General features: G+C 58.5%; 50 protein-coding genes, 1 tRNA gene, 1 pseudogene and 1 riboswitch (1 of these 53 only partly in view). Of the genes and pseudogenes, 25 read left to right on the top strand and 27 right to left on the bottom strand.

The features are described from left to right. Nucleotides 1-109: 109 nt before the first annotated feature. The 7 genes from ACSAMM_RS15155 to ACSAMM_RS15125 all read left to right on the top strand — a co-directional run bounded on the left by ACSAMM_RS15155 (nucleotide 110) and on the right by ACSAMM_RS15125 (nucleotide 6,103). A complete protein-coding gene (locus ACSAMM_RS15155; RefSeq protein WP_457792123.1) occupies nucleotides 110-1,387 on the top strand; it encodes a hypothetical protein in 1,278 nt (425 codons plus the stop codon). 119 nt (nucleotides 1,388-1,506) lie between these two features. After that, the gene (locus ACSAMM_RS15150; protein WP_178722398.1) at nucleotides 1,507-1,896 is read left to right on the top strand and encodes a DUF6711 family protein; all 390 of its coding nucleotides are present in this window, start codon (nucleotides 1,507-1,509) and stop codon (nucleotides 1,894-1,896) included. A gap of 9 nt (nucleotides 1,897-1,905) precedes the next feature. Continuing rightward, nucleotides 1,906-4,266: a hypothetical protein gene (locus ACSAMM_RS15145; protein WP_457792121.1), complete on the top strand. Its 2,361-nt coding sequence runs from the start codon at nucleotides 1,906-1,908 to the stop codon at nucleotides 4,264-4,266. 11 nt (nucleotides 4,267-4,277) lie between these two features. Further along, nucleotides 4,278-4,520: a hypothetical protein gene (locus tag ACSAMM_RS15140; protein WP_457792119.1), complete on the top strand. Its 243-nt coding sequence runs from the start codon at nucleotides 4,278-4,280 to the stop codon at nucleotides 4,518-4,520. 125 nt (nucleotides 4,521-4,645) lie between these two features. Next, the gene (locus tag ACSAMM_RS15135) at nucleotides 4,646-5,530 is read left to right on the top strand and encodes a D-Ala-D-Ala carboxypeptidase family metallohydrolase (protein ID WP_457792118.1); all 885 of its coding nucleotides are present in this window, start codon (nucleotides 4,646-4,648) and stop codon (nucleotides 5,528-5,530) included. 17 nt (nucleotides 5,531-5,547) lie between these two features. Next, complete coding sequence (locus ACSAMM_RS15130; RefSeq protein ID WP_178722403.1) at nucleotides 5,548-5,781, top strand: hypothetical protein; 234 nt, start codon at nucleotides 5,548-5,550, stop codon at nucleotides 5,779-5,781. A gap of 16 nt (nucleotides 5,782-5,797) precedes the next feature. Continuing rightward, on the top strand, nucleotides 5,798-6,103 hold the full coding sequence (locus ACSAMM_RS15125) for a hypothetical protein (RefSeq protein WP_178722405.1): 306 nt from the start codon (nucleotides 5,798-5,800) through the stop codon (nucleotides 6,101-6,103). 54 nt (nucleotides 6,104-6,157) lie between these two features. On the opposite strand, the gene ACSAMM_RS15120 is transcribed toward ACSAMM_RS15125, so the two are convergent. Beyond that, complete coding sequence (locus ACSAMM_RS15120) at nucleotides 6,158-7,081, bottom strand: DUF4349 domain-containing protein (RefSeq protein WP_457792116.1); 924 nt, start codon at nucleotides 7,079-7,081, stop codon at nucleotides 6,158-6,160. Between the two features lie 167 nt (nucleotides 7,082-7,248). Between ACSAMM_RS15120 and ACSAMM_RS15115 the strand changes: the two genes are divergently transcribed. The 15 genes from ACSAMM_RS15115 (at nucleotide 7,249) to murQ (ending at nucleotide 24,227) form a co-directional block, all read left to right on the top strand. Continuing rightward, complete coding sequence (locus tag ACSAMM_RS15115; protein WP_457792115.1) at nucleotides 7,249-7,860, top strand: sugar O-acetyltransferase; 612 nt, start codon at nucleotides 7,249-7,251, stop codon at nucleotides 7,858-7,860. 248 nt (nucleotides 7,861-8,108) lie between these two features. Then, nucleotides 8,109-8,579: a hypothetical protein gene (locus ACSAMM_RS15110; protein ID WP_457792113.1), complete on the top strand. Its 471-nt coding sequence runs from the start codon at nucleotides 8,109-8,111 to the stop codon at nucleotides 8,577-8,579. A 222-nt stretch (nucleotides 8,580-8,801) separates the two neighbouring features. Next, nucleotides 8,802-9,030, top strand: a riboswitch (cobalamin riboswitch). Between the two features lie 138 nt (nucleotides 9,031-9,168). Next, nucleotides 9,169-11,814, top strand: a complete 2,646-nt coding sequence (locus tag ACSAMM_RS15105) for a hypothetical protein (RefSeq protein ID WP_457792111.1) — start codon at nucleotides 9,169-9,171, stop codon at nucleotides 11,812-11,814. A gap of 71 nt (nucleotides 11,815-11,885) precedes the next feature. After that, a complete protein-coding gene (locus ACSAMM_RS15100; RefSeq protein WP_457792110.1) occupies nucleotides 11,886-12,650 on the top strand; it encodes a DUF4430 domain-containing protein in 765 nt (254 codons plus the stop codon). Between the two features lie 61 nt (nucleotides 12,651-12,711). Then, nucleotides 12,712-13,566 carry an energy-coupling factor transporter transmembrane component T gene (locus ACSAMM_RS15095; RefSeq protein WP_457792109.1) on the top strand — a complete coding sequence of 285 codons (855 nt, stop codon included), beginning with the start codon at nucleotides 12,712-12,714 and terminating at the stop codon, nucleotides 13,564-13,566. After that, entirely contained in the window at nucleotides 13,539-15,221 is a 1,683-nt protein-coding gene (locus tag ACSAMM_RS15090; protein WP_457792108.1) for an ABC transporter ATP-binding protein, read from the top strand. Before ACSAMM_RS15095 ends, ACSAMM_RS15090 begins: the two co-directional genes overlap by 28 nt. After that, nucleotides 15,197-15,922 carry an ECF transporter S component gene (locus ACSAMM_RS15085; RefSeq protein ID WP_457792106.1) on the top strand — a complete coding sequence of 242 codons (726 nt, stop codon included), beginning with the start codon at nucleotides 15,197-15,199 and terminating at the stop codon, nucleotides 15,920-15,922. Before ACSAMM_RS15090 ends, ACSAMM_RS15085 begins: the two co-directional genes overlap by 25 nt. Nucleotides 15,923-15,939: 17 nt before the next feature. Beyond that, complete coding sequence (locus ACSAMM_RS15080; RefSeq protein ID WP_178722425.1) at nucleotides 15,940-16,587, top strand: adenine nucleotide alpha hydrolase; 648 nt, start codon at nucleotides 15,940-15,942, stop codon at nucleotides 16,585-16,587. A gap of 319 nt (nucleotides 16,588-16,906) precedes the next feature. Continuing rightward, nucleotides 16,907-17,578 (top strand): response regulator transcription factor, encoded by a 672-nt coding sequence (locus tag ACSAMM_RS15075; RefSeq protein WP_457792104.1) that lies wholly within the window; start codon nucleotides 16,907-16,909, stop codon nucleotides 17,576-17,578. Beyond that, entirely contained in the window at nucleotides 17,575-18,636 is a 1,062-nt protein-coding gene (locus ACSAMM_RS15070; protein WP_178722429.1) for an ATP-binding protein, read from the top strand. Before ACSAMM_RS15075 ends, ACSAMM_RS15070 begins: the two co-directional genes overlap by 4 nt. A 116-nt stretch (nucleotides 18,637-18,752) precedes the next feature. Then, complete coding sequence (locus tag ACSAMM_RS15065; RefSeq protein ID WP_457792102.1) at nucleotides 18,753-19,280, top strand: hypothetical protein; 528 nt, start codon at nucleotides 18,753-18,755, stop codon at nucleotides 19,278-19,280. Between the two features lie 36 nt (nucleotides 19,281-19,316). Then, entirely contained in the window at nucleotides 19,317-19,985 is a 669-nt protein-coding gene (locus tag ACSAMM_RS15060; RefSeq protein ID WP_457792101.1) for a hypothetical protein, read from the top strand. 137 nt (nucleotides 19,986-20,122) lie between these two features. Further along, nucleotides 20,123-22,273 (top strand): DUF6259 domain-containing protein, encoded by a 2,151-nt coding sequence (locus ACSAMM_RS15055; protein WP_457792099.1) that lies wholly within the window; start codon nucleotides 20,123-20,125, stop codon nucleotides 22,271-22,273. Continuing rightward, entirely contained in the window at nucleotides 22,258-23,415 is a 1,158-nt protein-coding gene (locus ACSAMM_RS15050) for a BadF/BadG/BcrA/BcrD ATPase family protein (RefSeq protein ID WP_457792097.1), read from the top strand. The genes ACSAMM_RS15055 and ACSAMM_RS15050 overlap by 16 nt, the downstream gene beginning before the upstream one ends. 5 nt (nucleotides 23,416-23,420) lie before the next feature. After that, complete coding sequence (gene murQ, locus ACSAMM_RS15045; RefSeq protein ID WP_457792095.1) at nucleotides 23,421-24,227, top strand: N-acetylmuramic acid 6-phosphate etherase; 807 nt, start codon at nucleotides 23,421-23,423, stop codon at nucleotides 24,225-24,227. Between the two features lie 89 nt (nucleotides 24,228-24,316). Here murQ and ACSAMM_RS15040 read toward each other — a convergent pair whose 3' ends face one another. Genes ACSAMM_RS15040 through ACSAMM_RS15030 form a run of 3 tightly spaced genes read right to left on the bottom strand, consistent with a single transcriptional unit; the run spans nucleotide 24,317 to nucleotide 25,819 of the window. Beyond that, entirely contained in the window at nucleotides 24,317-24,559 is a 243-nt protein-coding gene (locus tag ACSAMM_RS15040) for a hypothetical protein (protein ID WP_457792094.1), read from the bottom strand. After that, the gene (locus ACSAMM_RS15035; protein WP_457792092.1) at nucleotides 24,541-25,224 is read right to left on the bottom strand and encodes a hypothetical protein; all 684 of its coding nucleotides are present in this window, start codon (nucleotides 25,222-25,224) and stop codon (nucleotides 24,541-24,543) included. Before ACSAMM_RS15035 ends, ACSAMM_RS15040 begins: the two co-directional genes overlap by 19 nt. A 58-nt stretch (nucleotides 25,225-25,282) precedes the next feature. After that, a complete protein-coding gene (locus ACSAMM_RS15030; protein WP_178720499.1) occupies nucleotides 25,283-25,819 on the bottom strand; it encodes an NUDIX domain-containing protein in 537 nt (178 codons plus the stop codon). Nucleotides 25,820-25,869: 50 nt separating this feature from the next. On the opposite strand from ACSAMM_RS15030, the gene ACSAMM_RS15025 reads away from it, so the two are divergent. Then, a complete protein-coding gene (locus tag ACSAMM_RS15025; protein ID WP_178720501.1) occupies nucleotides 25,870-26,781 on the top strand; it encodes a M14 family zinc carboxypeptidase in 912 nt (303 codons plus the stop codon). 45 nt (nucleotides 26,782-26,826) lie between these two features. Here the strand turns inward: ACSAMM_RS15025 and ACSAMM_RS15020 are convergent, their stop codons facing one another. Further along, nucleotides 26,827-27,693: a DNA-3-methyladenine glycosylase 2 family protein gene (locus ACSAMM_RS15020; RefSeq protein ID WP_178720503.1), complete on the bottom strand. Its 867-nt coding sequence runs from the start codon at nucleotides 27,691-27,693 to the stop codon at nucleotides 26,827-26,829. 118 nt (nucleotides 27,694-27,811) lie between these two features. Here ACSAMM_RS15020 and ACSAMM_RS15015 point away from each other — a divergent pair, with 118 nt between their 5' ends. Further along, nucleotides 27,812-28,507, top strand: coding sequence for a DUF6062 family protein (locus tag ACSAMM_RS15015; RefSeq protein WP_178720505.1), 696 nt, complete (start codon nucleotides 27,812-27,814; stop codon nucleotides 28,505-28,507). Between the two features lie 50 nt (nucleotides 28,508-28,557). Here the strand turns inward: ACSAMM_RS15015 and ACSAMM_RS15010 are convergent, their stop codons facing one another. From ACSAMM_RS15010 to ACSAMM_RS15000, 3 genes are all read right to left on the bottom strand, one after another. Next, nucleotides 28,558-28,698, bottom strand: coding sequence for a hypothetical protein (locus ACSAMM_RS15010; protein WP_178720507.1), 141 nt, complete (start codon nucleotides 28,696-28,698; stop codon nucleotides 28,558-28,560). Further along, the gene (locus ACSAMM_RS15005) at nucleotides 28,698-29,126 is read right to left on the bottom strand and encodes a hypothetical protein (protein WP_178720509.1); all 429 of its coding nucleotides are present in this window, start codon (nucleotides 29,124-29,126) and stop codon (nucleotides 28,698-28,700) included. Before ACSAMM_RS15005 ends, ACSAMM_RS15010 begins: the two co-directional genes overlap by 1 nt. Before the next feature lie 77 nt (nucleotides 29,127-29,203). Further along, entirely contained in the window at nucleotides 29,204-31,384 is a 2,181-nt protein-coding gene (locus ACSAMM_RS15000) for an alpha-galactosidase (protein ID WP_457792088.1), read from the bottom strand. 174 nt (nucleotides 31,385-31,558) lie between these two features. On the opposite strand from ACSAMM_RS15000, the gene ACSAMM_RS14995 reads away from it, so the two are divergent. Continuing rightward, a tRNA-Arg gene (locus tag ACSAMM_RS14995) sits at nucleotides 31,559-31,635 on the top strand. A gap of 179 nt (nucleotides 31,636-31,814) precedes the next feature. Here ACSAMM_RS14995 and ACSAMM_RS14990 read toward each other — a convergent pair. The 19 genes and pseudogenes from ACSAMM_RS14990 to ACSAMM_RS14900 all read right to left on the bottom strand — a co-directional run. Further along, nucleotides 31,815-32,999, bottom strand: a complete 1,185-nt coding sequence (locus ACSAMM_RS14990) for a tyrosine-type recombinase/integrase (RefSeq protein WP_457792086.1) — start codon at nucleotides 32,997-32,999, stop codon at nucleotides 31,815-31,817. Nucleotides 33,000-33,059: 60 nt separating this feature from the next. After that, entirely contained in the window at nucleotides 33,060-33,239 is a 180-nt protein-coding gene (locus tag ACSAMM_RS14985) for a helix-turn-helix domain-containing protein (protein WP_457792084.1), read from the bottom strand. Next, a complete protein-coding gene (locus ACSAMM_RS14980; RefSeq protein WP_457792082.1) occupies nucleotides 33,232-34,149 on the bottom strand; it encodes a tyrosine-type recombinase/integrase in 918 nt (305 codons plus the stop codon). The genes ACSAMM_RS14985 and ACSAMM_RS14980 overlap by 8 nt, the downstream gene beginning before the upstream one ends. A 1,144-nt stretch (nucleotides 34,150-35,293) precedes the next feature. Beyond that, nucleotides 35,294-35,380, bottom strand: coding sequence for a hypothetical protein (locus tag ACSAMM_RS14975; protein ID WP_457792202.1), 87 nt, complete (start codon nucleotides 35,378-35,380; stop codon nucleotides 35,294-35,296). A 7-nt stretch (nucleotides 35,381-35,387) separates the two neighbouring features. Then, a complete protein-coding gene (locus tag ACSAMM_RS14970) occupies nucleotides 35,388-35,819 on the bottom strand; it encodes an RCC1 domain-containing protein (RefSeq protein ID WP_457792081.1) in 432 nt (143 codons plus the stop codon). A gap of 6 nt (nucleotides 35,820-35,825) precedes the next feature. After that, on the bottom strand, nucleotides 35,826-36,320 hold the full coding sequence (locus ACSAMM_RS14965) for an RCC1 domain-containing protein (RefSeq protein WP_457792080.1): 495 nt from the start codon (nucleotides 36,318-36,320) through the stop codon (nucleotides 35,826-35,828). Between the two features lie 547 nt (nucleotides 36,321-36,867). Beyond that, nucleotides 36,868-38,111 (bottom strand): annotated as a pseudogene (locus ACSAMM_RS14960) (IS110 family RNA-guided transposase). Between the two features lie 752 nt (nucleotides 38,112-38,863). Next, nucleotides 38,864-40,531 (bottom strand): alpha-L-rhamnosidase-related protein, encoded by a 1,668-nt coding sequence (locus ACSAMM_RS14955; protein ID WP_457792078.1) that lies wholly within the window; start codon nucleotides 40,529-40,531, stop codon nucleotides 38,864-38,866. An 11-nt stretch (nucleotides 40,532-40,542) separates the two neighbouring features. Continuing rightward, nucleotides 40,543-42,147: a phosphodiester glycosidase family protein gene (locus ACSAMM_RS14950; RefSeq protein ID WP_457792076.1), complete on the bottom strand. Its 1,605-nt coding sequence runs from the start codon at nucleotides 42,145-42,147 to the stop codon at nucleotides 40,543-40,545. After that, nucleotides 42,144-43,778, bottom strand: coding sequence for a beta-L-arabinofuranosidase domain-containing protein (locus ACSAMM_RS14945; protein WP_178720519.1), 1,635 nt, complete (start codon nucleotides 43,776-43,778; stop codon nucleotides 42,144-42,146). The genes ACSAMM_RS14950 and ACSAMM_RS14945 overlap by 4 nt, the downstream gene beginning before the upstream one ends. 85 nt (nucleotides 43,779-43,863) lie before the next feature. Then, on the bottom strand, nucleotides 43,864-45,735 hold the full coding sequence (locus ACSAMM_RS14940; protein ID WP_457792075.1) for a sugar-binding protein: 1,872 nt from the start codon (nucleotides 45,733-45,735) through the stop codon (nucleotides 43,864-43,866). A 78-nt stretch (nucleotides 45,736-45,813) separates the two neighbouring features. After that, nucleotides 45,814-47,541 carry a hypothetical protein gene (locus ACSAMM_RS14935; protein ID WP_457792074.1) on the bottom strand — a complete coding sequence of 576 codons (1,728 nt, stop codon included), beginning with the start codon at nucleotides 47,539-47,541 and terminating at the stop codon, nucleotides 45,814-45,816. Between the two features lie 97 nt (nucleotides 47,542-47,638). Further along, a complete protein-coding gene (locus ACSAMM_RS14930) occupies nucleotides 47,639-50,644 on the bottom strand; it encodes a glycosyl hydrolase (protein WP_178720524.1) in 3,006 nt (1,001 codons plus the stop codon). A gap of 35 nt (nucleotides 50,645-50,679) precedes the next feature. Then, nucleotides 50,680-52,074, bottom strand: a complete 1,395-nt coding sequence (locus ACSAMM_RS14925; RefSeq protein WP_178720526.1) for a hypothetical protein — start codon at nucleotides 52,072-52,074, stop codon at nucleotides 50,680-50,682. A 32-nt stretch (nucleotides 52,075-52,106) separates the two neighbouring features. Then, the gene (locus tag ACSAMM_RS14920; RefSeq protein ID WP_457792071.1) at nucleotides 52,107-53,687 is read right to left on the bottom strand and encodes an ABC transporter substrate-binding protein; all 1,581 of its coding nucleotides are present in this window, start codon (nucleotides 53,685-53,687) and stop codon (nucleotides 52,107-52,109) included. A 170-nt stretch (nucleotides 53,688-53,857) separates the two neighbouring features. Further along, nucleotides 53,858-54,877: a substrate-binding domain-containing protein gene (locus tag ACSAMM_RS14915; protein ID WP_178720530.1), complete on the bottom strand. Its 1,020-nt coding sequence runs from the start codon at nucleotides 54,875-54,877 to the stop codon at nucleotides 53,858-53,860. 47 nt (nucleotides 54,878-54,924) lie between these two features. Continuing rightward, the gene (locus ACSAMM_RS14910; RefSeq protein WP_178720532.1) at nucleotides 54,925-55,872 is read right to left on the bottom strand and encodes an ABC transporter permease subunit; all 948 of its coding nucleotides are present in this window, start codon (nucleotides 55,870-55,872) and stop codon (nucleotides 54,925-54,927) included. A gap of 9 nt (nucleotides 55,873-55,881) precedes the next feature. Further along, nucleotides 55,882-56,829, bottom strand: coding sequence for an ABC transporter permease subunit (locus ACSAMM_RS14905; protein ID WP_178720534.1), 948 nt, complete (start codon nucleotides 56,827-56,829; stop codon nucleotides 55,882-55,884). Continuing rightward, a protein-coding gene (locus ACSAMM_RS14900) for a DUF5696 domain-containing protein (RefSeq protein ID WP_457792070.1) crosses the window boundary here: on the bottom strand, nucleotides 56,816-57,671 show its 3' end. 1,874 nt of this gene lie beyond the right edge of the window; 856 of the gene's 2,730 nt are visible here — the last part of the coding sequence; its start codon lies off the right edge, out of view; its stop codon occupies nucleotides 56,816-56,818. The genes ACSAMM_RS14905 and ACSAMM_RS14900 overlap by 14 nt, the downstream gene beginning before the upstream one ends.

Below are 57,671 nucleotides of genomic sequence, written 5' to 3'. Positions count from 1 at the left end.
CATTATGCATTGTAATATGATAAGGCCATACTTAATCCATTTATATTTTTTCGTTACAAACAGCCCCCTACTAATCTAAATTTTTAATAATAAAGAAAGGAGAATCGTCTTGGCCAATACATCATTCGATGTCAATGCTCTATTGAGTAGCCTAACACAATTTGAGCAAGCCGCAGCTACATCCGCTAATGTTTTTCGAGCCACATTCGAAACACAGGTGGCTGGGCTATCTCCGGTTTTCGATCAAACTGCTATTGCCGCTACAACTGCATTTGATACATCAGCCTTATCAGTGGGCACATCATTTAGCACCGCCTTTGCCGGTATTGATGCCTCCGCTGCTACATGTGCTTCAAATTTCGTGGGTAACTTCAGCTCGGCAACACTTTTGTTGGATACAGGCTGTCTACAAACATCTATAAACATAGGATCTTATTTTCAAAGTACCGGCCTGCTTATCTCAGATATGTTTATGGCAACCATTGCTGCCATGTTGACGGGCACAATGTTATTAAACGCGGGGGTTGGAGCCAGTTGTCTTATTCTAGAATCGATTTTTTCAGTTAGCTTTAGCAATATCAGCGCTGCATTCGGATTAACGATTACCAGCATGCTGCTCGGAATTACAACCGCATTCGCCTTTATGAGTTCTGGCAGTGCAATAACTGCTACCGCCATCTCAGGCTGCTTTGCCACCGCTTTTGCCCTCATTGGAGGGGCTGCTACAATCATGGGAGGAACTGTATGTCTTACTTTCGGGGCCATAGAAAAAGCTTTAGGCCCTACAGTTTCCCAAATATCTCAGCTTTCGGGTGGATTCGGGGATGCTTTAGGAATCATTGGTACCCTTTTAGGCATAGCCTCTTCTGTTGTCGGCATGATTACGGCGCTAGGAGGCGCTGGTTCAATCTGCGGCACTGGTATGCTATATGCTGGAGTAGGCTTATTAGCCGCCGGTGCAGGCCTTTTGTTTATAGCTACAGCAGCTGTGATCGCGGCAAAAGCCCTCTATCTTGTTGTAAAACTATCTGGACATTCTACCAATGGAGTAACCTCTGCCGATTTCGGTATCAATATTAATGTAAATCCACCAGATATAAAAAGAGCTGCCTCCGGCGGCTTCCCCTCTATGGGCCAGATGTTCATTGCCCGGGAGGCGGGGCCGGAGCTGGTGGGAACCATCGGTTCCCGCTCGGCGGTGGTCAACAACGACCAAATCGTCGAATCGGTGTCCGCCGGCGTTTACCGCGCGGTGAAGGCCGCCATGGGCCAGAACGGCGGCGGGGTCATCCAGCTGATCCTGGACGGCACGAAGGTGGCCGAGGTGGTGTCGGACAACGTCAACGCCATCACCCGCCGGACAGGCCGCTGCCCCATTCTGGTCTGATTTTCCCATTGATCCCGCGCAAAAGCGGATTCCAGCATTTTCCTATTTACCAGTATACTACAAGCCGGGCATTCCGGCAAGTCGGATTTTGGAAATTTCTACCGGGAAAGGAGCCACCTATGCGGTACTACCCAAAATTTTTGCTCATCGGCGATTCCATCGGTGAGGACACCTGGAACCTGACAGATTTGAAGACCCCCGCCGCCTTCAACGTCAGCCTCTCCGACCTGACGGCTTCGGAGCAGCGCAGCGCGTCGGGGCTGGTGGTGCGGGACCGGATCGGCACCAAGCGCACGCTGTCCCTGTCCTACAACGCGCTGACAGACAAGGAGCTGCGCACCATTTTACAGGCCGTCTCCCCCCTGTACGTCTACATCACCTATCCCGACCCCCTGGAGGGGGAGGCCACCCGGCAGTTTTACGTGCAGGATCGGGGGGTGGACATGGTCCGCTATGACCCGGCCAAAAGGCTGTGGAACGGCCTGAGCCTGACGTTTGTGGAAAGGTAGGGATTCATTATGGTATCGGTATCCCCAGCGTTTCAGGCCGCCGCGACCGCCGACGAGCGGCGGGTGGTGGGCTATCTTTACAAAGGCAATGAGAAATTATACGGCGGCGACGTGATCCAGTCCATGAAAATCACCGAGCTGTGCGGCGGCGGGGAGGATCTCGTCCCCGGGGTGTGCGCCTGCTCGGAGGCGGAGGCGGTGCTGCTGAACCTGGACGGGGCGCTGGACGGCGTGTTCCAGACCGGGCAGGAGCTCATCCCCCATCTGGGCTTCCTGACGGAAAGCGGAGAGGAAACGGTGCCCATGGGGGTGTTCGCCATCACCTCGGTGGAGAACCAGGACGGCAAAATCACCCTGAAGCTCAGCGACAGGATGCTGCGGCTGGAGCAGCCGGTGACCATCGAGTCCAAGGGAACCCATATCGTCCTGACCATGGGCGGGAGATCCCGGACGCTGATGCTGCCCTACACCATTTACAGCCTGTTCACCGCCCTGTGCTATGTGGCGGAGGTGGAGCCGGGCGGCCTCGTGTCGAACGGCGCTATCACGCCCGGCAACGCCTTTGAGGGGGAGACAAGCGGGCGCAATCTGCTGGCCTATATCGCCCAGGCGGCGGGCGGCTTCGCCCGGATGGATCGGTCGGGGCGGCTGGAGGTGAAGACCTACGCGGCCGCGGACGCTCCGCTGAGCCTGGACGACTATTTCACCGTGAAGGAGGCAGGCTTTTCGGTGCCCGCCGTGACCGAGCTGACAGTGCGGGCGGAGGAAGACGACGTGGGCCGCACCATCGGCGAGCCGGGGGTGAGCTACGTCATCACCGGCAACCCGCTGCTTTATGGGTTGAACGGCATGACCAATTACGCGCCGATTATGCAGAACATTCTGGACGGGATGGGGGCGCGGCCCTACGCCCCGATGGAAATCGAGGCACGGGGCAATCCGGCCGTCCAGGCCGGGGACATCCTGACCGTCGCGCTGCGGGACGGGCGGACGGCCGCGCTGCCGGTGATGACCCACACGCTGACCTACAACGGCGGGCTGCGGGACACCCTGGCTTCCACCGGCAAGGCGGCGGAGGCCGGCGAGCAGAAGGGCGCGATCGGCGAAAGCCTGAAGGCGCTCAACCGCAAATCCCACGTGCTGGAAACCGACGTGGAGCACAGCAAATCGGTGATTTCGGAGATCGTCACCCAGGTGCCCTACATAGGCCCCGAGCCGCCGGAGAACCCGGAAGCCGGGCGGCTCTGGCAGGACGAGGCGGATCCGCCGGTGCTGCGGGAATGGAACGGCAGCGCGTGGATAACGGCGGCGGACAAGACCACGGTGATTTCCTCCGCCGTGCAGCAGACCAAGGACGGCATCACCATGGATTTCCTCAACGACAAGGTCAGCAGCTACATGGAGTTCACCGCCGAGGGCCTGGCCATCTACGACAGCCCCAAGGGCACCGAGGGCCGCAAGACGGTGTTCGGCTACGACACGGTGGAGCAGGTGCTGAAAATGGTGGGGGAATATTCCACGCAGATTTATTTGGACGGCAGTCATTCCGTGAAGGCCGAGGTCACCAAATATCCGGTGGATACTATGGCGAGTCAAAACGAGCCCTATGTCGGTTTGCGGATAACCGATGAGGGAGACAATCGAAAATTTGTCGTTGGCAAGGATGTAAGAGGACAAAACCTCAAGGAGGATTTGATACAGTCCGCCGGAAACCGGCTGAGAATCGAATGTTTAGGGGAAAAGCACGAGAGTTACCTGGGCAACGATTACTATACATCGCAAATCGCCCTTCGTTCCATTAATCCAAGCTATGACGTTGGAGAGGGTGCTTATGCAGATATCGGCATGGATACGACCTACTACGGTGAAAACAGCAAGGAAAACTACAGTTCGATATCTATGAATGCAACCTACTTAACGTTTAATGGCGACGACATATGGCACGAAGGCAACCTGCCGGTGGAGTCCGGGACATGGAAGCCGCGATTTGTAACAGGAAGCTGGACTTATAACGACGGAGGTACATTCGGGTATTACTACAAAATCGGCCGATTCGTTTTTTGCCAGGGCCGACTGTCGTGTACATTGCTTTCCGGCGACAGCAATCCCTGCAGACTAAATTTGCCAATCGCCGCGTCCACGCCGGATGACTGCCTGGGCTTTGGTGCAGTCGGCTATTCCAGCGGGTCATCTTTCAGTGACTACACGGGTACATGTATGCGAAATGTACTTCACATTCTGGTATACCGAGATTATGCCGCTTTAAAGTATATGGCGCACCAATATGATACCTGCGGAGATTTATCAACCTCTATAATGCCTAAAAACTTTCAATATAATATCCGTTTTAACCTCATGTATTTGTGTTAGGAGGCCTACCTGTGATTGTAAAATATTACCTGTCTGAACTTTCCGACGAAGTGGTTAATATCCGTAAGCAAAAGTATGTAATGGACGAGGGAAAAAACATCCCCGTGGGATTGCCGGAACGGATGTGTCTGGGTAACAATGCTTTTGGCAGAAATCAAGTGCGGGAACTGTTGCCCGAAAACTATCAGCGGGCCATTTTCACCTTATGGGGAGAGAAAGAACCGGAAGAGCCCGCCGTTGTACCCGAGATTTAACGCCTATTTCCCTCGCACTTCACCGGCATACCAGAATACACTGATAGGGTAAAGATCCGCGGGCGGCGGTTGTCCGCCCGCGGACGCCGCCGGGAATCCGCCGGCGTATCAAGGAGGCCAGTTTTATGGTACACACCTATTCCCTGAAAAAGGACGGCTCCACGCAGCTTTCGCCGCACTTCAAGGTGCGGGAGTTCGCGGAGCCGGGCAATGACAACATTCTGATAGACGATACGCTCATCGACCAGCTGGAGGCGCTCTACGCCCGGCTGGACTGCACCAAGATCATCATCACCAGCGGCTACCGCACCGACGCGAAGGCCAGCCGCCACGCCGAGGGGCGGGCCGCGGACATCAACTGCTGGCACATGGAAAACGGCAAGGAGGTCCGCTATCAGGGCCAGCCCATCCTGCTGGCCGCCGAGGACGTGGGGTTCACCGGCATCGGCTGGAACGTGGGCAGCGCGGTCAGCCGGGCCGCCGTCCACGTGGACACCCGGGAGTCGCCCTATCGCTTCGACGAGGAGGACGGCAACCGGATGGTGAAGGGCAACAGCTGGTACGTCTACTTCGGCGTGAACAAGCCCGTCCCGCCGGGAGAAGCGCCCGACATCCTCTACCAGGTGTACACGGCGGCCAACAAATGGCTGGCGGAAATCACCAACTACGGCGCGGGGAGCCTGGGCTACGCCGGCTACCCCAACCGCCCCGTCCAGGGCGTGCGGGCCAGGCTCTCCCGAGGCAGCATCGAATACCGGGTGCACCTGCGGGGCCGCTGGCTGCCCTGGGTCAAGGACACCCAGGACTACGCCGGGCTGTACGGCAAGGACGCCGACGGGCTGCAAATGCGGCTGGTCGGCCTCCCGGACTGCGCGGTGGAATACCGGGTGGCCGCCATGGGCCGGGAGTACTACCCCTGGGTGCGGGATTACGGCGAGGGCAGCGACGGCTACGCCGGCAGCTTCGGCAAACCTTTCGACCGGCTGCAATGCCGCGTCGTCAAGAAATAAACGGGAGGCAAACAGACGTGTCAAATGAAATCGCCGTGGCCCTCATCGCCCTGTTCGGGACGCTGGCGGGCAGCGCGGGCGGGGTGCTGGCTTCCAGCCGCCTGACCAACTTCCGGCTGCAGAAGCTGGAGGCCAAGGTGGAGAAGCACAACAGCCTCATCGAGCGCACCTACCGGCTGGAGGAACAAATGGGCGTGGCCAACCATCGGATCGCCGACCTGGAGCGGCACGAGGAACAGCGCGTCGGATAAGAAAGGAGACGGATATATGCAGGGGATTTTACTCATTCTCGCCCTGGCCGTGACGGTGGAGGCCGTGGTGGAGTACGTCAAAAGCATCGTGAAAATGTTCACCGAAAAGGACTATCGAACGGCGATTACACAGCTGTCGGCGGCGGCCATCGCCATCGCCCTGTGCTTCGCGGCGGGGGCCGACCTGTACGCCGCGCTGGGGCTGCGTTTCGCCGCCCCCTGGATTGGCACGGCGCTCACCGGCCTGTTCGCCTCCCGGGGCGCCAACTACGTCAGCGACCTCATCGGCAAGCTGCAGGCCCTGGGCCAAAAGCAGGGATAAAAAGCGGAACCGCCCCGGAGTTTCGGCTCCGGGGCGGCTCTCTTTACTCTTTGGTTACTCTTTGGGCTCCCTGTCCGGGGAAACGTCGGCGGACGGCGGGACGGCGGCGGGAGGCGCATAGGGCGGCCTTGTCTGCCGGCGGCGCCGGCTGCGGCGCAGCCCTAAGCGGACAACCAGAATCGCCACGGCGGCCATCGCCGCGATCAGCAGCAGATAGGGCAGCGACCCGACGAACCAGACGAACACCGCCCGCAGGCCGTGGCCCACGCCGGACAGGCTGTCCGAGAAGCGGACGCCGATTTCCTGCCAAATCCCCACCGGCTCCACGACGGTTTCCTTCTCCACCTCGCTGAGCCGGAGGGTGACCGTGCTGTAGGCTACCAGGGTTTCCATGGTGCGCAGCTTGGTCTCATAGGATTCGATATCCCCCCGCACGCCGGTCAGCTTTTCCTGCAGGGTGAGGATGTCGCTGAGGGACGTGGCCTTCTCCAGCAGGGCGAGCAGCGCCTCCTGCTCGGTGCGCAGGGCCTTGAGCCGGCTCTGCACGTCCACATAGTCCATGGTCACGTCCTGGACGTTTTCGGTGCGGGCCAGCACCGTGCCATGGGGGGCCAGCGCCTCCAGGAACCCGTTCAGCTTGTCGGCGGGCACCCGCAGCACGATGGAGCCGTACCGCCCCGCGCTGCCCGCGCCGCCGCGGATATCCGACTGCTGCACATAGCCGCCCGCCGCGGCCAGCCCGGCGTTCAGGCTGTCCATGAAGGCGTCGTAGGTGCGGGTCTCCAGCTCCAGCTCCACGGTTTTGATGAGCTTGCGGTCGGCCGCCGCCTCCCGCTCCCCCTCGTCCGTGTTCAGGCTGTCCCCGCTGCCGTAATCTTTTTGGCCCGGCGCCGCACCCCCGGGGGCCGCGCCCGCGCAGCCCGCCGCGCCCAGGCAGAGCAGCAGGGCCAGCAGCCCGGCCGCCAATCGCTTGAACATTCGATCCCCTCCTCTCTGTTATAGGCAAAGCATACCATATATTTCCGCAAACTTCAATGAAAACTGGAGAATTATTCGTAACAACTGCCCCGCGCGGAAAAGGGTTGCAAAACCGGCGGCGGCGGGGTACACTGGACGGGACAGCCAATAGTTAAGGAGGGCTCCCCATGGAGATGAAGGAAATTCTCGAGCGGATGCACGGGCAGAAGCTCTATTTCTGCAACGACGAAACCCTGATGAAGGAACAGGCGGCCTGCCTGGAAATCCTGTACGATTTCAACCAGACCCGCCCTGGCGAGGGGGAAAAGCGGACGGCGCTGCTCCGCCAGCTGCTGGCCGAGGTGGGGGAAAACGTCTATATCGAGCCGCCGCTGCGGGCCAACTGGGGCCGGCACACCCATATCGGCCGGGACGTGTACGCCAACTTCAACCTCACCCTGGTGGACGACACCCATATCTACATCGGAGACGGCACCATGATCGGCCCCAACGTCACCATTGACGCGGCCACCCATCCCATCCATCCCGGCCTGCGCCGCAAGCAGGCCCAGTACAATCTGCCGGTGACCATCGGTAAAAACGTGTGGATCGGCGCGGGCAGCATCATCCTGCCGGGAGTGACCATCGGGGACAACACGGTCATCGGCGCGGGCAGCGTCGTGACCAAGGATATTCCGGCGAACGTGGTGGCCGTGGGCAGCCCCTGCCGGGTACTGCGGGAAATCAGCGAGCGGGACTACGAGGTCTACGACAAAACCCGCCCCATCGATCTGGAATAAGCAAAGCCCCGCCGGACGACCGGCGGGCTTTTTTTCGGCCCGCAGCGTGTCTATAGTCATTGTCAATTAGCCGCAATTTTAATGAATACATTTATTATTATATAAATTTTATATTTATTTGTTGATAAAATATACTGGATTTTATAATGGTAATAGAATATAATGAATAGGAACCCATATGGATCACGCCATAAGCACGAGGCCAAATCCAAATAGTAAAACGGAAATCATGACGTTGGTGGGGAATTATGAACCAATCTGTAATTAGAAGGCCATCGAAGGCTCTTGGCTTAAGCATCCTTTGCGTCTGCGTTTTATATGCTGGGGCGATGCTTTTGAATATGGAGAGCTTCCTCTTTGGCCGGCTGCAATGCAAAATCGCCGAACCCCTGGTTTCCAGCCTTCTCTTAATAGGGGTACTCGCCATGTCGTTTCTGTTTGGAAAATATGGCGGCAAACGATATGTCATCATCCTTTCCGCTTATCTGGGAATATCCATGGCAGCGACCCTGACAGCTTTTATACTGCAGCTGGCATCTCAAAGCATTGCGTGGTATGTATGGCTGCTGCCGGCGATTATGGTATGGATACCCGTTTATGGCGTTTTTCACTTTTTCCGAGATTTCTATTGGCTGCTGGTGCTTCTTCCTGTGTTTTACGGCGCCAATATCGGCCTTCTGAAGGCCGGAAAACGATGCGGGAAACATGAAAAAGGATAAAAAAACGTTTGGATAAGAAGCCTGACGCTGCGGCCACCGTGAAAAGCCCTGATTCCCCGGCCCCTTCGGACAATTTGGAGGGGCCGGGAGCTTTTTCGGGCCGCCGATTCCTCCGCCCGGCCCGGGCCAACTTTTTTCATCTGTTTTTGGAAAATATTCCGCTCCCCGCGCCCGTCCCTTGACAGGGAGGGCCTTCCGGGGCTACAATGGGCGGTGGAACAAAATCGAATAACGGCGTACGGTTCCGCGTCGCTCCGGGCTTTCCGGGGCCGCGCGGATGAAAAGGGAACGCGGTGCGAAACCGCGGCAGCCCCCGCTACTGTGAGAAGGACGAAAGCTTTCGGGAAGCCCCGGCCAGGCCGGCGCTTCAGTCACTGGATACCCTCTGGGAAGACGGAAAGCGAGTAGGTGGAATTCGAGCCAGGAGACCTGCCTGACGCCGGGACACGCGGGATTTCGGCGGGAAATCGCGCCCAGACGCAGGGGAGCGCATCCCCGCTGCGCGGGATAGAGAGCCGAAACCGGCTCTCTTTTTTGTTCGCAGCAGACCGGCGGGACGACCCGACCGGCGAAGAAAGGATGTAGCCCCATGCAACTGAAAAAGCGCTTGTTCAGCGCGCTGCTGGCACTGGCCGTCGCGGCCGGCGCCGCCTGCCTCCCATCGGCGGCCGCGGGGGCGGCTGGAACCGGTGCCTCCTCCGCCATCACGGCGGACTCCCCTCTCGACTTCCCCCAATTCCGCGGCCAGTCCGGCTCTCCCGGCGTGACGGACGCCAAAACGCCCCTCACCGCCGCGGATATCGAGGAAAAATGGGCCGTGAAATACGGCTCCGGCTGGTTCGCCAACATGGGCACCCCCATTGTGGTGGACGAGGCCGTTTTTGTCCTGGCCCCCTCCAAGAGCGCCCTGCTCAAGCTGGATAAACGCACCGGCGAGATCCTGGCCGAGGGCGCCTGCCCCGGCGGCAACCAGTTCTTCTCCATCATCGGCTCCGGCGACGGAAAAATCTTCGTCCCCCGGGCCGCCACGGTGGACAAGGTCAGCACCGCCGTGATTTACGCCTACGATCAAGAGACCCTGGAGATGGTGTGGCAATCGGCCCCGCTGGGCGAAAAGGCCCAGCCCCTGTCCGCCATCGTGTACCATAACGGCCACATCTACACCGGCGTCTCCGACGGCAGCGCGAAGGTGGGCGGCTTCTACGCCTTCTCCACCGCCGACGACGACCCGACCAAGACCGACGAGGTCAAGCAGCCGGCGTGGACCTACGCCCCGGAAAGCGGGGCCAAGGGCTACTACTGGAGCGCCGCGGCCATCGTGGGGGATGCCGTCGCCTTCGCCGGGGAGGCCGGCGAGGTGGTGCTGCACAGCCCGGACACCGACGAGGTGTACGCCCGGCTGAGCCTGCCGGGCGAGGCGGGCGGCGTGCGCAGCACGGCCCATTACGACCGGGAAACCGGCCGCCTGTTCCTCACCAGCAAGGGTGGATACATACACTCTGTTAAAATTAACGGTGATTACACATTCGATCCCGCCTCCCTCATCAGCAAAAAGATCGGCAACGACGTCACCTCCAGCCCCCTGGTCTTCAAGGGCCGGGTGTACGTGGGCGGCGGCGGGGTGCAGTCCACCGCCGGCTTCTCGGTGCTGGACGCCGATACCCTTGAGCTCATTTACGGCGTGGATGTGAAGACCCAGTCCTCCCCCGTCCTGACCACCGCCTATGCCACCGAGGAAAACGGCTGGCAGGTCTATCTGTACGTCACCCAGTACGAACGCCCCTCCTCCCTGGTGCTCATCGCCGACAAGCAGGGCCAGACCACGCCCGACATGACGGTGCTCGCCGAGCCCTCCACCGTCCAATACTGCACCCAGTCCGCGACCATCGACCGGGACGGCGGCATTTACTACGTCAACGATTCGGGCAACCTCTTTGCCTTCGGCCATGCCGATCCCGCCAAGGGCCTCTATACCGCCGCCGACGTGGATAACGCCATCGGGCGGCTGGCCGCCAGCGGCCCGGTGCAGCTGGCCGACGCCTTCGAGGTCAGCCGGGTGAAGGCCCGCTTCGACGGGCTGGACGCCGCCGGGCAGGCCGCTGTCACCCGCGGCGGAGAGCTGACCGCCATGCTGGAACGGCTGGCCCTGCTGGCCGACGAGAAGGCCGAGGCGGCGGACATCGCGGCCGCCATCGGCGCGCTGGATCCCGCCGCCGTGACCAAGGACGACGCCGCGGCCCTGGGCGCCCTGCTGGCCCGGTATAACGCCCTGTCCGCCGAGGGGCAGGCGCTGGTGGACAACATCGGCACCCTGAAGGCCGCTATCGCCCGGGTGCAGGAGCTGACCGACAAGGCCATGGCCGCCGAGCTGACGGCGAAAATCGCCGCCCTGCCCGAGGAGGCCGCCCTCTGCCTGGACGACAAGGCCGCGGTGCAGGCCGTGGCCGACCTGCTGGCGGCCCAGAACGCGTCGGTGAAAGCCCTGGTGGACGCCACCCGCCTGACCGCCCTGCAAACGCGGCTGACCGCCATCGAGCAGGCGGTGACCGCGCTGAACGATCGCATCTTCAAAGACATTCAGCCCCTGAACGTCACCCTGAAGGACAAGGAAACGGTGGAGAAGCTGGAAGCCGCCTACCAGGCCATCGGGGAGAAGGATAGGAAGCACATTACCGGCTACGACGATGTGCTGTACGCCCGCAAGGTCATCGACGGCCTGCTGGCGGGCCGGGTGGAGGCCGATGTGTTCGCCACCATCTTCGGCTCGGACACCCGTTACACGGTGCCCGGCGTGACCCCGGACGGCCAAAGCTACACCGTCGCCTTTACCGGCACGGCCATCACCGATCCCTCTCTCTCCTTCACCATGGGCCTGTCCTTCACCTCGCAGAACGCCACGGCCATCCGCCGTCTGTCGCCCGACGCGGTGATTTTCTCCTTCGCCCATCAGGGCGCTCTGCCCGGCCCCATGACGGTGGAGGCCCCCGTCTCCCGCGCCGACGGTACTTATACCCTCTACCGATATAATGCGATCACAGGCAAAGCGGAAGCCGCCGGACCGGTGGCGGTGAAAAACGGCACCGCCGTCTTTACGGTGACGCAGGGCTCCGACTTCTTCTTCGGCGAGGCCGCCTCCGCGTCCCCCGATACAGGCGTCGCCTCCGCCCTGCCGGCGGCGGCGGTGCTGGCCCTGGCCGGCGCGGCGCTGCTGTACGCTGTGCGCCGGAAACGGTAATCCGAATCGGCACGCGGCCCTGAAGCGAACGACGCAGCAGGGCCGCGCGTCCTTGTCAAAGGAGCCTTCTTATGAAAAGATTCGCCGCCCTGCTGCTCGCGGCGCTGCTGTGCGCCGCCGCGCTGACCGGGTGTAAAATCGAGTTCCCCGACGATGTGGCGGTAATTCCACCGCTCTCGTCCACCGGATCGGCCGACGTCAGCGCCCCCTCCGCCTCCTCCGCCATCCCGGCGGAAACGACGGCCGCGACGACGGCGGCGACCGGAACGACGACGGTTTCCCCGCCGGCCGGCTCCACCGCCGCTTCGACCGCCAAGCCCACCGCCGCGACCACCAAGGACAAGTACCAGACCGACCCCGTCCCCGAAGGCAAGCCCCAGCCGGTCAACCCCGAGGACACGGAGGTCAACCGGAAAAAGACCGGCACCTGCACTCTGTCGGTGGACTGCCTGACCATCCTGGACAACAAGGACAAGCTGAAAAAGGAAAAGCTGTCCGTCCTCCCGGCGGACGGCATCGTCTACAAGGAGCGGACGGTGCTCTTTTACGAAGGGGAATCCGTCTACGACGTGCTGAACCGGGAGATGAAGAAGTACCGCATCCACATGGCTTCCCGCAACACGCCCGTCTACAACAGCCGGTACATCGAGGCCATCCAGAACCTGTACGAATTCGACTGCGGCGACCTGTCCGGCTGGACGTATCAGGTCAACGGGTGGTACCCCAACTACGGCTGCAGCCGGTACACGGTCAAGCAGGGGGACGCCATTCGGTGGCGGTACACCTGCGACCTGGGCCGGGACGTGGGCTGCGATTTCCTGGAGCAGAACGACTGAGCGCACGCGGCAGAAAGGAGGAATTCCCCTGAAAGACAGCTTTTCCGCCTTCCATCCGGCGGTGAATTTTCTATTTTTCGCGGCGGCTGTTTTCTTCGGCATGTTCTGTATGCATCCCGTCTTTCTGGGGATTTCCCTGGCAGCCGCCCTGGCCTACGCCCTGCGGCTCGGCGGCCGGAAGACCGCCCGCCTGTTCTTCCTCGGGGTGCTGCCTCTGCTTCTGCTGGTGGCCGTCCTCAACCCCCTGCTCAACCACGCCGGCGTGACCATTCTCGTCTACGTCAACGACAACCCCATCACCCTGGAGGCCATCCTGTTCGGCGCGGCCAGCGGTGTGATGTTCGCGTCGGTGCTGCTGTGGTTCTCCTGCTACAACGCGGTCATGACCTCGGATAAATTCCTGTACCTCTTCGGGCGGATCATCCCCGCCCTGTCCCTCATCTTCTCCATGGCCCTGCGCTTCGTCCCCCGCTTCGCCGCCCAGCTGAAAATCATCTCCAACGCCCAGAAATGCGTGGGGCGGGACATCTCCCAGGGCAACCTGCTCACCCGGGCGAAGAACGGGCTGAAAATCTTTTCCATCCTCATCACCTGGGCCCTGGAAAACGCCGTGGACACGGCCGATTCCATGCGGTGCCGGGGCTACGGCCTTCCGGGGCGGACGGCCTTTTCCAACTTCCGGCTGGATAGCCGGGACAAAGCCTCTCTCGGGCTGCTGGGCGGGCTGACCGCCCTGCTGCTCGTCGGGCTGGCCCTGGGGGAAACCACGGCGGTCTATTTTCCCGCCGTGCGCATCCCCCCGGTCACCCCCCTCAGCTTCGTCTTCTACGCGGCCTACGCCGCTTTGCTTTCATTTCCGCTAGTCGTCAATGGTTGGGAGGACATCAAGTGGGCGCGTTTGACATCCAAGATTTAAGCTTTTCCTACCCGGAAAAAACCGAAAAAGCCCTGGACGGGGTGAGCCTGCGGGTTCAGCCGGGGGAATTCGTGGTGCTCTGCGGCCCCTCCGGCTGCGGGAAAACCACCCTGCTGCGCCACTTGAAGCCCATCCTCACCCCCCACGGGCAGCGGCAGGGCGTCATCCTGTTCGACGGGCGGCCCATCGGGGAGCTGTCCTTACGGGAACAGGCAGCCTGCATCGGCTATGTCCTCCAGCAGCCGGAAAATCAGATCGTCACCGACAAGGTGTGGCACGAGCTGGCCTTCGGCCTGGAAAGCCTGGGGGAAAAGCAGGAGGCCGTCCGCCTGCGGGTGGCGGAAATGGCCTGCTTCTTCGGCATCCAGGATTGGTTTATGAAAAAGGTGACCGAGCTGTCCGGCGGACAAAAACAATTGTTAAATTTAGCAAGCATTATGGCTATGCAGCCCAGCGTCCTCATTCTGGACGAGCCCACCTCCCAGCTGGATCCCATCGCGGCGGCGGGCTTCCTGGACACGGTGCGGAAAATCAACAACGAGCTGGGCGTCACCGTCCTGCTGACCGAGCACCGGCTGGAGGAGGCCCTGCCCATGGCCGACCGGGCGATCGCCATGGAGGGCGGGCGGATTCTCGCCGACGGCTCTCCCGGCGAGGTGGGGCGGCAGCTCCGTCGGCAGAAAAGCGGCCTGTTCGCCGCCATGCCCGCCGCCATGCGGATTTACGCCGGTGTCGAAGGGGTCGGAGCGGACGTTCCCTGTCCCGTGACGGTCAAGGAGGGGCGGCGGTTCCTCTCCTCCCTGCCCCTGGATCAGCCGGCCCTGGCGGCCAGCCTCCCCCCCGCCGCGCCCGAACCGCAGGGGGAGCCGGTCATCGTCTTCAAGGAGGTCTGGTTCAAGTACGAAAAGAAGGGGGAGGACATTCTGAAGGATTTGTCCCTCACCGTCCGGGCGGGCACCCTCCACGCCATCGTGGGGGGCAACGGGGCCGGCAAAACCACCGCCCTCTCCCTCGTCAGCCGGCTGAACCGCCCCTACCGGGGTAGCGTTTCCCTGGCCGGCCGGCGGGTGGAGACCTACACCGACGCCGAGCTGTTCCGCGGCTGCCTGGGGGTGCTGCCCCAGAACCCCCAGGCCCTGTTTGTCAAAAAAACGCTGCTGCTGGATCTCCTTGAGATGACCGACAGTCGGCTGAGCAAGGCCGAGCGGGAGCGGGAGGCCCGCCAGGCGGCGGAGGAGGTGGAGCTGTCCGAACGGCTGGACGCCCACCCCTACGACCTGAGCGGCGGGGAGCAGCAGCGGGCCGCCCTGGCCAAGGTGCTGCTGCTCCGGCCGAAAATCCTGCTGCTGGATGAGCCGACCAAGGGCCTGGACGCCCAGTTTAAGGAGAAGCTGGCCGGCATCTTCCGCCGGCTGCTGGGGCAGGGGGCCACCATCCTGATGGTCTCCCACGACGTGGAGTTCTGCGCCCGTCACGCCGACGTGTGCACCCTGTTCTTCCAGGGCGGCGCGGTGGTGACCGCCCCCGCCCGGCCGTTTTTCAGCGGCAACAGCTTCTACACCACCGCCGCCAACCGGATGTCCCGCCACCTGATGGCCGGGGCCGTGACCAACGAGGATGTGATTGACCGATGCAACCGACACGCCGCCGTCTGAGCGGCCGCACCCTGGCCGCCCTGGTGATGCTGTGCGCCGTCCCCGCCCTCATCGCCCTGGGGGTGACGGTGTTCGACGACCGAAAATATTACCTCATCAGCCTGCTGATCATCGCCTGCACCCTGGTGCCCTTCGCCGTGGCCTTCGAGCGGCGGCGGCCCATGGCCCGGGAGCTGGTGGTCATCGCCACCCTGGTGGCCCTGACGGTGGCCGGCCGGGCCGCCTTCTACTGGGCTCCCCAGATCAAGCCGGTGTCCGCCCTGGTGATTGTGGCCGGGGTCTGCCTGGGGGCGGAGAGCGGGCTGCTGACCGGCGCCATGAGCGCTTTCCTGTCCAACTTCTTCTTTGGACAGGGCCCCTGGACCCCCTGGCAGATGTTCGGCTTCGGGCTCATCGGCTTTCTGGCCGGGGTATTGTTCCGGCCCGGAGCCCTGCCCCGGGGGCGGGTGGCGCTGTGCGTGTACGGCGGGCTGTCCACCCTGATTCTCTACGGCGCCATCGTCAATTTCGGCTCCCTGCTGATGTTCGGCAGCACAGCCCTCAACTGGGCGGGGCTGCTGGCCGTGTACGCCTCCGGCCTGCCCTTCGACCTGGTTCACGCCGCCGCCACCGTCCTGTTCCTGGCCATCCTGGGCCCGGCGATGATCGAGAAGCTGGAACGGCTGAGGCGCAAATACGGCCTGCTGGAGACCGCCGCGTAAAGGAAAGGGGGCTGCTCATGCACTTCGTCATGTCCTACAGCGGCGGCAAGGACAGCGCCCTGGCCCTCTGGCGGCTGAAATGCCAGGGGCATCAGCCTGTCGCCCTGCTGGCCACGTATAACCCGGAGCAGGAGCGCTCCTGGTTCCACGGTATCCCCCTGGCCATTCTGGAGGAGACAGCCGCGGCCATGTCCCTGCCCCTGCTGCCCTGCCCCTGCCCGCCCGCGGATTATAACGCCTCCTTCGAGAGGGCGCTGGCCCGGGCCAAGGCCCTGGGGGCCGAGGCCTGCGCCTTCGGGGACATCGACATCCCCGATCATCGGCAGTGGGACGAGGAGCGCTGCGCCGCCGCCGGGCTTTCCTGCTTGCTGCCCCTGTGGGGGGAGGGGCGGGCGGCCCTGGCCCGGGAAGGGGTGGAGGCGGGCTTCCGCGCGGTGATCAAGCTCGTCCGGCTCGACTGTCTGGACGTCTCCTTCCTGGGCCGGACGCTGGACGAGGCCACCCTGGCCGCCATCGCGGCCACCGGCGCGGATATCTGCGGGGAAAACGGGGAATACCACACCCTGGTCACCGGCGGCCCTTTGTTCCGCCATCCCCTCCCCGTGCGCCCCGGCCCGGTCATCCACTTCGGCACCCACGCCGCCATGGATTTTCTCCTGCCATAGCCAAAGGGGGCTGTTGCGAAAGGGGTTTTACCCCTTTTCGCAACAGCCCCAATTTGTTCAGACTGTCAAAAAGTCGGCAAGCGGCTGGACGGGGACGCTGGATTGCGACGGCCTTGTAGGGGCGAGCATTGCTCGCCCGTATCCCATGGCGGTGGGGCCGTTTCGCAGGCGAGCACTGCTCGCCCCTACAATCTCTATCCGAATGGGAGGGGGTGCAAAAAGAGTTTTGCAACAGCCCCCCTTTTTTCTTGCGTTCATAAACATTTTAGAAACATTTTCTGGTATACTGGAAGGGAGCGAAACGAAAGCGGGGATTGCCATGGTGAACATTTTGGTGGTGGAGGACGACGACAGGCTCAACCGCATCGTCTGCACCTACCTGAACAGCAGCGGCTACGCCGTCAAGGGCTGCCGGAACCCCCGGGAGGCCTACGACCTTATGTACAACGGCCGGTATGATCTCATCATTTCCGACATCATGATGCCGGAGATCGACGGCTTCGAGTTCGCCGAAACCGTGCGAAGCCTCAACGCCGCCATCCCCATCCTGTTCCTGACCGCCCGGGACGACCTCGCCTCCAAGCGGCGGGGTTTCCGCGCCGGTGTGGACGACTACATGGTCAAGCCGGCGGACATGGACGAGCTGGTGCTGCGGGTGGGGGCCCTGCTCCGCCGCGCCAACATCGCCAGCGAAAAAAAGCTGACCGTCGGCTCTCTGACCATGAACGCCGACGAGATGAGCGCGGCGGTGAACGGGGAGGAAATCCCGCTGACCGTGCGGGAATTCAACATCCTGTTCAAGCTGCTGTCCTATCCCCGGCACACCTTCTCCCGGGCCCAGCTGATGGACGAGTTCTGGGGCCTGGACAGCGACACCAGCCTGCGGGCGGTGGACGTGTACATCACCAAGCTGCGGGATAAATTCTCCGGCTGCGGCGACTTCAAAATCGTCACCGTCCACGGCCTGGGCTACAAGGCGGTGCCGGTATGAGGGGGGCACCCGACCAGCGGGTCACCGCCCGGCACTTTTCCGGGGGAGAATTTTTCATCACCTTCGCCGTGCTGGCGGTGCTCAGCGCCGGGCAGGCCCTGGTGCTGAGCGCCTACGTGGAGCTGGAGCCGGTGCCGGCGGGCTTTATCTGGGGGATGGCGGGCTATTGGGCCATCGTCGCCGCGGTGTTCAGCCTGGTCACCCATTACCAGATCCGCAAACGGTTCGACCTGCCCATGCGCCGCCTGAGCGCGGCCGCCAAGGCGGTGGCCGGCGGGGACTTCTCCGTGTACGTGGAGCCGGTGCACAAAGGGGATAAGCGGGATTACCTCGACGTGATGGCCGAGGACTTCAACACCATGGTGGAGGAGCTGTCCAGCATCGAAACCCTCAAGAGCGATTTCATCTCCAACGTCTCCCACGAAATCAAGACCCCCCTGGCCGTTATCCAAAGCTATGCCATGGCCCTGCAGCGGGAGGGGCTGTCCGAGGAGGAGCGGCGGGACTATACCGGCGCCATCGTCGCCGCCTCCCGGAAGCTGACCGCCCTGGTCTCCAACGTGCTCAAGCTCAGCAAGCTGGAAAATCAGGAAATCCCCCCGGCCGCCGAACCCTTTGACCTGTGCCGCCAGCTGTGCGACTGCGCCCTCTCCTTTGAGGAGCTGTGGGAAAGCAAGGGGATCGCGTTTGAGGCGGACATCGAGGATCGGGCGGTGATCCGCGCCGACGAAAGCCTGCTGGAGATCGTGTGGAACAACCTGCTGTCCAACGCCCTGAAATTCACCGAGCCCGGCGGGACGGTGACGCTGCGGCAGACCTCCGGCGCCGACACGGTGACGGTGGAGGTGGCGGACACCGGCTGCGGCATGGACGAGGAAACGCAGCGGCATATCTTCGACAAGTTCTATCAGGGGGACGCCTCCCATTCCGGGGAGGGCAACGGCCTGGGGCTGGCCCTGACCCACCGGGTGCTGGAGCTGACCGGCGGCCGCCTCCAGGTCGCCAGCGCCCTCGGCCGGGGCAGCGTTTTCACCGTCACCCTCCCCGTGGACGGCTGAGCGTTTTCATATTTCGTAAACATTTCCGCGACAATTTTCCAACAGCCTTCCGGCATACTGGTGTCATCGGCCGGGCTTTCCGCCCGCTGAAATACCGACTGGAAGGTTCTGAAGCTATGGAAACCAACAAGGGAAACGGGTTTATCGGTTACGAGTATATGGAAGTCGCCGCCGACCGGCAGATGGAGGCCGTGTACGCGGACAGCTATCCCAGCTTCGGCTGGAGGCTGGACGCCTGTACCCCCTGCGTCCAGGGGCTCACCCGCGTGACCATGAAATTCAAGCGGGATCGCAAAATCCGCAACAAGGCTGAGCTGACCCGGCTGCAGCGGCAGTTTGAATCCGGCGCGGCGGAGATAGCCGCCCTGGAAAAATCCAAAACCCTGGGGGCCTCGGCCGCCGCCTTCCTCATCGGCATCGTGGGCACCGCCTTCATGGCCGGGTCGGTGTTCAGCTACCTGGCGGGCATGCTGCCCCTATGCATTCTGCTGGCGGTTCCGGCCTTCGCGGGCTGGATCCTCCCCACCTTCTGCTACGCCGGCCTGCGCCGGCGGCGGGCCGCCAAGGTCGGCCCCCTCATCGATCGGCAGTACGAGACGATTTACGCCGTGTGCGAAAAGGCCAGCGCCCTGCTGGACGGCTGACCGCGGCGCAACCCCCATGAAAGGATGGCGTTGACCATGGAGGAAACCGGAGGGCTTCGCCGGCGGCTGCGCCGGTACTGGGCGATGCGCAAGGATCCCGACGAGAGCGCCATGCTGACAGCCTCCCTCTCCTTTTTCGTCAACGCGGCCATCGGCGTGGGCAAGCTGCTGCTCGGGATCGGGCTGGGCTCCTTCTGGTTCGTGGTCAACGGGGCGTATTACCTGCTGCTGTGCATCGCCCGCGGCCGGGCCGTCGGGCAGTACCGCCGGGCCCTGGCCATGGACGGCGGCGGCCGACAGGCCCTGGAGCGGGCGGTTACCCGCCACACCGGCGTGTTCCTCATCCTGCTGGGGCTGGTCTACGCCCTGACGTGCCTGCGGATGTATCTGCATGGGGATTCCACCGTCTACCGGGGCTATATGGTCTATCTGGTGGCGCTGGTGGCCTTTGTCAAGATGGGGTTCGCCATCTCCGGCACCCTCTCCGCCCGCAAGCGGAACAGCCCCATCGTCACGGCGGTGAAGGTGCTCAGCTTTGCGGACGCCCTGGTCTCCATCGTGGTGACCCAGTGCACCCTGCTGACCTTTAAAAACTCCCCCCACGCCGTGACCAGCAGCGCCCTGTTCGGCCTGGGGGTGAGCGGGCTGTTCCTGCTCGCCGGCCTTATCATGGCCATACGGGGCCGGAAGTCCGCCGGAAAATAAAGAAGCGCTCCCTTTAAAGGGGGATTTATAATTTTTTACTTTTTCTATAGGGTGAACCCCCTTAAAATCAACCGGAGGTTGATTTTAAGGGGGTTTTAACTGCGCCGTCATTGTTTCAGACAACCAAAGGTCGTATAATGATAACAAAAAGAAGCGAGGTGTTGTGCATGCAGTATACGCTAAAATCCCCCCGCTACCAGTTCGCATTCGAAACGGACGGCCACACCGCCCGGATAGCCGGCGGCCATATGGGTGGGATACCCGCGGCCCCTTCTCCGCTTTTCACCGCCACATTGAAAAACACGGCGGACAACCGCAAGCTCCACATTGACACCCTGTCCCACTGGGAGGAAATCCAGATCCACGCTTTTGAGCAAAGCCTTGCGTTTTATTTCCATATACCATCGGAGATCGAAGGACTGACGGTGATGGTGAAAGCCGCGGGCGATCAGGATGGGATTACCTGGCAGACCGACGTGAGCAACGCCAATCCCGCGTGGAGCGTGATGGAGATCACCTATCCCACGCCGTTGCTGGCCGCCGAAGAGTGCGATCTGTTCCTGCCCCTGACAAGCGGACTGGTCCTGAAAAATGCGGGGCAGCGCTGCTATCAGGAAACCAGCTTCTACCCATTTCATCAGGCCTGCATGCAATATTTCGCCCTGTATAACGCGCGCGGCGGCGTGTACATCGGCATTGAAGACGGACGGGCGGCCGTCAAGCGCTTTGACATACGTGTCCAGGACGGCATGGCCTCCATCCAGGCCTCCTTTTTTGGCATCAACGGCGGCAAACCGGGGAACTCCTTTTCCCTTTTCGGCGCGGCGCGCTGGCAGGCCTTCGCAGGCGACTGGTACGACGCGACCATGCTGTATGCCAAATTCGTTCATGCCCAGGCGAACTGGCTGCCTCCGATTGGCGAACAAGGGCGGCCGGACACCCCCGCCCGCTTTCAAAACGTCCCTTTCTGGGTATGCGACTATATCCCCAACAGCGCGTCGCAAGGGGACAACCGGCCCATGAACCTGAGCGCCGGAAGCGATAAAACCGACCCAGGATACTGGTACCAGGCGGTCATCGACCTGCAAGAAGCGTTGGGGGTTCCCATCGCGTACCACGTGTACAACTGGCACGAGATTCCTTTCAACATCGAATATCCCCATTTTCTGCCCGCCAAAACGGCGTTTGCCGAAGGGGTCAAAAAGCTGCGCGAACACGACGTGTATATCCTTCCCTACATCAACGCGGTTAGCTGGGAAATGCACGACGAGGAAGGCGGGCACGCGGTGACGTTTCGCAACACCGGATGCCATGGCGCCGTCCTGGACGAAAACGGCGAATACCAGGTGGAAGACTACCCGCAAAAGACCCGCCGCACAGGCAAGACGGCGAAGCTGGCCCCCATGTGCCCGACATGGAACGAGTGGGGCAATCTTATGGAAGCGCTCGTCCGCGAAATGGAACGGACGCTGGATATCGACGGCGTTTATTTCGATCAAATCTCCGCCACCCCTTCCTATCCCTGCTACAACCCCGAACATACGCACCTGCCCGGCGGCGGGGACTACTGGGTGGAAGGGTATACCCGCATGATGGACAAGATCCGCATGCATAAACCGGCGGACAGCTTCTATTTTTCAGAATGCAACGCGGAACCGTATCTCAAAAGTTTTGACGGGTTTCTCACCTGGATGTGGGTACGTGACGGCGAAGTCCCCGCCTTTTCGGCTATATACGCCGGGTATACGCAGATGCTGGGCCGCTGCACGATCGGCCGCAAAAAGGAGGATTTCGACTTTTTCAAATACTGCACGGCCAAATCCCTGCTGTACGGCCAGCAGCTCGGTTGGTGTAAGGCGGATGTGCTATTCGACACGGACAGGCTGTCCTACCTCAAACAGCTGGTACAGCTGCGCTACCAATACACCTCCCTGTTTCGGAGCGCTCGTATGCTCCGCCCCCCCGTCGTGACCTGTGACGCGAAACCCGTCGTCACATCGCCCGCTTTGTGGTTCAAAGACGATCTTGTCATGGAGCAAGTGCTGGCCGGGGCGTGGCAAGCGCGCAGCGGGGAACGCCTGGTGATTTTCCTCGTCAACAACGCCGAACGGCCGAGCGCGTTTTCGCTCGCCTTTCCGGCGGCGGAATATGCCCTGGAGCGGTATCGCCTTTCCGAGGATTGCGTCCTTGAGGGGGATACCGGCCGCCTGTCAGGCACCCTGCAGCCGCTGGAATGCCGCGTCTGGGAATGGAGAGAGAAGGACGAACCGCTATGCTCAACACCGTGATTTTAGCAGACAATATTCAAAAATATCGGAAAGCCCGCGGCTTGACGCAAAACGAACTGGCGCAAAGCCTGTCCATCAGCCCGCAGGCCATCTCCAAATGGGAACGCGGCGCTTCCGTTCCCGACATTGAGAACCTCTGTTTGATGGCGGAACGGCTGGAAGTTTCAGTCGACACGCTGCTGGGCGGCAGCTATGCCACGGAAAAAGCAATGATAGCGGTGGATGGCGGCACAAGCAAAACCGAGTTTATCCTGTTCACGGAACATGGAACGCTTTTGCACCGCCTGCTGCTGGGCGGCTGCAATCCCAATGTCATCGGTATTGACGGCGCTTGTCAAGTTCTGCGCGAGGGCCTTGACGATCTGTTCAAACGGCATGCGTTTGTGTGCGGCGTGTACATCGGCGCTTCCGGCTTCGGCACGCAGGATAACGCCCGGCTCATCGCTTCCCAGCTGCAAAAAGCATACCCGCATATCAAGCTGCGTTGCACAAGCGATATCTTCAACGTCATCGCCACCGCCACCAGCAGCGAGCAATGCCTGGCCGCCATATGCGGAACCGGCGCGGTCGTGTTCGCGAAAAAAGGCGAGACGCTCACGCGCTTCGGCGGTTGGGGATACTTGTTTGAAGAAGGCGGGAGCGGCTATGCCATCGGCAAAGCCGCCATATGCGCCGCTTTACAGGAAGAGGACGGCTTGGAGGAGAAAAGCCTGCTCACCCAGCTGGTACAAGACAAGCTGGGTTCCACCGCCTGGGGTTCTCTCCACCGGCTTTATGGGGAACCTCCCGCTTTTATCGCGGATTTTGCGCCGCTTGTCTTTCAGGCGCACGCCCGCGCAGACAGCCGGGCGGAACGTATCCTGGAGGAACACGCCGGTTGCCTTGCCCGGTTGATAAACCACGCGTTCCATATCGTGCGCGGCGACGGCCCGCTGGTGCTGTCCGGGAGCATTTTGACCAGTCAGACCGTTTTTCTTGACATGCTGAAGGCCCGGCTGGATCCCTCCCTTCCCGTGCTGGTCCCAGCGGTTGCACAGGTATATGGGGCGTGCCTGCTCTGTTGCCGCTTGTGCAAGCTTCCCACCGGCCCTTTGGCCGAAACATTTTGCAGCCAATACGCTTCTTTCGTATCCGGTAGGTGAAATTGATGCTTCGTACAGAAATGCGCAATCCCCGCACCACTCATATCGATCAAATGGACACCATGGATATCCTGCGCTGTATGCAGGCGGAAAATCTGGCGGCGGTGCAGGCGGTGGAGCGGCCGCTGCCATCCATTGCTGCCGCGGTGGACGCTATCACCGCCGCCTTCCAAGCCGGGGGACGGCTGTTTTATATCGGCGCGGGGACGTCGGGCCGCCTGGGCGTGCTGGATGCGGCCGAATGCCCGCCTACTTTTGGCGTTCCCGCGGATAAGGTTGTCGGCATCATCGCCGGCGGCGACGCTTCGCTGCGCCACGCCAGCGAGTCGGCCGAGGACGATCCGCAGGCGGGCGCGGCGGATTTGCGGCAGTATGCTTTGACGGCCCATGACGTGGTGGTGGGGATTTCGGCGGCGGGCGGCGCGGCGTATGTGCTGCGGGCGCTGGAATACGCCGCCGGACAAGGCTGCGTCACCGTCGGGATTACCTCCAACGAGGGAAGTCCGCTGGACATGGCCGCCGCCATTTCCATTTGTACCGACACGGGGGCCGAGGTGGTCACCGGTTCCACCCGGCTGAAGGCGGGCACCGCGCAGAAGCTGGTACTGAATATGCTGACCACCGCCTCTATGATCCGCTGCGGCTATGTGTATGAAAACCTCATGATCCATTTGCGTCCTACCAACAGCAAACTGCGCAAGCGGATGATCCGGATTGTATGCGAACTGGCCGCCTGCGACGAGTATACGGCCGAACAACGGCTCATCGCAAACGGCTGGGACATTCCCAAGGCGGTCTCCCCGTGCGATTGAATCGGCGTCAATGACCGGCCTCAGCCGGGCTTTTTCAACAAAGAAGGGCGCGTTGCAAAATCTTACATTTTGCAACGCGCCCTCTTTGTTCAGCCCAGCAGCCAGCCAAGCTGGTTGAACAGCAGGCCCATGGCCAGGGTGGCCGTGTTGGCCAGCGCCGTGTATCCCAGCACCCGCCAGCGGGACACGCCGCGGTAGAGGAAAAGATAGGCGATGAACTCCGCCGCATACACGGCGATTTCGCCCACCAGCACCGCCGTCATATAGGGCAGGCCGCTCAGAGACAGAAACAGGATGAGCAGCAGCTGCGTCGTCAGGTTGACCGCCGCCACCTTCCACACCGCCCGCAGCCGGAAGGCCAGCGCGAGCGCCGTTTCCCCCCCACCGACAGCAGCAGGCGGGCCAGCACCGCCCACAGCGGCGGCATCCCCCGCCGGGCGGCCGAGCCGTGGTAGTAGTTGGTATAAGTCGCCGTCAGCGTATCCGCCTGCGCATCGTAATGGAGCGTGCGCAGAAAGCTGTCGGCATCCGGCGGCGCCGCCTCCACCACCGGGGAAACCTGCAGCACCCGGCCCTCATCGTCCAGCAGGGCCACCTTGACCCGGGCGGCGATTTTGTCCAGCGGCTGATTGGAGGAGGGCAGCAGAATCAGCCCGCTCGCCTGTCCATCGACCGATTTCGACAGGCGTTTGTTTTCCGAAATACCCTGGAGATGGAGAGTCAGGCTGACGAACCCCTCCTCGTCGTAGGCGACGATGGGCGCGTCCTCCGGCAGCCGGGCCCCGGACAAGACGCGCCGGTTGAGGGCGGTATACCCCTCGTCCTCCGGGGACAGCTGCGCCAGCACGTCGGCCCGCGTTGCCGCCTCGTCCGCGCCGGTGATTTCCATGTACAGATAGTTAGGGGGCGCAGGGGCGTTGGCCGCCGCCCCCAGCGGGAACAGCGCCGCGCAAAACGTAAGCAGCATCAGCCAGAGGGAAGCTCTCGCTTTTTTCATCCAGAATCGCCGCCTTTCCAGATTATCTGTTCACTTGTCGTATACCGTTGTCCAACCGTCAGCCTTTGGCCTTGATATACACCTTAAGCACCGCCGCCTGGGTTTTCGCGTCGGTGATGGTACCGTCCAGCACCATGGCCGCCGCCTTCTCCAGAGGAATCCGCTCCACCTCCAGGAACTCGTCCTCGTCGGGGTTCATCTCTCCGTAGGTCAGGCCGGTGGCCATGTACATGTAGATAATCTCCCCGCAGTAGCCGGGAGAGGGGTACAGCTTGCCCAGGAACTCGTACTGCGCGGCGGCGGCGCCGGTTTCCTCCTGCAGCTCCCGCTTGCCGCATTCCAGCGGATCCTCCCCGGGGGTCAGCTTGCCCGCCGGGATTTCGGGGATGACCTCCTGATACGGATAGCGGAACTGCCGCACGAAGAGCAGCTCCCCTTCGTCGGTCAGGGCGGCGACGCAGACCCCTCCGGGATGCTCGATCACCTCCCGGGTGGCCTTCGCCCCGTTGGGCAGGCGGGCCTCGTCCACCCGCAGGTTGATGATTCTCCCCTTATATTTATATTCCTGCGACAGGGGCGTTTCGGTCAAATTCATAATGTCGTCTCCTTACTAATATGATAGACTATGTACGAGGAGGGAAAGCCATGACGGACACCATCACCATCCCCCAGGTCACCGACAGCGGCGCGGTGCGGGGCATGATGTACGCCCTGCGGGGGCGCTACCGGTTCTTAGACACCATCCCCATCGGCCGCAGCGTCCTGGGCCGGGAAATCTTCGGCCTGCTGCTGGGCGGAGGAAACGGCCCGGAAAAGGTCCTGTTCGCCGCCGCGTTCCATGGGCAGGAATGGCTCACCGCCCTGACGGTCCTCCGGTTGTGCGAGAACATCTGCGAGGCCATGCAGAAGGACGGCAAGCTGGACGATCTCGACCTGCGCCAGGCCCTGGCCGGGCGCAGCCTCATTCTGGTGCCCATGGTCAACCCCGACGGGGTGGACATCGCCCTGCGGGGCGCCGAGGCCGCCGGCCCCTTCGCCGAGCAGGCCGCCGCCCTGGGGGCCGACCGGCCGGGCCTCTGGCAGGCCAACGCCCGCGGCGTGGACATCAATCACAATTTTAACGCAGGCTGGGCCCTCTTGCAAGAGCTGGAACGCAAAAAGGGCATCGACGGCCCCGCCCCCCGCCAATGGGGCGGCCCCTGCCCCGAAAGCGAGCCGGAAACCCGGGCCCTCACCGGCCTGTGCGCCCGCTTCCGCTTCCGCCACGTGGTGGCCCTGCACAGCCAGGGGGAGGAAATCTACTGGCGGTACGGCGATCGCACCCCGCCCCAGGCCCAGATGATGGCCGACGTGCTGGGCGCGGCCAGCGGCTACCGGGTGGCCGACCCCGAGGGCCTGGCCTCCCACGGCGGGTTTAAGGACTGGTTCATCGATTCCACCGGCCGCCCCGGCTTCACCATCGAGCTGGGCCAAGGGGTCAACCCGCTGCCGGTTTCCGACTTCGAATCGCTGTACGCCAAGGCCCGGGAAATGCTGCTGCTGGCCGCTCTTTTATAGCCAAATGCGTATATCTTTGCAAAAAAATACAAATTGTATAGTAAATCACGCCGTTTTCTCCCGGATTTCCTCCGGATGGCAGCGGCAGTAGTGGAAGATATACTGCTGGGCGATGCCCGCGTACGGGCCGAAAATGGCCGGGGCGCTCTCCGGCATTTTCCCCGTTTCCTCCGGGAACAGCCGGGCCATGGCCCGCTTCATCCACACGTCCATGGGGAAGCACTCCAGCCGCCCCATACCGTACAGCAGCACGCATTCGGCCACCTTGGGCCCCACCCCGCGGATGCGGGTCAGCTCCCGACGGGCGTCGGCCAGCGGCATGACGGCCACCGCCTGCAAATCCACCGTCCCCGCCGCCACCTGCCGGGCGGCGTCCAGGATGTAGCCCGCCCGCCAGCCGCTGCGCAGGGGGGCCAGCTCCGCCTCGCTGCAGGCGGCCAGCCTCTCCGGCGTGGGAAAGGCCCGCGCCCCCCCGGGCAGCGGCTCCCCGAACAGGGCGCACAGCCGGGCCAGGATCCCCTTAATGCGGGGCACGTTGTTGTTCTGGGACACGATGAAGGCGATCAGCGCCTCGAAGGCGGGCTGCCTCAGCACCCGGATACCGGGGGCGAACGCCACGCAGGGGGCCAGCCGGGGATCCCGGGCAAAGGCGGCCCGGACGGCCGCATAGTCCCGGTCGAGATCGAGATAGTCCCGCCAGAAGCCCTCGAACTCCGCCGCCGTAGCCCCCTCCAGCACGAGACTCTCCCCCTCGAAGCGCAGCCCCGCCGCGTGGCCTCCCGCCGCGCCGAACCAGCCGCCGTCCCCCGTCGGGGCGAAGCGGAAGCACTGCCCGCAGTCCAGCGTCTGGGCCAGATCGAAGGGCTCCGCCCCCTCCACCCTCACCCCGCCGGGGAATTCCGTCACCGTCATCGCTCACGCACCGCCTTTTCATTTCGATTCCCGTATGCTATACTGTTCAGTATACTGGAAAACAACCATTTCCGAAAGAGTGAATTTTTCCCGTCGGGGAAGGAAGGCGTGTGAACCCATGAGAGAGGATATTACCAGCATCCCGATAAGCGAGGTGTTCGAACCCCGGGACGGCTGCCCCATCTGCCGGATGCGGGACATGCTGGAGGCCCGGGTGGTGGACTACATCACCGGCGCGGCCATGATGGAGCCGGACGTGCGCATCGAGACCAACAAGCAGGGGTTCTGCTTCCCGCATTACCAGATGATGCTCGCCAAGCGCAACCGCCTGGGGGTGGCCCTGATGCTGGAAAGCCATCTGGACGAGCTGGACAAGCAGATCTTCGCCGGCCTGCCCCTGCTTGGCAAAAGCGGGAAGAAACAGGGCAAGGACGCCGGCCAGGCGGCGGGCTCCTGCTTCATCTGCCGGCAGGTGGACTGGGCCATGGAGCGGATGCTGGACAGCGTCTGCCGCCTGTGGGAGAACGAGCGGGATTTCCGCCGGCTGTTCGAGGAGCAGCCGGTGCTCTGCCTGCCCCACTTCTCCCGCCTGACCGAGGTGGCGGGGTTGAAGATGAGCAAGAAATACGCCCCCGATTTCGCCAAGGCGGCCGCCGCCCTCTGCCGGAACTATCTGACCGAGCTGCGGGGGGACGTGTCCCATTTCTGCAAGATGTTCGACTACCGTAACACCGGGGAGGACGCCGACTGGGGCAATTCGAAGGATTCCATCGAGCGGGCCGTCTGGTGGCTGACCTCCCGGGAGCCGAAGTAAAAATGGACGACAAAACGAAGCGGGCGGCCATATACGGCCGCCCGCTTCTTCTATTTCGAGTGCTTTTCCTCATACGCGATAAGCACCACGTTCTTGTCCCGCTCCCGGCTGAGCCGTTCCTCCAGGCGGCGGATTTCCTCCACCTGCCCGGGGCTTACCTGCGCCACGGGGAACTCCAGCTTCTCCTCCATCACAGGAACTCCTTGAGCTGCTCCAGGTTGCGCTCTTCCATTTTCAGCAGCCGCTGGGCCAGCCGGGTGGTCTCCGGCTCGGCGTCGGGGCACTCCTTCAGCTTCTTGGTGATGTCGATAATCCCCATGTTGCTGCCCTGGAGCATCATCTCCGCGATGTGTGTGTTGGATTTGTCCAGCAGGGTGTTGAGGTTCAGCATGGTGGAGGCGGACACCCGCTCCATGGTGCTGATCCCCTTGGCGTCCCCGCCTTCCTTCTGAATTTTTTCCTCCGCCTTGTTGAAGATCTCCTGGTATTCGGTCAGCTGATCCTCCAACACCCTGCGGAAGTTCACGTCCTCCACGATTTTGGTCAGCTTCGGGATGGTTTCCTTACCCATCTCCGCGTTTTGGTAGATGAAATTGAGCAGCGCCATGTCCTGCGTCATAGTTGTCCCGCCTTTCCTTGTTTGGCTTTAGCGTTCCCGGCGGGACAGAGGATTATCGCAGACATCTCCTGGAAATTTTATACACGGGTCAATGTGAAGGACAGGGCTTCGAAGTCCTTGAGAACCGGAATGCCCAGCCCGGCGAACATCAGCTCGCCGCCGCCGAAATCGGCGTCCAGCTCGTCGATATGATAGCGGGCGTCCGGGTCGAGACCCATCAGCTTAAGACGGGCCGCCAGGCCGGGCTCGGTCAGCGCCCGCACATAGGTGGCCACCGCCCGGCTCTTGTCCGGGGAGACGAACATCCAGGCGCAGCTGTTGGTTTCAAAGGGGCTGACCAAACGGTAAAAATCCCCGTCGGTGATTAGGCTGCCCAGCGCGTGATAGCGGGCGGTCTGCTCCGCGATTTGCCGGCGCTCCTCCTCGCTGAGTTCCAGCGGATTGAGCTCATACCCGAAGGAGGCGCTCATGGCCACCAGGCCCCGGGTGCGGAAGGGGGTGACGCGCCCCACCTGATGGTTGGGGCAGGCGGAGACATGGGCGGTCATGGCCTGCGGCGGATAGACCAGGGAGGTGCCGTATTGGATGCGCAGCCGCTCGATGGCGTCGGAATCGTCGCTGGTCCAAATCTGGGGGTCATAATACAGCATCCCCGCGTCAAACCGGCCGCCGCCGCCCGAGCAGCCCTCGAAAATCACGTCCGGGAACGTCGTGGTCAGGTAATCCAGCAGGGCGTAGAGATTGAGGATATACCGGTGAAAAAGCTCCGGCTGCCGTTCCGGCGGCAGGGCGGCGGAATAGGCGTCGGTCATGTGGCGGTTCATGTCCCACTTGACATAGGAAATCCGGTTGGCCGCCAGCATCCCGCCCACCGTCTCCTTGAGGTAGTCCAGCACCTCTTGCCGGGACAGGTCGAGAATCAGCTGCTTCCGGCCCAGGCAATAGGGGCGGCCCTCCTGCCGGATACACCAGTCGGGATGGGCACGGTACAGATCGCTGTCCTCCGAAATCATCTCCGGCTCGAACCACAGCCCGAAGGTCATGCCCAGCTCCTCGCATTTTTCAATGATGGGGGTCAGCCCATGGGGCAGCTTGCGCTTGTCCACGAACCAGTCGCCCAGGGAGGTAGTGTCGTCGTCCCGATGGCCGAACCAGCCGTCGTCCAGCACAAAGGTATCGATGCCCATCCCCCGGCAGCTCTCTATCAGTTCCAGCAGCTTTTCCTCGTTGAACTGGAAATAGGTGGCCTCCCAGTTGTTGATGACGATGGGCCGGGGCTTGTTGCGGATTTTGGTGTGCCCCAGGTGGTATTTGATGGCCTGATGGAAGTTCCGGGACAGGCGTCCAAGGCCGCTGTCCGAGTAGGTGAGGATGGCCTCGGGGGCGGTGAAGGTCTCCCCGTCCTCCAGCCGCCAGGAGAAGTCGGCCGGATGGATCCCTATTTGCATCCTGGTCTGTCCGAAGGGCGTGACCTCCGCCTGGGCCAGGAAGTTGCCGCTGTAAATCAGCGTCGCGCCGTAGCACTCGCCCGCTGTCTCGGTGGTCTCGGGCGCGGCGAGGGCCAGGAAGGGGTTATGCTGATGGCTGGACGCGCCCCGGCGGCTCTCCACAGCGTTGACCCCGCGGCGCAGAGGGGTGCGATCGATTTGCCGCTCCCGGCAATGGATGCCGTACAGGCCGATCATGTCCCACCGGCTGTCTGGCAAATCCACGCTGGCACTGAGCACGCGGGTCAAATCCACCGGCGCGCCGGTGGCGTTGATCACCCGGACGTTGCGGGTAATCACGTCGCAGGCGGGATACACCACATAGCGGAGCACCACCGTCAGGCCGGTGAACTCGTCGGCCAGGGTCACCTCCAGGGTCTGCTCCCCGCCGGACAGGCCCGGCAGCCCCTGGGGCTCGATACAGCCGTCGAAAATGACATGGGAGCGGTAGGTGAGGTCCAACAGGCGGCTGCCGGTTTCAAACCGGGCGGAGAAGGCCGGCACCCGGAAATCCCCGCCGCCGTACACCGGATACTCGGTGGGAATGAGATCCAACGAATGCCGGCTATCCGCCGCGCCGCTGTAAACCGGCGAGAACCCGCTGGGGAACGGCTGCCAGAGCCGGGTCAAATCGGCCGGCTGGATTTTTGTTCCCCAATAGGTGCTCAGCAGATAGCCCTTGTCAAAAATACGGAACATATAGCAGGTGCGATCCGTCGCGAGATAAAACGTGCCTGTGTCTTTCAAAAAAGTTATCGCCAAAGCAAACACTTCCTTTTAAAAGATGATTCTGTGAGTATTTTACCGGGTTTTTTATAAAAAACAAGAGAAAAAGCGTCCCACCTTATGGAATATCGTCCCATCGACAAGAAAAATCAAAAATAGGACTTGCAAAATCCGCCGGGACGTAGTAGAATTGATATGCCCTTTTGAAAGGGAAACTATCCGCCCGTGGCGAAGCTGGATATCGCAGTGGATTCCGATTCCAAAGGCCGGGGGTTCGAATCCCTCCGGGCGGACCATATGAAAAAAGTCGTGTAAACCTAGTGTTTATGCGGCTTTTTTCTTTTTGTCTTGAAATGGGGAAAGCACGTTTTAGGGGTGCTTTCCCCATTCTTCTAAGACTTTTTCTAAGACTGCGGGGGTAGCCACCCGCACAAAAACACCTGCGGTGTTTCCTGCGGTGTTTTTCAGCCCCCCGTTAAGGAAATGAGCCTTTATCGCCCGAAACGCTCCTCATATGCAGCAGCTCACCCATGCCGTCCGCCAGCCGCATCTTGGACTGATACTCCAGATGCCCATAGATATTTCCGGTCGTACCGATGTCGCTGTGTCCCAGCCATTCGCTGATTTCTTTAAGCTGAAAGCCCCTGGCGAGCAGCAGACTGGCACAGGAGTGACGCAAATCATGGAACCGGATATCCGGCAGATGGTGACGCTTAAGCAGCCGCCGGAAGCCCCTGGACACCACATCGGGACGAAAGGGCAAGCCGTCCGGCCACTTGCAGACGAAATCGTTGCGCACATAGCCCGCCCCCATGAGAAGCTGGTTTTCCCGCTGCTCCTGCTTGAGGCGGCGCAGATACCTCTCCATCTCCGGAATCAGCGGCAGGGTGCGGCGGCTCTTCTTGTTTTTGGTGCGCTCCTTTTCCACGACAACCTTTGACTGTACCACCGTGTTCTGAATATGGATACGTCCCTCCTCAAAATCCACCGCCGCCCATTTCAGCCCCAGCACCTCGGACCGGCGCAACCCGTAAAACAGGGTCAGCAGGATAACCGGCTCGAATGGATCACCCCGTATCGCCTCGATGAGCGCCGCGGCTTGCTCCGCATTGTAGTAGTTTCCGACGTACTGCTGCACCTTGGGTAACGTCACCCGCTCCGCCGGGTTATAGGGGATGAGATTTTTGCGCACAGCGTCTTTCAGGGCGCTGTGGATGACGACATGGTGCTTTTTCACCGTATTGGCGGATAACCCGCCCCGGCCATCCAGTCGCCCGTTTTTCACCATGACGTTGTAGTATCGCTGGAGCATCTGTGGCGTCAGGCCCATGAGCGTGACTTTTTGCGGCTCGAAATAGGGCAGGATATGCCGCTCGGCAAACACCTTGTAGGAATCCCATGTGGAGCGTTCCACCGCGTACTGCATCTGTTCCAGCCACTGCCGCAGCCAGTCTGCGAACAATACGTCTTTGGCATAGGCCACATGGCTGTCTTCATACTGCTTCAGCAGGTCGCGGAAAGCTTTTTGCGCCTCCCGCTTTTTCACCCTGTCCACCCGGAGCTTCAGGCTGATCCATTTGGGATGCGGCTTGCCGGCATCGTCTGGGATGTTGAGTACAGCGTAGTAGATGTTTCCTTTTATTTGAAGGCTTCCTGTCATGTTGTCCTCCTTCCTGCGGAAGCCCATCACTTACTATGAGTATAGCACAGTGAGGGTCGGTCAGCAATTCTTGCCGTCCAGAAACCGCACAATTTCGCTCTTGGGGATCCGGTAGCGGTTTCCCACCTTGACACAGCGGATTTTCTTTGCCCGCACTAGCTCATACGCCATGTTTTTGCTGATGCGCAGGATTGTGCAGACCTCTTTGACGGTGAGGACGTCGCCGTACTCGTCAAGCATCGCCGTCACCGCCGTTCCAGTAGCTGTCCGGTTTGCCTTCCGAATCAGCCAGATAAATCCGCGTGATCTCCGCCCGTTCATGTCCCAGCCAGCGGGACACCTGCAGACAGGCCTCATGCGGCGTTTTTCCTTCGCGGGTAAGCCGGCGGTACCATTCTGCCGCGCAGGTATGCCGCAGGCCGTGGAAGGTCATGGGGCGCTCCGAGCCTTTGTCCTTGACGGCGTCACGATGCCGCCGGATAAAGGCCTCAAGCTCATGGATAACGCTGTGGGTATCCCGACCGGCCGGAACAAACAGCTTATGTCCCGGCGGCGTGATTTTCAGCAGTGCGGCCAGTTCGATGCGGATGGTTTCGTTGATGGGTACCTCCCGCACCTTGCCGCCCTTGCCCTTAATCGTTAGGAAACCATCCTGTAAAGCGGCCCGGGCTATGGCAGTATCCATGCGCATCACCTCGTGGATGCGAAGCCCTGCGTATCGACCAATAACGATGCAGACCTCAAAATCCGGGCGTTCAGCTTTCCAGCACTCGCCGATCATCCAATTGAATTCCCGATAGCTCCATGTCCGATCCTGCTTCCCGAATACCCGACGCTCCAGCTCCAATTCCCGGTTGTCCGGCAGGGCATAGCGGGCGTTTGGAATCTGATCATGCCAAAAGCGGATCGCGGACAGCTCGGTCTTGATGGTGGCAGGCGAAAGTCTCCGCCTTTGCATATCCGCGACGTAGGCGGCCAGATGCTTGCCGGACAGGTTGGCGAGTTTCTCCAGGTGGAACCGCTCTGCCGTAAACCGCAGAAAGCGCAGGAAAGCCTCGTAATATCGCTCTTTGGTCTTGTAGCTTCCCTGCCGGTTGTGGCGGCGGAACTTCTCGGCCTGTGCAGCCAAATTGATAAAGGTGGTCTTCATATGTGCTCCTTTCCTTGTCAGGAGCACCGCGCAGCCTGGATTCGGGCAGACTCTCCCCACTGGCATTTTCATCGTTTCCGGCCATTTTCCAGAGAAAAGCCTGCCCAAACCCGCGCTGTCACTGGATGCGGCGGCCTTTTTGGCTTCTGTCTCTTGGAATGGAGGATGACCGGCTATGTGGTTGTGGAGGTTTAGTAAGTTCCCGTATGGGCTCTGAGAAGCCTGGGGCCAATGCCTCGACGGGGAGCGCCTTCGCCGGGGATACCCGGCTGCAGCCGAATACGCTGCGGGCGCTCGGCGGCCAGTCCAGACGATGACAGGGCCGCTGAATGGTGGGTGTCCCGGCATCGTCTGTGGGGGCCAAGGCCCGCCTGCCGGGTCGGAATCCGCCGCCGTGCGGTTCCTGCAAAGGCGTTTTCTGTCCGTGTCCTCCGGCGCCTTTGCTGGTGGCCGGGGGGACGCTCACTTTTTTGAACATCATACCTACGCTCCTCTCGGTGTTTGACTTCCGTACCGGGTCGGCAATCCGGGGGAAGAGCTGTTGAGGCAAAAAAGCCGCAAAACCATTGCTTTCCTGGTTTTGCGGCTTAACGCCCCTTTACGGTGGAGTTCCATGCCCGGGACCCCATCTTTTCGCTCCAAATTGGTGACCTTTGCTTGGAGTTGGATTTGGGAAGCTCTCGCTTCTATCCGCTCTGTCCTCTCGTACAGAACAAAAAGGCCGGACTTCCCCCTTTTGAAGGAAAATCCGACCTCTTAACTCAAACCAATGTCCACTTTAGGGACACTTATCTCAAACCTGTTTACAGATGTATCTTATCACAGGCTGCCTGTCTTGTCAAATGTTTTGCTGGTTGCCTGTTTGCACACATAAGAAGGCTTATGCCTCCTGCGGTGTTTTCCTTCCTGTTTTCCGCGTATTATGCGCTTTCAAGGCGGAATACACCGCCCTCTTTTCCGAAACCACCGGCCTGATGGGCATACCTCGAAGGGAAAATCGAGACTATTTCTATATATTGTAATTGTATGTCGATTTGCCTTTTGTCGTTATAATTCTTTTAACAATTCTCCTGGCTAGTTTGTACGGAATTTCAACATACATTACATAGTCGTGATCTACACTTATCTATTAATACATATTGGACTATACAAGAATCTGAATGGGTAGACTGGAATCTATTGTGGTGCCATCTCCGAGTTCCCCACGGTTATTGCGCCCAAATGCCCATATCTCACCGTTATCCGTTATAAGCCGTATGCAGATAACCGGCGCTGGCAGCGGTTACATGTTCCATTACCTGCACAGGTATAGAACTATCTGTTGTTCCGTTTCCCAATTGGCCGAACTTGTTGCTCCCCCACGCCCAGAGCGTATGATCCTCTTTAATGGCCACAGCATGCGTGTAACTTGTCGATACCGAAAGAACGTTGTCCATTACTTTTTGAAAAAGGGGAGCTTCCTGAGTTTCACCCAATCCCAATACACCATTGCCGGCCACCCACAACTCATGATTTTTATTTATGGCATAAATGACGTTGTAGCCGATAACCACCGTTTCGATATCGCTATACAGCCTGCAGGGAGTTAATTCGGATTCATAATCGTCCCGGCCGAATTGTCCCGCATCATTGGAACCCCAAAGCCAGCGCGCTCCACTGCTGTCGAGCACAGCAGATTAGGCAGGACCGCCAAACGCTTTGCGCACATTGCCCATAATCTTCTGGAATTTGTAAATCGATTTCGTCGAACCAATTCCCAATTGACCGACCTCGTTGTCACCGGTTAAGCGTAACTGCCAGTCGGTATCGATTATCATGGTATAAGAGGCTCCAGCAGAAGTGGATATCACACTGTCCTCGAGTTTGAGAGGCTTGAGTTGTAAGGTGTCACCGACATCTCCCAACTGGCCCATAGACGTCTGTCCCCATCCCCACAAAGTATTATCATTCCGTATAGCCACGGTATGATTGTAACCCGCTGAGATTTGTACAACACGATTAAGGACTTGGACGGGACGGTACCGCTCGCCAGTTGTGCCGTCTCCGAGTTCGCCGCAGGAGTTGTCTCCCCATGCATATAAGCGCCCCTTTTCCGATAAATAAAAAGTTTTATAATTGGCGGCTATTATATTTGGCTCAATAGAGATGCGCTCAGCGAAATAGATAGTCATCGTACCAGCTACCAGGAGACAAATGGCTCCGAATAGGAGAAGCCATTTTCCCACCCGGCATGTGCAACATCCTTTTTTCGTTTATTCATTCGTATCACCTTCTATTACAATAAATTTGGACAGGAAAGCCGGGCAGCCAGTCCGCTTGACTTTGCTAATATAAGTTTACGGACAAGACACAGCAGCCTGCCGTGTCTTGCTCTATCTCATACTTAAGCTACAATGAGAGGAGTAATTGGCCTGGCAAACTTGACTATGGACTACCCACGTCCGTAAATAAAACTGTCAGCCATCCTCTTATTGCAGCGTTCGGTTTAAGCAGGTTGAGCTTCGCGCTCGTTTTACCGGGCAAATGAAATCGGCAATGAGAAAACGATGGTCGCCACATTACGATATTATTCGCATGGAGGAATGCCGATGAATGCTGTAGGAATCAATGTTTCCAAAGGCAAAAGGTTGAAACAATTTAATTTGAGTACCATTCCAAAAAAGAGCGCACAAGAACAAGCCCCCTAAAAGCGGGCAAAATCGAAGTTATGCTTAAAGTCTAAGCGGTAGGCGGAGCAGTTACCAAATACCCTTGTCGTTGGATAATGTAAATAGCTTCTTCCAGCGAAACTTCACGGTGGGCCGGGGGACGGTCTGCCAAGTGGTAGAGAGTCGATTGTACGGCTCGTTTTTCTTGAGCATGTTGTAAATGGCAGTGAGCAGCATCCTGGCAATGGCAATAATGGCTTTCTTGTGTCCACGGCGTTTCTTTAGTGCAAGATAGCGGTTACGAACTTCAGGAAACGGCTTGGCACGAATCGCACCAAGAGCGCACTGAACGAGCAATGGCTTGATGTAGGCTCCGGCCCGGCTAATTCTGGTGGTTTTCTTCTTTCCGGCACTCTCGTTGTTTTGCGGCGTAAGCCCCGCCCAGGAGCAGAGATGCTTCGAGGTGGGGAACACGGACATATCCACTCCGATTTCAGAAATGACGCCGATTGCGGCAAAGGATTGGATACCCGGCACCGTCATAATAAGTTCGAGTTGAGGAAGATACTTCTCAGCAGTAGACAGAATCAGGGATTCCAGATTGAGCTTGCACAGTTCAAGGCTGTCCATGTGGGAACGGATGATGCGGAGCTTTTCAGCCTGTTCAACACACATCTCTCCGTCCACAGCAGCAAATATTTCCTCGTTAGTTGCTTTCATGTGCTTGGTGCGGAAGCCGGAAACATCTGTGATTTTCATCGCTGGATTTTCTAAAATTCTGGAAATAATTGCAGAGGCGGCCTTACCAAACACATCGGAGAACACATCATCCAGCTTGAAGTTGGAGACCGTCAAACAGTTCTGTGCCCGGTTTTTCTCGCCGGTGGTGAAGCTGGTGAGTTTCCAGCGATAGCGTACTAAGTCCCGCAGTTGGCGGATGTTCGCAGGAGGAATAAAACTCCCGGCGACAAGGTCGTGCTTGAAGATGTCAGCGATCCACTTGGCATCTCTTTTGTCCGTTTTCTTGCCCCGAATTGCTTTCACATACTTGGGGTGAGCAAGGACGATGTTGCAGGTGGGCTCCAAGATGTTGTAAATGGGGATCCAATACTTTCCCGTGGACTCCATGCATACGTCTTCGCAGTTGTTTTCGGACAACCAAGCTGCACAGCGGCGTAAATCACCAGTGAACGTGGAAAAACGCTTGCTCTTGTAGGCTGTCACGCCCTGCTCATTGGTAGAGGCGATACAGGCAACAATAAAGGACTTGTGGACATCCATCCCGCAACAGACACGGTAAATGATTTTAAGCATAACACATCCCCTCAAAACCGTATTCGAGGGAGCAGGCAGGGACTGGACGTTCACTGAAAGATTGAAGTAGTCCGTCTCTCCAAAGATAAGGTTACAGGGTGCAAAGCACTATTCATTGGTGCTTGAAAGAGCGTCCGGCACACATAAGCATTCAGTCCAGCGTAAGGCCGAGCCTACTCACCTTCACGTGCTGTGTAGTGTGCCTGCTTCCTCAAGCCTATTCTAACAAATTACAAATTGCTGCGTTATAGGCTCCCGTGTTTCACTCCCTTTGGTGCCTTGCAGCGCAGCGGAAAGGAATGGTCATAAGCATGGTTTCTGTTACCGGGGTGGCTGTCCCGGTATAGAGGAAGCGTCCATTTGCTTATTTGCAGAAAAAAAGGCCGCAAAACCAATCTTTCTAACGGTTTTGTGGCCTATGCAGCCTGTATTCATTTTATCAATGCCCGCAGGGTACAATACCCTCACGGTATTTTCATTCTCTCAACTTCGAAAACACTTGAGGCCGGCGCATAACCACTGTTTGCCCAACCGCAACAGCGAATGGGCATTACCTCTACTCTTGAACAACGTACAAACTTAACAACGTATGCAATGCCACTGGTATAAGCAGCAAGGCACAAAAATCAATTACAATTGTATATATAGTACTTGTCAATAGATATTCCAAAATATTATCTACAAACCCAATTTCAAGCCTTTATTAGAGCACAGCCATACCCACGGTGCCTGTAAAAGGCTTTTCACGGAGCCTATGGCAATACTACTCGCATGCCTGCGGGTGCATCCCACGTAGTCCGGATATCACCGTCCGGCTGCCGGCAGTGCTCCACGCGCAGGATACCTAAGGGCGTCGGATAGGTCCCCCTCGCCCATTGAAGATCGCCCAGCTTTGGCCGCAGCTCGATCGCGCCGCATCCTGCCTCTAAAATATGGATACCCAGCACGTCTTCCGCCAAAAACGCCGTGGGTCCCGAGGCCCAGCCGTGACAAAGGCTGTGGCGCAAGCCCTTATAGCAGAAAGCACCGTTATCCCCGTGAATATCCTGAATCCCCTCCGGCACCGGCTCGTCGATCCGGCCGCTGTTCTCCAGCCAATCGACGTCAAAGTCCTCCCAGAAAGTAGTGGCTCCACGCTCCAGCATCCCCCCATAATACGTCTCGAGCATCTCCAACGCCGCTTTCATATCCTCCGCCGCCGCAATTTTCAGCAAATAATAGCTCATGAACGTGGACATACGGCGGGCCCCATCCTTCAGCACAACGGCCGCCGCTTGCTTCTCGTCCAGCAGGCGGGCCAGTCCAAGCATGGCGGCGGTCTGCTTTGAGCCGTAATGTGCTATTGGCTGCAGACGTAAAGCCGACCGCTTTTTGGAGCAGCAGGTGGCTGCCGCTTCTTCTCCATACTGAACGGCCAGTTTTTCTCCCGCCTCCAGCGCCAGGGACAGCAACGCGCGGGATCCGTCCTTTTCCTCGGCGCGTTCATGGCTGGGCCAGTCGAGAAAATAACCCGGCAGAGTGTCGGAGCCATCCGCTCGAATTAAATCGGTTATCTGTCTGATAAGCACCAGCGCATAGTCCCGGTTCTCTTCGAGAAAAGTTCGGCTGCCCGTATACCAATACCAATCCCATACAATGAGCAGCCACCAGAGAGAATACGTTGGCATGCCGTTCATCCAACCGGGCAAAGGCGTCGTTTCCCGGGCAAAGCGCAGGGTATCCTCCAGCAGGGGCTGCCTGCCGAACACCGTCCGGATGGTCAGCATCTCCGGATGCATATCTCCCACCCAAACCAATCGATCCCTTTTAATTCCATCCCAAACATACCGCTGCATATTCAGATGACAGGTATAGGCAGCCGTGTCGTAAATCCGATTCAGCCGGTCCCGATCACAGCGGAAAGACCCAAGATAGGGAATATCCCGATAAATGAACACCGCTGTAACCCCCTTGAGCAGCAGCTTCGTGTTCCGGCTCAGAAGACGAACGCAGAGAAACCGAAAGCCGGTTTCTCCCCAGGCCGTATCGCTGAGCGCCGGGAGCGCAACCGTCATGTCCCGGGGCGCGTGGTCGTTGCCGGCGTTTTTTTCACCGATGTCACTCAGCGCCTCGGAAGCCGATTCCCCAAAGGTCAGCCGTACACGCGCCGGATTTTCCCCCTGAATAAGCCCGCACAATAGCCTTGCCCCGCCGTGCAGCTCCGCGCCGTAATCAAGCAGTATGCCCGCCTCTTCTCCACCCTCTCCGTTTTCCAGCACGGCCATAGCCGGTTCGCTGGTAGTAATCTGCAAAAGCTCCCGGGAGAGCAGCCTCTCCGCGCCGTTGGTTTTTCCTTTGACCGATACGACACGGCGGGGAAAGAGATCCCGCCGTATCCGTTCATCCCGCTGCGCGGCACTGAATTGTTCCAGTATATCCATATCTGTTTCTTTCACCTCAATCGGCGTTTTTTCCACCATAAAAGGTATCCCGCGGCTCCTACAGACACCGCCGCACATCCCGCGATCATCATAATCGGCAGGAGCGAGGGGGCCGATCCTGCAGATTTCGTCGCCCCGTTGTCCGTTGAAGCGGTCGCCGTGGCTCCGGAGCGCGTGATTTCGGCCGTACTTTCCGAGACGGCCTTTGTTGTGTCGGGGGGCGGGGTCTGCGCCGGCTCTTGCGCCTCGCCTGCTTCCGTGGCCGCCCTTGTGCTTATTCCCGTTCCCGAAGCGGCCGCCGTCGTAAAAACGGACGCGGTGGGAAGCGTGTGATAGGCCCCGCCGATTCCCGGCTGCTTTTCATCATAGCCGACCACCAGTATCCCATTGGCCACCTGCCGCTGAGCGCCGTCGCTGGGACGGTTCATCAGTTTCAGCTGTCCGCCGCTTTTGGCGATCATCGTGGTGGAGCCGCCGCCATCCAAATGCATAGCGTTATAGCAGCCCTGCTCCAATAGCAGCTGGGCCATCTGCCAAACGGTTAGCCCTTTACTGAAGCCGGGCTGTCGCCCGTCCGCCGTCACCAGCATCACGGTGCCGTCCTCTTTCACCCCCACAGCGGTCATGGGCGACGGGGAGCTATAGCCGCCGTAAGCGCCGGAGCCATCCAGGTTGGGGTTGATTCTTCCGTCCCGGATTAGAAATTGAACGCCGCCCAGTGCAAATTTCACCCGATTCCAGCGCTCGTTTTCGTAGGTAAACGAGATATAGACGGTCTGACCCGGTCGTAGTTTTTCCAGCATTTCCTTATGTACATCACAGCTCGAAAGCACCACGCATCCCTCCGGTATCGCCGTGTCGCCGACGCCTGAGGGGGACAGCCTCTGCACGATACCTTCCAGCACGTCGCCGCCGCGTACCGCGCCTTTTTGTATGCGTATGACCACCTCCTGCCCCCCGCTGCTGTCCGTCCGGGTGGACGCGCCGAATTTATCCGTATACAGCACCAACGCGTCCGGACAGTTCACGGAGCACGAGCCTTTCATACGCAAGCGGTTGATGTGGTTGACCGTATAGGATGCCTCCCCTACGTGAAGGGTGATATCCATCCACGGCGCGTAATCGATAAACGCCGTATTGTCCTCATACATGGCGACACAGTAGGCATCGCATCCGTTGGGGGGATAAGGCTCCCCCTGGTAGGGAACGGGCGGGCTGGTATACAGTTCGCCGTCCTGCACCATAAACCCAAAAGGAATCCCATGACCGACAGAGGTATCCATACTAAAAAAACCACCGTTTATCCCCGCGACCACCTTGCCCCCATACCGGTCGTCCCCGTCCTCCGCCATTCCCAGCAGATGCTGCACACCGCTGACCGACTGATGCGACAGTCCCAGCTTGAGTTCCGCTTTTTTCTCCGAGGGACGGAAAGATACGGTATGTATTTTTAAGGCCCCCGAATCGGTATGGGTGTCGGAAAAGGCGTACCGCACCCCATAGCCCAGATCCTCCTGAAGCACGGGGGCTGTGTCGGCTAAAACGGCCCCGGAGGCGGAAAACGTCAGCAAAACGGCGGCGGCCAGAACAAGAAAACCTGTCTTGATCCTTCTCATACGGTTCTTCCTTCGCCCCGACGGAACAGTATTTGGAGTTTCCGCGCAGCCAGGCTAGCCGCATCCAGACGATAGCTGTCGGAGATCGGTCGCAGGACAACGCCGCCGCCCTCGTATACGCCCGGCTCCGTCATGCGCAGCGCCGATGGTTCTATGCTGCATTCTTCTTCGCAGGAAACGCCCAGCATCTGGAAGCCGTGGCTTATGGTCATCCGCTCCCGTGAGGCCGCCAGCTTTCCGGGCTCCGCAAGAAGCGGTATGCCAAACTCCAGCTCTACAAAACCGTTTTCAGGGACCGTCGTCGCCGCAAAGCCGTTGACCCGCCGGCATTCGACGGCTGAGCCGTTGACTTTCAGGTGATAATCCGCCGCATAGCTCGGGATAAAAAGCGCTATCCGATCCTGCGGCAGCCGCCCGTACAGCCGGCAGGATACACGACCCTCCAAGGGATACTGGGTACGGATTTCCAGTCGACCGCCCGGAAATCGAAGCTCGGCCGGATTGTAGAGGCCGATGTGTACGACGCCGTTCTTTTCCATGCCGATGCTCCTCGCCACCTCGGCCAGACCCTCCCCGCCCCGCATGGAGCAGCACCAGTATGCGTCGCCTCCGGTTCCCGTCGCGTACAGGAACGGATTATCTCCAAGCGCGCAGCTGTCGCAACCAAAGCCGCCGTTCTCGCGCTGGGCGTGTCCAAGAGCGTTCCAATATATTTTTTGTGCTGTCTCAAAATAAATGATATTCTCCGTAAACCGGAACAAGTCCATAGCGGCCATAAAAGAATCCACAATGGCGCAGGGTTCCGTCCAATGCGGGCGGCGGAACCAGTTTTGGTTGGCGTAATTCTCCGTCATACCCTGCCGTTCATACAGGGAAAACAGCCGTTTGGCCATCTCCAGATACCGAGCGTCCCCCAACGCCTCATAAAAGCAGAGAATTCCCCGGATTCCCGACAGCGTGGCATGGGTCTGCATGGAAATGCCCACGAAATCAATAGCGGCGAACGCCTCGATCATTTCCTCCAGCAAATCCTTCAGTTCCGGGATATCCAAATCCCGATACGCCCGGCTAAGTCCATCCAGGCACATATAGGCGCAGCCAATATCCGTGGACAGATACCAGCCGTTTATACAATCTCCTGTCAGCTCGCCGTCCGGCCGCCCCTCGAATACACGGTCTTCCGGTCGCAACGGATACCGGGCATACGCGCCGCCCCGCAGCGGCAGATAGAGAGACCGCACCAGCCGCCCGGCCGCCGCGCGCGCCTCGCCGCAGCCGGTGAGCCGGGCATAGTCCAGCAGCGCCCGCAGCAGCCAGTTGTGCCCGGAGAGCTGCTGCTCATTGAAACAACCGGGTGGCAGAATCTCCCCCAAATACCCTTTTTCATTCAAATTTCCATACACGGTGCGCAGGGTTTCTCTTAAATAGGAGGGCTCCCGTTTGGTGACTTCCATCTGCCGGATCAGCGCCAGCAGCGTGCGGCCCTCCGCGTCCGCCGGCCACCCGCCGCTGTCCAGCCGGCAGACCCTGTCCGGGATATATATATCCGACTCCAGGCGCATGCTACTGCGCAGCAGACGATGCGACAGCAGTCCTAAGACCGTCACATTCTCCAACGATAGGCTTTTCATCCGGGTACCTCCTGTATCAGCAAAAGAGCCCGGCGCGCGCCGGGCCCTTTTGCCTTGTCATGTCATAAAACTTCACTTAAGCGCCTCAGCGGCCTTTGGCGGATCGGCGTCCCGCAAGCAGAGCTGCCGCCACGCCGGCACCCAACAGCAGAACCGCGGGAAATACCGCCGATTCATAGCCGGTATGGGGGGAACCCCCGCCGCCCTCCGCGGATTCCACGGAGGAGGTGCCGTCCGTACTCGTGACGGACGAATCATCCGAAGGGCTGGTTGACGAGGTGGTTGGGGAAGCCGTACTGCTGGTATTGACGCCGGGAGCGGGCGCTCCCTTTGCTATGAGCGTATACTTGCCGGTCAGCGTATCCCATGTGGTGTCGCCGTAGGAGATATACGTTCCCTGATTCAGGGAGGAATCCTCCGGGAAATCGTCGTTTTGCTTGAGGCTGATGCCAAAAGTGGCCGACAGATCCACGACTCCCAAAGCCGTCCACGGGATAGCCGCCTCAAAATCCCAGCCGGTTACGGTAAGAGTACAGGCGGACTTCACCTCGTCAAATTTCCCGGCCGCGTAGTCCTCCCGCTGAGAACCTCCGGCTCCCACCCGCAGGGCGGGCTTTCCGTCGTCCTGGCAGGTAAAGATAAACTGCACATCTCCGTCTCCATAGGCGCCCACCCGATTGGCCGCGGAAAAATAGAATTCCAGGCAGTCGTATTGGAACGAATAGATGTCTCCCTTTCCATCGTCCGCGAATGCTTTGTCCGCGCTGAAAAAAGGCGTGGTGTCAGCCAACCGGACGGCCAGATACAGATTATCTGTGTCCCAGGCAAATTGGAACCGCATCGGCTTACCGGAAGCCTCATCGGTATGCGTGAAGAAACGGTTTGCCCAAAGCGCTTCGTCCAGCCTGCCGTCCACCGTCGGGGCTGTTTCGGCCTTCCGCGCCTCTTGTTTGGTATAATCTACCAAAGAAACAGGCGCCCTGTAAAACCCGCCGGCCAGGCCACCGGCCTCCTCGCCGTTTCCGCTGTCGGACAGGAAAATGTAACCGCCTCCCACGGCGGACTGCGCCAGGTTGCCGCTCAGCCCGTCCACCGTCAGCTTTTTCACCTCGGAAAGATTGGTGTCCAGAATGGTGATCTTTCCCTCCTGGCTGTCCCCGACCACCAGATAGCCGCCGCACAGCACAATGCTATAGGCTTTCGCCAGCTCAATCTGCTTGAGCTGAGTGCCGTCCGGCCCGATTTTCGTCACGTAATACACGGAATTCGCCGAGCCGGTCGCATACACGTTTCCCTGCGTGTCGGTGGCCAGGTAAAACGGGGTGTAGGCCGTTTGGCAAACGCCGTTCTGTGCGAAGTCCGTATACAGGACGATGTTTTCCGGATCCGTCACGTCATAGCAGCGAATGGAAAAGTTGTGATAAGAAACCGCCATGTAGCACAGATAGGTATCGCCGGTTTTGACCACAGCAACGCCGTTGACGCCCACATTCGTGCCACTTGCCGCCACGGCCTCGGTGACATGGCCGATCTCATCCATGGTGGCTTCTTTCACCGCGGCGAGCGTAATTTTGTGATTGTCGCCCGCCTCGGCGTGGGTAAGCCCCACGAACAGGTTGCCCCGATCGTCGACGGCCAGCCCTTTGGGATACCGGTCAACTGGGTTACTCACCTCTGAAATGGCGGGCGTATAGCTGTCCGCGATCTCGCCGCTGGAAACGCTGATTTTCTGTACGTCCCGCGTGTTCTGAAGAAATCCGGCGTACAGATATTGCCCGTCGGGAGAGGCCGCGCAGCCCCGCAGCTCATAGCCCAACTCGGTATCCGCCAGCGTCAGATCACAAATCCGTGTAAAAGCGGCGTCCGGCACCGACGCCGCGGCGGGCGAAAGAAACGGCATAGAAGACAAGGATACCAGCAGCAGAAGCGCCAAAAGGCTTATCGATACTTTACGCATAGCTATCCTCCATTATATCATTGTTGTCTATAGCCGCCGGGCATGTCAAATTCCCGGCGGCTATAGATTTCCGACCGCTTAATTTTTCGCCTGTTTTTCCGCTCTTCCCGTGACCGCCAACACGGTCACGGCCAGCGCCAGCGCCAGCACAGCACCCAGCGCCAGCGGCACGCCGGTCTCGGGACCGGTTTCTCCGGAGTCGGAGCCGTCCGTCTCAGCGGAATCGTCTCCGCCGGCGGGAGGCTGATAGCCGTCCACCCATTTGATAACCTCCACCGAATTTACGGACAGGGAGTTATCCTTGTTCAGCATCAGCTTCATCGAAAGCGTCTTGGCCTTGGAGGGAAGCGTCAGGACCTTGCCGTCGGCGGACAGAGCCGCCTTGGCCGCGTTTACGGCTTCCTTCATTTCAATCACCATGGTGGAAACCGCACCGTTTCGGATAACCAGGAACGTCTTGGAACCGCTCTGCATATCTAAAAGCAGGAAGCTGCCGTCATCCTCCGTCACGATGGTCTGCGTTCCGTTCCCGTGTATGCTCATGGAAACGCCGCCCAGCGCCTTGCCGTCCGCATCCACCAGCGTGCCCTCAAAGGTAAAGGTATGCTCCTCTTGCGGAGCCTGCGTCGCCGCCGTGGTGGGTTCCGTAGTGGGCTCCGTGGTGGCGCCGGTGGTTGCACTGCCGTCGGGATAGTAGTGGACGGGTTCCTTCGTGATGGCGGAAGGGGATGTCCGAACGCCCTGAGGCTTGCCGGGAGTGACTACCCAAGCGCCGTTTTCCTTGATTTCCGTGCCGTTGGGGAGCAGGCAACCGGCGCGCAGGTCGATGGTTTCCCCTTTCCCGGTCGTTCCAAAATAGGGAACCTTATTTTTCGCCAGGGCCGCCGGAGAGAGGGTGAATTCCAAGTTATCCGTACGGCCGTTGCTCGCCTGAATACCGACGAAAATGTCCGGATCCTTTTCAATCAAATCCTTGAAAGAATAGCCGTTAAAAAAAATATAATCCGCGAACTGATAGAACCACGCTTCGGAATCCATTACAATTTCGCCGTTATCGTAATACTTTTGCCCAGCGGTCAAGGTCTTGGGAGACACATTGAGATGAACGATATAATAGTTTTCACTATAGGTGTTCACACCGGTCCAGGTAATCTCCGCCTTAGGCGCGTCGGTGGTGGGCGGCGTAATAATGGACGGGCTGGTAGTGGCTTTAGTGGTAGCTTCGGTAGAGGCTTCCGTAGAGGCCTCCGTTGTGGCTTCTGTGGTGGAAGGCGTGTTGACTACGCGTTTGCCAACCGTTTCCGCTCCAGAGGTAAACGTAAACTTATACGAAATTTCCTCGGCTAACGCGGCAACACCGGGCAGCTTGCAGCCTTTTTCAAAGGTGATGGTCTCGCCGTAATCGCCGAAGTTCAGGAAATCGCCGCTGTTTTTAAACACGATATCCAGCTGGCCCGCCGAGGTGGCCGGGAGATACCGAATATAGCCGGTGTCCATCCATTCCTTCAACGTTTTATCGTTAATCCGGATTTTTGTCGTAAAGGCGTCCAGCTCCTCTTGGGTGATGACCTCCTTGATGGTACCTTCCCAATAGTTACCGGTGGTGAGGGTCGCCGGCTCAACGGTGCAGAAAATTTTTAATTCGTTTGCGCCCGCACCGATGGTGCTGAATTTCACCCCGGTAATATCTGTTCCCGTGCTTTCTGCACCGCTGCCGGCCAAAGCGGGAAATGACAGCACGCATACGCTGACAAGCAACGCAAGGGACAATACCAGCGTGAAAATCCTGGCCATTTTCTTTTTCATGAACAATCCTCCAATACAATTTTGTTTATACGTGTAACTTTTGACAAAACGAAATCCCAGTCTTCAAAATAAGAAGAGGGTTTCATCTTTCTCACGCTCAGAGGGTTCCGTCCGGTTCATATTTCGCCAGCCACACCTCGGAAACCATCCCTTGAGGGAGCAGATGATAGGGCGAGCCGCCCGCGCCGTCCGGACCGAGACGCGCACCGAAGGTGTTGGCGCGTGTCAGGATATACTGTAATTCCACCGATTCCCGCTCTGTGAGCAGCTCGGTGACGTCGGCTCTGTAGGGTTTCGACCAAATCGGCTTCCGACGTTTCCCGTCCGTCGCCAAAAGCAGGGCGGCTTCAAAATCCTCCGTATAGAGCTCCGTCCGTCCTGAAATCCCGTCAGGCACAGGCAGCAGATAACTGACACCCGCGCCGTAAAATGGAAAGCCCTGTTCGGTTATATCCCCCACCGCCAGCGTCTCCGGCGGCTTCGTCAGCACATTCCCCTCCGGGGAAAGGGTCACGCCGAAATGCCCCAGCAGATAAAGCGCCTCCAGATTGAGAGCGCCGTGGAACCGGCATAAAAGGGTGATGGTATTTTGGCCGGGCCGCAGGACTTGGGGCGAAATCTTTAAAATACGGAAACACGGATCCACCCAGAAATCCCCGGAAACCGCAGCAGCATCCGGCGTTCCATTCACCAGGAGATCGAATTCCTCCGGCGTTTCCATCGCCAGCCGCAGCTCCTCGGGTCTATCTTCCACGTAAAAGTGAAAGTCAAGGCGAAGCGAGCAAAGAGCCGGCTCCTTTTCCTCACCCGTAAACCAGGGCTGCAGCATCTGCCCCCCTCGCTGTGGGAGTCCCAGGCACGTCCGTATTTCCTTATCCGCTTCCAGAATGTCCTTTCCGCAAACCGGCGGCTCGTCATTTATCCGGTAATCCACAAAGTTCAGCAGGCAGACGTTCGGCTCATGCAGCCGGTAAGAAAATGCTTTGCCGCAGGGGATATCCGCCGTCTTCCGACCGCCCTCAAGGGCCGGCCGCAGACCTTCGTCCATTTCTGTAATGACCAGACACAGCTCGGCCGCTGCCTCAAAATCCGTTTGGAAAGAGAGGGGATCCCCTTGTGCAAGCAGGGTTCTCGTACCTGTCCGGACATCCCATTTCTCACAGTATCCGCCAATCGCAAAGGCCACGGTCACCCCGCGGAAAGCCTGCCAGCGGCTGATGTTCATCAGAACAGCTATCGTTCGGTCTCCGTCACGGCGGAGCTGGGCGTAAATATCCGGAATCGGGCGGCCCTCTTTGTCTCGAACCGTCACATACGGCTTCGTCTGAAGCGTATCCAGAATGTGATCGAAATTCGTGTAGACGGCTGGCAACTCCGCGGCCGCATTGGAGGGAATCGCATCTATATAGCAGGGCGGGGAATCGCCAAAGACCACCTGTCCCCCTTTTTGCGCGAATTCGTAAAGTAAATCCAAAGTGGACTTTCTCATGTTCAGCATGCCGGTCACTAAAACGCTTTTATAGACGGCCTTTCCTACCCGCAAAACCGGTATGCCGTCCTGTTCCTCCACACGGCCCATCCGATGTAAATAATCTTCGTCTCCGTAATCGAAGTCCACCCTTGCGCCACAGAGCAGATGGAAAGTGTCCTCATAGATCTGTTCGAGTTTCTGCACCTCCGGATCCAGCGTCTGCAATTGCCAGGACCACTTGGGGTAAATCCGGCACCAAAGGCTTTCCACCGGATACACAATCAGAAGGTCGCACAGCGGCTCTCCCTGACTAAGCAGCACATGAAGTCGGGCGAAATAGTCCTCTATGTAGGAATAATACGGGTACCAAGCGGATTGGTACGAAATGCTGGCGGGATAATCTCGTTTTCCTTCCCCCTGCATGCTATACCATGAGAGATGATGACATCTTAAATTGATGCCGAACAGCGCCTGCCAGTCGCCGACCGCCTTATGCCCTTCGAAGTCGAATTGCCAGCCGGTAGCTCCGTAAAGCTCACTGAGCAGCCAGGGCTTGCCCAGCTGTCTGGCGGCCGACTGCAGCTGCTTGACGATCCAGAAGCAGTAATTGTGCTCCATCAGGACGTCCACGCCCGGCACGTCCATATATTCATAGGCCCGCATGACGGAGCCCAGCATACAGGTCTGCGCGGTGAGACTGTCCTCATGCAGCATATGCCCGGTAAATTGTATCCGGTTGAGCCGGCACCAGTCCTGAATCGGCGAGAGAAAATTTTCTGCAAACAGCCGTTGGATAAGTTCCATATACTGCCACTTCACCGGGCTGACCTTTTCCCCATTTGGCCATAAGAATAGTTCCGGTAAAAAATCCCGCAAATCATAGCCATAGGCCGCATAGAAATCGGCAAACAGAGAATCGGTATAGGGAATCAGATACTCGCCGCCCGGATTGGAATTTCCAAAACCGGCCATAACCGCTCCTCGGTGGGGTTCATCGGTGAAAATACCATAGATCTCCGTCCCGAACCTGTCCCCGCAATGCTCCCGGTATTTTTCATGCGTTTCCTGAAGAAACTGCTCCGTGGCGCTACGCTTCATGGTATCCAAATAGGTAGAGCCGTTGCAGGAGGTTTCCTTTACCATCTCCTCCACCATAAATTTCAGAACCGTTCTCCGGGGGTGCGGAGAATCGGGGCCAAGTCTGGTCTTTTCCGTAAAGGAATAGCCGTCCAAAGAGACCGTGAAAGCGGCAACGGTATTGTCGTCGTACACGAAATCATTGCCATCCTCTATGGACAACCGTATGAACTTCATGCGGTTGTCCGGATCCTGCGTTACCTTGCCGCCCGCGATGCCGGAGGGCCATCGATCCTCGTCGTAAAGCCAGGTTTCCAACCCCAGGGATTGCCCCTTATCGGCACACGCGTTAATAAGCTCGAACCATTCCTTGCCCAGGTATTCCGTAACCAAGCCGATGCGGGAATGGCAGAAATAGCCGCCCATGCCCATTTCCTTGAAAATCTGAATTTGCCTGAGCAGCTCATCTTTTTCAAGCTTGCCGTTCCAGCTCCAAAACGGCTTTCCGCGGTACGCCGCCGACGGGGATTGAAATAGGTTTTCCAAATTATTCATTGGCAAATCTCCTCGCCTGTCCTTTACAACGGAACCTATTTCACTCTCTTCTTTTTAAATACGAAAAGATAAAGTAATACGCCGCCGCCCGCCAGCAGGACGACCCCGCCGGCAATCACCATATACGCCCAGACGGGCAGGCCGTCCGCCGACTCCTTTATCACCGGCGCCGCAGAGCTTTCCGGGCGGGTGGTCGACGTCGTATCGAGCGCCTGCGTGGTTTCGCCGGAAGCCGGTTCCGAAGCTTCGTTTGACGGTGCATCGGAAGTTGGATTTTCTACCGGTTTGGACTCCGGTGAGGTAGCGGTCGGTTTTTTCGGCTTGGTGGTTGGGGTCGCCGGCTTCGTGGTGGTCGGCTTTGCCGTTGTAGCAGAGCTCTCCGTCTTTATGTAGAGCGGGGCAAGCCGTGTGTGCCAGTGCCCCCACCAGGCTTCGTCGCCGGTGGGCGTATACGCTGCGCCGATGTAATTCGTGATGCTCAAATCCAACTGCCCGAGCGTATTCCCGCTCACGCCTATGTTGTGTGCATAGTGGGGGAAGTTGCTTCGGAACGTCGTGGTTTTTTCAAAATTGATGCCGTCCTTGGACTCCATGACGCTCACATAGGAATCGTAATCCCATCCGTTTAACAGCTGAAAGCCGATAAATTTCCCCGTTTCCGGGCAATACTTGACTTCCTCCGGTTCGTTTTTGCAGCGGTCATTGGAAATCTGCTTTCCCGGCCAGTTGGGATCCTTAAGCGGAAAAACCGACACCGAGATATTCCCGTAGCTGTTCCAGTCCTGATCGTCCTTCGTCTGGTCGACATAATACATATAGAGCCTGTCGTCCTTGACCGTAAAGGCGGGCATGGAACAGCCCACGCCGTTTCCACTGTAGCGGGTAATGGCGTACGGCTTGCCACCCCAGCCGCTGCCATTCCATTTTTCATAGGGGCCTTCCGGATTTTTGGCACGGGCGATGAACAGGTTGTTGACGGCTTTTTCTTTCGAGGGATCGGTCCGGAATTCCGGCGAACCCGTATATCCAACATAATAATAGTCGCCGTATTTGAAAGCGCCGGGGTCGCAGGTAGACCATTTGTCCTCCGAATCCAGCGTAGGATACAGCACCACTTTCCAGTCCGTCCACGTCTTGCCCCCGTCCATGGAACGGGTGTATTCAATGCTGTCGTTTCCGTACCGCACGCCGTTGGAAACAAGTGGCGGCGCGGACGCCCAGATGTCGATTCGGTTGCCGTCGATGAGGATCGCCGGGCCATACCGGTAGGAATACTGCACGCTCTCCGGCGGCGTGTAAATATTGCTCCCCTCATTCGCACAGACAATTTTCAGCGTGCTGTTCTGCGTGGCGGCAGCCCCCTGAAACACCACAAGGGATACCGCCAGCAGGCCGGAAAAAGCCGCCAAAAGCTTTTTTCTATTAACCATAACGAATTATCCTTTCGCGCTTACAGCATTTTTTATATGCCGAACCGTTCGTTAATCTCGGCCTGCGCCGTATTGAGAATTGCTTCCATGGCCTGCTTGGGCGTCATTTTCTGATCAACGCAGGCGGCAGCCGCGTTGTTTTCAAAGGAGGAGGTTGAAAGACGGAAAATGGACTTGTAACTCCGAATCTTGCGCAGCATGCCTAGAGACTCGTCGTCCCGGACATAACCCGCGTGCCGCTTTTCCCAATCCGCCGCCTTCGTAAACGTGCGGTTTCCAAGAGCTACCAGGATCTTGCCGGCATCCTCCACCTGCGCGTTGTTGCTGGCAAGCCCGTAGTACCGGTTATTCAAAAGAATACAGGTATAGTCTTTTTGTCCGTCGCCTTTGGGGAAAGGAAGGATGCCGTAATCGTCTTTCATCAAAGCGGACAAATCGTTGATATCCGGTGAACCGTTACCGGCGATGTAAAACAGACTGTTGCCGCCCATGAAAGAGTTGATAGCGGTCACATAGCCGCTGCTGCCTTTCTTGTTGTACAGTCCGGCCTTGCAGTAATCCTGCAGCCAGTTCAGCGCTTCCAGCAGTTTGGAATCCAGTCCGTTGAACACCGGGATGCCATTGGCCAGGACAATCGGCGAGGTGCCGTTTGAAAAGACCAGATTGAATATATACGGTGTGAACGTGGCGTTACAGCCGTAAACCTTTCCGCTGGACTGCTTATAAACCGCTTCGGAGGCCTCGCGGAATTTGGACCAGGTCCACTGTCCCTTGTCCACCAGATCATACAGATTGCCGATCTTGTACTGGGAAGCCAACGCCTTGTTAAAATAGACGACGCTGTATCCTACATCTTTCTCGAGTCCCACGCCATAGCAGGTGTTTTTATACGTGGCGTTTGCGATGGCAGCCTGACTCCACCCATTCGTTTTCAGACCGACGGATTTCACCTTGGACAGATCGGCGAAATAGCCGTTTTTATACAGGCTGTTCATTTCACCCTGGATTTCATAGATATCCGCCACGATCTTTCCTCCCGCGGTGGCGGTGGCGACATCCGTCAAATAACTATTTGCATCCAAATTGACCACTTTGATGGTACACTTGTATTCTTTCTGAATCGCGGCGATTGCCTTGACGTTCGCCTGGGCGATTGGATCGCTGTTGCTGGCCTTGTAGTTGTTGGGCCAGAAAGTCCCCAGCTTGATTGTTTTGCCCTTTAAATCCGTAACCTGTTCGCTGAATACCGGATCCTTAAACGGATCCACGCCGTTCAGAAAACCCGGATCGACCATTTGCGCGGAATCGCTGGTTTTTGTAGGGACAGTCACCACCGTTTGCGTCTTGGTGGCTCCGCTTCCATTCTTGCCGCTGGTCGTCGTCCCATGGCTTCCACCGGACGCATCCGGACTCATGGAAGAATTCGATTCCAATCCGGGAAGCGTGGTAATCTCGGAACCCGGTTCGGTTTCTCCCGATACGCCGCTGTCGGTCGCGTTTCCTCCGGAAACGGCCGACGAGGAATCGTCGGCAGGCTTCGATCCCCCCCCGCAGGAACAGAGTGACAACAGCAGGAACGCAGCAATCAACGCGGATAAAATTTTTCTGGACATAATTCTCCTCCTTCTATTTCTGTTAGTGCGACATGGCTTCAAGAATAGACTGCTATAAGGCGTTTCCGATTTGTTACACGTGTAACATTAATAACATAATACCATTTTTCTCTACAAAACACAAGCGGTTTTCGTAAAAAACATATTTTAATTTGCACACGGCTGCTCGGCTATCTGTGTACCGGGCCGGTAGAGTCCCGGATGAACAGTTCGGTGCTGACGGTGACATCATCCACCGTGTTGTGGCGGATATGACGATGCAAGACATCAAACGCCAGTTTACCGTATTCCAGCTTATTGAACCCAATAGAGGTTAGAGACGGGCTGAATTTAGTGGATATATAGATATCGTCCATACCCACCACGGAGATGTCGCCGGGAACCGATTTTCCTTTGTCGGAAATCGCCTGAATGGCACCGTAGGCCATCAGGTCGTTCAGGCACAGGACAGCGGTCACCTCAGGATGCTCCGCCATCAGCTTCTGCATGAGCCGGTAGCTGGAATCCATATCCGGGTTGCGCGTAGCGATTTCTCCGACAAATATCGGCTCGCTGTCCGGCAGCATCTTTTCCATCGCGGAAAAAAACAGGCGATCGCTGGGATCAAACGTGTTATTACGGGCAAAGGTGCTGAGCATGGCAATGCACGTATGCCCCATATTTTTCAAATGCGCCACAGCCTTTTCAATCCCCAGCGTATGATCCACATAAATATGAGAAATATCCCGGCAATCCTTTAAGATAATGCCGTTAATCAGCACCCGCACATCGCCGTCGACCATACTGCTTATGATTTCATGATACCTTTGATCCGACATATAGGGCAGACCCGTGATAAACACGCCGTCAATCCGCCGGGCAATCAAGTGCTGAATATACTTTTCCGTCTCGCGCTGGCCGGTGCAGATACTGACCAGATAATCGTTATCAATGGCCGCGTTTTCAAAGCCCGTAATAATTTCCGCAAAATACGGGTTGGACAGGTCGTTGGCCAAAACCGCCAATTGCTTGGTTTCGTTTTTCACCATCGACCGCGCCACCATGTCTGCGGTATAGTTGAGCTCCTTGACCGCATCCCAGACCTTTTTAGTGGTTTCCGGAGACACGCTGCGGCTTTTATTCATGACATACGACACCGACGCCTCGGACACGCCCGCCCGAACGGCAACGTCTCTTCTGGTCACACGCATCTGCAATCCCGCCTCTTTTTAAAATACTAACACAGGAGAATTCCTTGCTAGCCGACAATGCCCGCCCTGTCAATAGATTCTACAAAGAATTTCTGAAGGACGATATATATAAGCGCAATAGGGAGAACGGCCAGCACGGCGCCGATATTGACATAGTTGGCTACTTCAATCGGTTTGCCGGCACTCTGAGCCAAAGCGCTCACATTTTTTGACAGAATGTTGACCTCATCCAGGAACAGCGGGGAAAAAACCGTATCCGTCCACTGCCAGGCCAGAGCCAGAAGAAAAACGGTCGTCATAACAGCCGTGGCCGCCGGCAGCATGATTTTCGTAAACGTCCGTAGCGTACCGCAGCCGTCCAGATAGGAGGCTTCCTCCAGCTCCTTGGGCATATTCCGGAAGAACTGACGAAACATGAAAATATACAGGCCGTTTTTGATCCCCAGACCGGTCATGGACAGGATTACCAGGGGCCACGCCGTTCCGATCAGCTTAAACACGCCGAGAAACGCCTTGAACTTCAGATACAGCGGGAGGAGGATGGTCTGGGAGGGTACAATCAGAGAAAAGATGACCAGGAAAAAGCAGAGGTTCCGTCCTTTAAATTGAAACCGGGCGAACCCATATCCGACAACGGCGCAAACCAAGGTCTGCAAAGCGCCCAATGCCACCGAAATCAGCAGCGTATTTTGTAAAGCCGACCAATAGCTCATTTCCTTGACAACGTGCCGGACATTTCCCCAGGTAAACGTTTTCGGCAGAAAGCGAACCGTGGGATCGATAAAATCGGAATAGGTTTTAAACGCGTTGACTACCTTAATAAAAAACGGGTACAGGATGATATAGCACAGCCCCAGCAGGATGACCGCCCGCACCAACTTCCAAAGCAGAGAAGTAACCGCTTGCGGCGTCAGATGCCGCGCTTTCCACCGGTTCCATTTCTTGCGTCCGGACGCCGTGGCCTCCGCGGGTACAGACGATAATAAAGAATTCATAATTTCCCCCTAATCCAAATACTGTATGCGCTTGGACAAGAGGCCGCAGATAATTCCCAGACAAATCACAATAATAAGGAAGAACATCCAGGACATAGCGCAGGAATATCCAATCCCCCGGCTGTTGGTAAAAGAATTGTCCAGAATATATTGCAGCACCTCGTACTTTGGATTGGTAAACGAGTCGATGATGGTGTAAACGATATTGACAAGAATCATGGGCGTCAGCATAGGGAACGTGATTTTCCAGAACTCCTCCCATTTGGTGGCGCCCTCCACCTTGGATGCCTCAAACAGAGAGCTTGGAATCGTCTGCAGGGCGGAAAGGAATATGAGGATTTGTACACCGGAGGAATTGACCACACTGTAGGTGTTTTCTACGGCATAGAGGATTACGCCGGTCAGGGTGCTGTTTAAATTCGCCGATTCCAGCAGGCTTTTCAAATCAAAAAAGGAGGCGAAGTTGCCTGAGAACGCCGTGGAAATAGATTCGCCGTTGTTGGTGGCGGAGCCGAAAAAGGAAGTGGCCATATTGTTGACGTCGGCACTGGCTATAATGCCTGTGGCCACCAGCACCGGGAGGAAAAAGACGGCGCGCGCCGCTCCTCTGCCGATGAACTTCTGATTCAGGATGTTGGCAATGAAAAAGCTGAAAAACAGGATGACGACCAAATCGACGAGCGTGCCCTGGACAGCCCCGTAAAGCTTCGGCAGAAATTCCGTGTCCTCTGTCAGTGCGGCTATGTAGTTCTGAAAGCCGACATATTCCCTGGCTACCGAGTCAAACTGAACGGTGGCGAATTCCAGCGAATAGGAAAAGGATTCCACCAGCGAGGGGAGAAAAATAAAGAGCATACCCACGAGAAATGGACATATGAACAGATAGCCAGCGTTATTCCTTTTAGCCATCAGGCTGCCGGCCCGTCTGGAAGGGCCGCCATGATTACGTGTGCGCATCGTATCCCATTCCTTCTGTTATCGATTCGTTCACATACAAAAAGTCCATTCCGGCTATCGTATACCCTTCAATGACAGCGTCGTCATTGTTGTAATTTATCAGTACACGGCCGCCGTTTTCATAGGAGACCTGCACGACGCCGCCGGTCAGCCGTTTATGCTCCGTTATCACACTGTCGCTGATCTCCCGAAATAGGGCGTTCAGACGGGTATATGTGGAGATAATCTCTTCTTCCCACGTATCCACCGCTACGGAATAATAATCCGAGCAGCTGGTATCCGCCAGCAGCAGCGGATCCTCCGTCATCAGAACATAGTGCAGACCCGCGCCGCTCTCGATGTTTTTCAGCAGGGCCTTTTGATAACTGCCCTGCTGGTTCAGCGCGACGCCGCTGTACTCCATATAGCCGTGCAGCACCATGCCAACAAAAGGAATCGCATAGCTTTCCATGCTCATTTCCGAAGATCCAAGTGAAATATCGGTCACCGCCCGCAGATATTTCAGCGTATACGCGTTCCCGCCGTCCGCCAGTAAAGTATACCCGTTATTTACCAGCTTTTCAAGCGAAGCGACGGTAATGTTTTTACTTTCCTCCCGTGTCACCTCATGTCTCTCATCGTAATTACCGGACAGATAGGAGCATAGGGAGGAAACAAAAAGGGTATTTGCTCCGATGCGCGCGCCATCCTCATGAAAACGGTCGATGATAGCGCCATAGCTCAGGGGATTAAGGAGATACGCGCTGTCATCCGGGTCACGGCGACCGCTGGACGGAGAATATCCGCTGAGAACCGCCGTGTCGTTGCTGATAAAGCGGGAGATTTGCGTGCTGGTATTCAGG

It is taken from the genome of Anaeromassilibacillus sp. SJQ-5 (assembly GCF_054108045.1).
The sequence above is the reverse complement of the archived record's forward strand: the minus strand, read 5'-3'. Positions and strand labels throughout refer to the sequence as shown.

Coding starts and splice junctions, on each gene's coding strand:
- ACSAMM_RS15055 (WP_457792099.1), top strand. CDS start 20,123: ATGATAACAAAAAGAAGCGAGGTGTTGTGCATGCAGTATACGCTAAAA.
- ACSAMM_RS14940 (WP_457792075.1), bottom strand. CDS start 45,735: ATGCGTAAAGTATCGATAAGCCTTTTGGCGCTTCTGCTGCTGGTATCC.
- ACSAMM_RS15015 (WP_178720505.1), top strand. CDS start 27,812: ATGAGAGAGGATATTACCAGCATCCCGATAAGCGAGGTGTTCGAACCC.
- murQ (WP_457792095.1), top strand. CDS start 23,421: ATGCTTCGTACAGAAATGCGCAATCCCCGCACCACTCATATCGATCAA.
- ACSAMM_RS14955 (WP_457792078.1), bottom strand. CDS start 40,531: ATGGATATACTGGAACAATTCAGTGCCGCGCAGCGGGATGAACGGATA.
- ACSAMM_RS15065 (WP_457792102.1), top strand. CDS start 18,753: ATGGAAACCAACAAGGGAAACGGGTTTATCGGTTACGAGTATATGGAA.
- ACSAMM_RS14980 (WP_457792082.1), bottom strand. CDS start 34,149: ATGAAGACCACCTTTATCAATTTGGCTGCACAGGCCGAGAAGTTCCGC.
- ACSAMM_RS15005 (WP_178720509.1), bottom strand. CDS start 29,126: ATGACGCAGGACATGGCGCTGCTCAATTTCATCTACCAAAACGCGGAG.
- ACSAMM_RS15110 (WP_457792113.1), top strand. CDS start 8,109: ATGAACCAATCTGTAATTAGAAGGCCATCGAAGGCTCTTGGCTTAAGC.
- ACSAMM_RS14990 (WP_457792086.1), bottom strand. CDS start 32,999: ATGACAGGAAGCCTTCAAATAAAAGGAAACATCTACTACGCTGTACTC.
- ACSAMM_RS14930 (WP_178720524.1), bottom strand. CDS start 50,644: ATGAATAATTTGGAAAACCTATTTCAATCCCCGTCGGCGGCGTACCGC.
- ACSAMM_RS15070 (WP_178722429.1), top strand. CDS start 17,575: ATGAGGGGGGCACCCGACCAGCGGGTCACCGCCCGGCACTTTTCCGGG.
- ACSAMM_RS15010 (WP_178720507.1), bottom strand. CDS start 28,698: ATGGAGGAGAAGCTGGAGTTCCCCGTGGCGCAGGTAAGCCCCGGGCAG.
- ACSAMM_RS15060 (WP_457792101.1), top strand. CDS start 19,317: ATGGAGGAAACCGGAGGGCTTCGCCGGCGGCTGCGCCGGTACTGGGCG.
- ACSAMM_RS14965 (WP_457792080.1), bottom strand. CDS start 36,320: ATGACTATCTATTTCGCTGAGCGCATCTCTATTGAGCCAAATATAATA.
- ACSAMM_RS15035 (WP_457792092.1), bottom strand. CDS start 25,224: ATGAAAAAAGCGAGAGCTTCCCTCTGGCTGATGCTGCTTACGTTTTGC.
- ACSAMM_RS15105 (WP_457792111.1), top strand. CDS start 9,169: ATGCAACTGAAAAAGCGCTTGTTCAGCGCGCTGCTGGCACTGGCCGTC.
- ACSAMM_RS14905 (WP_178720534.1), bottom strand. CDS start 56,829: ATGCGCACACGTAATCATGGCGGCCCTTCCAGACGGGCCGGCAGCCTG.
- ACSAMM_RS14925 (WP_178720526.1), bottom strand. CDS start 52,074: ATGGTTAATAGAAAAAAGCTTTTGGCGGCTTTTTCCGGCCTGCTGGCG.
- ACSAMM_RS14945 (WP_178720519.1), bottom strand. CDS start 43,778: ATGAAAAGCCTATCGTTGGAGAATGTGACGGTCTTAGGACTGCTGTCG.
- ACSAMM_RS15030 (WP_178720499.1), bottom strand. CDS start 25,819: ATGAATTTGACCGAAACGCCCCTGTCGCAGGAATATAAATATAAGGGG.
- ACSAMM_RS14985 (WP_457792084.1), bottom strand. CDS start 33,239: ATGCTTGACGAGTACGGCGACGTCCTCACCGTCAAAGAGGTCTGCACA.
- ACSAMM_RS14950 (WP_457792076.1), bottom strand. CDS start 42,147: ATGAGAAGGATCAAGACAGGTTTTCTTGTTCTGGCCGCCGCCGTTTTG.
- ACSAMM_RS15150 (WP_178722398.1), top strand. CDS start 1,507: ATGCGGTACTACCCAAAATTTTTGCTCATCGGCGATTCCATCGGTGAG.
- ACSAMM_RS15135 (WP_457792118.1), top strand. CDS start 4,646: ATGGTACACACCTATTCCCTGAAAAAGGACGGCTCCACGCAGCTTTCG.
- ACSAMM_RS15085 (WP_457792106.1), top strand. CDS start 15,197: ATGCAACCGACACGCCGCCGTCTGAGCGGCCGCACCCTGGCCGCCCTG.
- ACSAMM_RS15020 (WP_178720503.1), bottom strand. CDS start 27,693: ATGACGGTGACGGAATTCCCCGGCGGGGTGAGGGTGGAGGGGGCGGAG.
- ACSAMM_RS15120 (WP_457792116.1), bottom strand. CDS start 7,081: ATGTTCAAGCGATTGGCGGCCGGGCTGCTGGCCCTGCTGCTCTGCCTG.
- ACSAMM_RS15025 (WP_178720501.1), top strand. CDS start 25,870: ATGACGGACACCATCACCATCCCCCAGGTCACCGACAGCGGCGCGGTG.
- ACSAMM_RS15115 (WP_457792115.1), top strand. CDS start 7,249: ATGGAGATGAAGGAAATTCTCGAGCGGATGCACGGGCAGAAGCTCTAT.
- ACSAMM_RS14915 (WP_178720530.1), bottom strand. CDS start 54,877: ATGCGTGTGACCAGAAGAGACGTTGCCGTTCGGGCGGGCGTGTCCGAG.
- ACSAMM_RS14910 (WP_178720532.1), bottom strand. CDS start 55,872: ATGAATTCTTTATTATCGTCTGTACCCGCGGAGGCCACGGCGTCCGGA.
- ACSAMM_RS15075 (WP_457792104.1), top strand. CDS start 16,907: ATGGTGAACATTTTGGTGGTGGAGGACGACGACAGGCTCAACCGCATC.
- ACSAMM_RS15145 (WP_457792121.1), top strand. CDS start 1,906: ATGGTATCGGTATCCCCAGCGTTTCAGGCCGCCGCGACCGCCGACGAG.
- ACSAMM_RS15100 (WP_457792110.1), top strand. CDS start 11,886: ATGAAAAGATTCGCCGCCCTGCTGCTCGCGGCGCTGCTGTGCGCCGCC.
- ACSAMM_RS14935 (WP_457792074.1), bottom strand. CDS start 47,541: ATGAAAAAGAAAATGGCCAGGATTTTCACGCTGGTATTGTCCCTTGCG.
- ACSAMM_RS15050 (WP_457792097.1), top strand. CDS start 22,258: ATGCTCAACACCGTGATTTTAGCAGACAATATTCAAAAATATCGGAAA.
- ACSAMM_RS15125 (WP_178722405.1), top strand. CDS start 5,798: ATGCAGGGGATTTTACTCATTCTCGCCCTGGCCGTGACGGTGGAGGCC.
- ACSAMM_RS15080 (WP_178722425.1), top strand. CDS start 15,940: ATGCACTTCGTCATGTCCTACAGCGGCGGCAAGGACAGCGCCCTGGCC.
- ACSAMM_RS14920 (WP_457792071.1), bottom strand. CDS start 53,687: ATGTCCAGAAAAATTTTATCCGCGTTGATTGCTGCGTTCCTGCTGTTG.